Origin of the sequence: Prevotella multiformis DSM 16608 (assembly GCF_000191065.1) — a bacterium.
GTDB lineage: Bacteria > Bacteroidota > Bacteroidia > Bacteroidales > Bacteroidaceae > Prevotella > Prevotella multiformis.
In genome coordinates this window covers 365,167-422,837 of sequence record NZ_GL872282.1, presented here as the reverse complement: position 1 = coordinate 422,837, position 57,671 = coordinate 365,167, and the positions used below count along the sequence as shown (strand labels likewise).

41 protein-coding genes and 3 tRNA genes (1 of these 44 running past the window's edge) are annotated in these 57,671 nt (G+C 52.9%); 30 read left to right on the top strand and 14 right to left on the bottom strand.

Annotated elements, in window-relative coordinates; translation table 11 throughout:
* Both HMPREF9141_RS01800 and HMPREF9141_RS01795 read right to left on the bottom strand, forming a co-directional pair.
* A protein-coding gene (locus HMPREF9141_RS01800; protein ID WP_007366702.1) for an iron chelate uptake ABC transporter family permease subunit crosses the window boundary here: on the bottom strand, nt 1–521 show its 5' portion. The gene continues 490 nt to the left of window position 1, outside the view; only the first 521 of its 1,011 coding nucleotides appear in the window; it begins with the start codon at nt 519–521; its stop codon lies off the left edge, out of view.
* A 35-nt stretch (nt 522–556) separates the two neighbouring features.
* Nucleotides 557–1,678, bottom strand: coding sequence for an ABC transporter substrate-binding protein (locus HMPREF9141_RS01795; protein ID WP_007366701.1), 1,122 nt, complete (start codon nt 1,676–1,678; stop codon nt 557–559).
* 123 nt (nt 1,679–1,801) lie between these two features.
* Between HMPREF9141_RS01795 and HMPREF9141_RS01790 the strand changes: the two genes are divergently transcribed.
* The 4 genes from HMPREF9141_RS01790 to HMPREF9141_RS01775 all read left to right on the top strand — a co-directional run bounded on the left by HMPREF9141_RS01790 (nt 1,802) and on the right by HMPREF9141_RS01775 (nt 5,543).
* Nucleotides 1,802–3,268 (top strand): SLC13 family permease, encoded by a 1,467-nt coding sequence (locus tag HMPREF9141_RS01790; protein WP_007366700.1) that lies wholly within the window; start codon nt 1,802–1,804, stop codon nt 3,266–3,268.
* 263 nt (nt 3,269–3,531) lie between these two features.
* Nucleotides 3,532–4,224 carry a carboxypeptidase-like regulatory domain-containing protein gene (locus HMPREF9141_RS01785; protein ID WP_007366698.1) on the top strand — a complete coding sequence of 231 codons (693 nt, stop codon included), beginning with the start codon at nt 3,532–3,534 and terminating at the stop codon, nt 4,222–4,224.
* A 21-nt stretch (nt 4,225–4,245) separates the two neighbouring features.
* A complete protein-coding gene (locus HMPREF9141_RS01780) occupies nt 4,246–4,941 on the top strand; it encodes a hypothetical protein (RefSeq protein ID WP_007366697.1) in 696 nt (231 codons plus the stop codon).
* Entirely contained in the window at nt 4,926–5,543 is a 618-nt protein-coding gene (locus tag HMPREF9141_RS01775; RefSeq protein ID WP_007366696.1) for a radical SAM protein, read from the top strand. The genes HMPREF9141_RS01780 and HMPREF9141_RS01775 overlap by 16 nt, the downstream gene beginning before the upstream one ends.
* Nucleotides 5,544–5,701: 158 nt before the next feature.
* Here the strand turns inward: HMPREF9141_RS01775 and HMPREF9141_RS13215 are convergent, their stop codons facing one another.
* The gene (locus HMPREF9141_RS13215) at nt 5,702–5,938 is read right to left on the bottom strand and encodes a hypothetical protein (RefSeq protein WP_156792401.1); all 237 of its coding nucleotides are present in this window, start codon (nt 5,936–5,938) and stop codon (nt 5,702–5,704) included.
* A 654-nt stretch (nt 5,939–6,592) separates the two neighbouring features.
* Between HMPREF9141_RS13215 and HMPREF9141_RS01770 the strand changes: the two genes are divergently transcribed.
* The 4 genes from HMPREF9141_RS01770 (at nt 6,593) to HMPREF9141_RS01750 (ending at nt 16,486) form a co-directional block, all read left to right on the top strand.
* Complete coding sequence (locus HMPREF9141_RS01770) at nt 6,593–8,149, top strand: McrB family protein (protein WP_007366693.1); 1,557 nt, start codon at nt 6,593–6,595, stop codon at nt 8,147–8,149.
* A gap of 12 nt (nt 8,150–8,161) precedes the next feature.
* On the top strand, nt 8,162–9,559 hold the full coding sequence (locus HMPREF9141_RS01765) for a 5-methylcytosine restriction system specificity protein McrC (protein ID WP_007366692.1): 1,398 nt from the start codon (nt 8,162–8,164) through the stop codon (nt 9,557–9,559).
* 223 nt (nt 9,560–9,782) lie between these two features.
* Complete coding sequence (locus tag HMPREF9141_RS01755; RefSeq protein WP_007366690.1) at nt 9,783–15,329, top strand: alpha-2-macroglobulin family protein; 5,547 nt, start codon at nt 9,783–9,785, stop codon at nt 15,327–15,329.
* A gap of 146 nt (nt 15,330–15,475) precedes the next feature.
* Nucleotides 15,476–16,486 (top strand): 4-hydroxy-3-methylbut-2-enyl diphosphate reductase, encoded by a 1,011-nt coding sequence (locus HMPREF9141_RS01750; RefSeq protein WP_007366688.1) that lies wholly within the window; start codon nt 15,476–15,478, stop codon nt 16,484–16,486.
* 208 nt (nt 16,487–16,694) lie between these two features.
* Here the strand turns inward: HMPREF9141_RS01750 and HMPREF9141_RS01745 are convergent, their stop codons facing one another.
* The 3 genes from HMPREF9141_RS01745 to HMPREF9141_RS01735 form a co-directional block, all read right to left on the bottom strand.
* Nucleotides 16,695–17,696, bottom strand: coding sequence for a CapA family protein (locus HMPREF9141_RS01745; RefSeq protein ID WP_007366687.1), 1,002 nt, complete (start codon nt 17,694–17,696; stop codon nt 16,695–16,697).
* A complete protein-coding gene (locus HMPREF9141_RS01740; protein WP_007366686.1) occupies nt 17,662–20,127 on the bottom strand; it encodes a DUF3160 domain-containing protein in 2,466 nt (821 codons plus the stop codon). The genes HMPREF9141_RS01745 and HMPREF9141_RS01740 overlap by 35 nt, the downstream gene beginning before the upstream one ends.
* Before the next feature lie 69 nt (nt 20,128–20,196).
* Nucleotides 20,197–20,781 carry an FG-GAP repeat protein gene (locus tag HMPREF9141_RS01735; RefSeq protein ID WP_174256060.1) on the bottom strand — a complete coding sequence of 195 codons (585 nt, stop codon included), beginning with the start codon at nt 20,779–20,781 and terminating at the stop codon, nt 20,197–20,199.
* 1,678 nt (nt 20,782–22,459) lie between these two features.
* Here HMPREF9141_RS01735 and bamG point away from each other — a divergent pair.
* From bamG to HMPREF9141_RS01710, 4 genes are all read left to right on the top strand, one after another.
* On the top strand, nt 22,460–23,767 hold the full coding sequence (bamG, locus tag HMPREF9141_RS01725; RefSeq protein WP_007366678.1) for a BamG family beta-barrel-assembly machinery protein: 1,308 nt from the start codon (nt 22,460–22,462) through the stop codon (nt 23,765–23,767).
* Nucleotide 23,768: 1 nt separating this feature from the next.
* Nucleotides 23,769–24,419: an LPS export ABC transporter periplasmic protein LptC gene (locus HMPREF9141_RS01720; RefSeq protein ID WP_007366677.1), complete on the top strand. Its 651-nt coding sequence runs from the start codon at nt 23,769–23,771 to the stop codon at nt 24,417–24,419.
* A 4-nt stretch (nt 24,420–24,423) separates the two neighbouring features.
* A complete protein-coding gene (locus HMPREF9141_RS01715; protein WP_040554134.1) occupies nt 24,424–25,689 on the top strand; it encodes a hemolysin family protein in 1,266 nt (421 codons plus the stop codon).
* A gap of 101 nt (nt 25,690–25,790) precedes the next feature.
* Nucleotides 25,791–27,938, top strand: a complete 2,148-nt coding sequence (locus tag HMPREF9141_RS01710) for a peptidylprolyl isomerase (protein ID WP_007366675.1) — start codon at nt 25,791–25,793, stop codon at nt 27,936–27,938.
* Between the two features lie 490 nt (nt 27,939–28,428).
* On the opposite strand, the gene HMPREF9141_RS01700 is transcribed toward HMPREF9141_RS01710, so the two are convergent.
* The 6 genes from HMPREF9141_RS01700 to HMPREF9141_RS01675 form a co-directional block, all read right to left on the bottom strand.
* On the bottom strand, nt 28,429–30,195 hold the full coding sequence (locus HMPREF9141_RS01700) for a M6 family metalloprotease domain-containing protein (protein ID WP_007366673.1): 1,767 nt from the start codon (nt 30,193–30,195) through the stop codon (nt 28,429–28,431).
* Nucleotides 30,196–30,393: 198 nt separating this feature from the next.
* A tRNA-Glu gene (locus HMPREF9141_RS01695) sits at nt 30,394–30,465 on the bottom strand.
* 31 nt (nt 30,466–30,496) lie between these two features.
* Nucleotides 30,497–30,568: transfer RNA gene (locus HMPREF9141_RS01690), tRNA-Glu, on the bottom strand.
* A 29-nt stretch (nt 30,569–30,597) separates the two neighbouring features.
* Nucleotides 30,598–30,685 (bottom strand) — tRNA-Ser (locus HMPREF9141_RS01685).
* Nucleotides 30,686–31,047: 362 nt separating this feature from the next.
* Nucleotides 31,048–31,650 carry an OmpH/Skp family outer membrane protein gene (locus HMPREF9141_RS01680; RefSeq protein ID WP_007366672.1) on the bottom strand — a complete coding sequence of 201 codons (603 nt, stop codon included), beginning with the start codon at nt 31,648–31,650 and terminating at the stop codon, nt 31,048–31,050.
* Nucleotides 31,651–31,686: 36 nt separating this feature from the next.
* Nucleotides 31,687–31,881: a hypothetical protein gene (locus HMPREF9141_RS01675; RefSeq protein ID WP_007366671.1), complete on the bottom strand. Its 195-nt coding sequence runs from the start codon at nt 31,879–31,881 to the stop codon at nt 31,687–31,689.
* A 78-nt stretch (nt 31,882–31,959) separates the two neighbouring features.
* On the opposite strand from HMPREF9141_RS01675, the gene HMPREF9141_RS01670 reads away from it, so the two are divergent.
* Complete coding sequence (locus tag HMPREF9141_RS01670; protein WP_007366670.1) at nt 31,960–33,411, top strand: aminoacyl-histidine dipeptidase; 1,452 nt, start codon at nt 31,960–31,962, stop codon at nt 33,409–33,411.
* A 337-nt stretch (nt 33,412–33,748) separates the two neighbouring features.
* A complete protein-coding gene (locus HMPREF9141_RS01665; RefSeq protein WP_007366669.1) occupies nt 33,749–34,363 on the top strand; it encodes a DNA alkylation repair protein in 615 nt (204 codons plus the stop codon).
* 893 nt (nt 34,364–35,256) lie between these two features.
* On the opposite strand, the gene HMPREF9141_RS01655 is transcribed toward HMPREF9141_RS01665, so the two are convergent.
* Nucleotides 35,257–36,075 carry a hypothetical protein gene (locus HMPREF9141_RS01655; RefSeq protein ID WP_007366668.1) on the bottom strand — a complete coding sequence of 273 codons (819 nt, stop codon included), beginning with the start codon at nt 36,073–36,075 and terminating at the stop codon, nt 35,257–35,259.
* 954 nt (nt 36,076–37,029) lie between these two features.
* Here HMPREF9141_RS01655 and htpG point away from each other — a divergent pair.
* Entirely contained in the window at nt 37,030–39,084 is a 2,055-nt protein-coding gene (htpG, locus tag HMPREF9141_RS01650; protein ID WP_040554132.1) for a molecular chaperone HtpG, read from the top strand.
* Nucleotides 39,085–39,511: 427 nt separating this feature from the next.
* On the opposite strand, the gene HMPREF9141_RS01645 is transcribed toward htpG, so the two are convergent.
* Nucleotides 39,512–40,021, bottom strand: a complete 510-nt coding sequence (locus tag HMPREF9141_RS01645) for a hypothetical protein (protein ID WP_040554338.1) — start codon at nt 40,019–40,021, stop codon at nt 39,512–39,514.
* Nucleotides 40,022–40,242: 221 nt separating this feature from the next.
* Here HMPREF9141_RS01645 and HMPREF9141_RS01640 point away from each other — a divergent pair, with 221 nt between their 5' ends.
* From HMPREF9141_RS01640 to HMPREF9141_RS01570, 15 genes are all read left to right on the top strand, one after another.
* A complete protein-coding gene (locus HMPREF9141_RS01640) occupies nt 40,243–40,695 on the top strand; it encodes a hypothetical protein (protein ID WP_007366664.1) in 453 nt (150 codons plus the stop codon).
* Between the two features lie 13 nt (nt 40,696–40,708).
* Nucleotides 40,709–41,305, top strand: coding sequence for a DUF3256 family protein (locus HMPREF9141_RS01635; RefSeq protein ID WP_007366663.1), 597 nt, complete (start codon nt 40,709–40,711; stop codon nt 41,303–41,305).
* A gap of 74 nt (nt 41,306–41,379) precedes the next feature.
* Nucleotides 41,380–42,642, top strand: a complete 1,263-nt coding sequence (locus HMPREF9141_RS01630; protein ID WP_007366662.1) for an MFS transporter — start codon at nt 41,380–41,382, stop codon at nt 42,640–42,642.
* 49 nt (nt 42,643–42,691) lie between these two features.
* Nucleotides 42,692–43,240, top strand: a complete 549-nt coding sequence (locus HMPREF9141_RS01625) for a bifunctional nuclease family protein (protein ID WP_007366661.1) — start codon at nt 42,692–42,694, stop codon at nt 43,238–43,240.
* Nucleotides 43,241–43,286: 46 nt separating this feature from the next.
* Nucleotides 43,287–44,066 (top strand): RsmE family RNA methyltransferase, encoded by a 780-nt coding sequence (locus HMPREF9141_RS01620; protein WP_007366660.1) that lies wholly within the window; start codon nt 43,287–43,289, stop codon nt 44,064–44,066.
* A gap of 258 nt (nt 44,067–44,324) precedes the next feature.
* Complete coding sequence (locus HMPREF9141_RS01615; protein ID WP_007366659.1) at nt 44,325–47,585, top strand: TonB-dependent receptor; 3,261 nt, start codon at nt 44,325–44,327, stop codon at nt 47,583–47,585.
* A gap of 353 nt (nt 47,586–47,938) precedes the next feature.
* Entirely contained in the window at nt 47,939–48,271 is a 333-nt protein-coding gene (locus HMPREF9141_RS01610) for a cupin domain-containing protein (RefSeq protein ID WP_007366657.1), read from the top strand.
* A 369-nt stretch (nt 48,272–48,640) separates the two neighbouring features.
* Nucleotides 48,641–49,237, top strand: coding sequence for a bifunctional phosphoribosylaminoimidazolecarboxamide formyltransferase/IMP cyclohydrolase PurH (locus tag HMPREF9141_RS01605; protein WP_007366655.1), 597 nt, complete (start codon nt 48,641–48,643; stop codon nt 49,235–49,237).
* Nucleotides 49,238–49,284: 47 nt separating this feature from the next.
* A complete protein-coding gene (locus tag HMPREF9141_RS01600; protein WP_007366654.1) occupies nt 49,285–50,307 on the top strand; it encodes a rod shape-determining protein in 1,023 nt (340 codons plus the stop codon).
* A 13-nt stretch (nt 50,308–50,320) separates the two neighbouring features.
* Nucleotides 50,321–51,205: a rod shape-determining protein MreC gene (mreC, locus tag HMPREF9141_RS01595; protein ID WP_007366653.1), complete on the top strand. Its 885-nt coding sequence runs from the start codon at nt 50,321–50,323 to the stop codon at nt 51,203–51,205.
* A gap of 314 nt (nt 51,206–51,519) precedes the next feature.
* Nucleotides 51,520–52,020: a rod shape-determining protein MreD gene (gene mreD / locus HMPREF9141_RS01585; RefSeq protein WP_007366651.1), complete on the top strand. Its 501-nt coding sequence runs from the start codon at nt 51,520–51,522 to the stop codon at nt 52,018–52,020.
* A 3-nt stretch (nt 52,021–52,023) separates the two neighbouring features.
* Nucleotides 52,024–54,258 carry a penicillin-binding transpeptidase domain-containing protein gene (locus tag HMPREF9141_RS01580; protein ID WP_007366650.1) on the top strand — a complete coding sequence of 745 codons (2,235 nt, stop codon included), beginning with the start codon at nt 52,024–52,026 and terminating at the stop codon, nt 54,256–54,258.
* On the top strand, nt 54,248–55,723 hold the full coding sequence (gene rodA, locus HMPREF9141_RS01575) for a rod shape-determining protein RodA (RefSeq protein WP_007366649.1): 1,476 nt from the start codon (nt 54,248–54,250) through the stop codon (nt 55,721–55,723). Before HMPREF9141_RS01580 ends, rodA begins: the two co-directional genes overlap by 11 nt.
* A gap of 369 nt (nt 55,724–56,092) precedes the next feature.
* Entirely contained in the window at nt 56,093–56,347 is a 255-nt protein-coding gene (locus HMPREF9141_RS12560) for a hypothetical protein (protein WP_007366648.1), read from the top strand.
* 78 nt (nt 56,348–56,425) lie between these two features.
* Complete coding sequence (locus tag HMPREF9141_RS01570) at nt 56,426–57,013, top strand: SMI1/KNR4 family protein (protein ID WP_007366647.1); 588 nt, start codon at nt 56,426–56,428, stop codon at nt 57,011–57,013.
* Nucleotides 57,014–57,671 lie beyond the last annotated feature (658 nt).

Below are 57,671 nucleotides of genomic sequence, written 5' to 3'. Positions count from 1 at the left end.
AAATTCAGCAGGGAGACGGCGGAGGAGGAGACGTAGCCCACCATCAGTCCTACGATCAGCAGCAGAATGCTGCTGCGTATCAGGGTAGACAGGAACAGGATAAGCGCCGTCACGCCGGTCGCCCCGATGAAGGCGGCCGTGAGGATGGCAAGGAATCCGGAGACGGAGAACAGCGCGGTCGACAGCGTACCGCCCAGCAGCAGCATGACCAGTGCCACCCCCAGTCCGGCTCCGGCGCTGATGCCGAACACATCCGGTCCTGCCAGCGGGTTGCGGAACGCGGTCTGCAGCAGCAGGCCGCAGGTTGCCAGTGAACTGCCGCACAGCATGGCCGTCAGTGCCTGTGGAAGCCGGCTCTCCCAAATGATATACCGCCAGCTGTCTTTTCCCGTATATTGTCCGGACAGTATCTCCAGCACATCGGGAAACGGTATCCGGACGGATCCGACCGTCAGGTTCAGCCCGAACAGCAGGACGGTGCCCGCCGTCAGGATGATAAAGATGCAGATGCTACGTCTCATTGTCTAAAACCGTCAGAGTGTGTTCACGTTCCGTCTCAGTCTTTCAGTTTCCTGTAATAGCGCATGGGGGCGATGTGCAGGTCGGGATGGAAAAGCTGTATCAGGTCGGCCAGCAGCCAGTCGGGTCGCCAGCTTACTTCCTCGAAGTAAGGCACGCTGTCCACTTTGCAGCCGTAGATTTCTTCCGTCCGGTAAGGCTTCAATGCGGCATAGCCCTGGTACTCTGCCAGCAGCTTCCTGCGGCTGAAGTCCCCGTTGTAGCACAATACCCAGAAGTCGCTCTGTCCGAACTTGTCAAGGATAGTCTCGAAAGGCATTGAGATGCTGCCGCTGTGCGTGTCGTCCGAATAGGCATAGCCGCCCTGCGCATCCTTGTACAATAGCCCTACGCTGCTCTTCCCGCCTGGAAGATACCACACGGCTCCCACTTTCCTGTCGGGGAGGATGCTGCGTTTTGTCCTGCTTGTTTTCGCCTTTCTGCTCAGAGCCTTGTAGTTCCGTTCTACGAGGCTGAACAACGAGTCTGCCTCCTTCTCTTTTCCGTAGAGCAGGCCGTAGAACTTCATCCATTCGGCACGTCCCAGAGCGGAAGCCTCCATATAGTCGGCACACTCGATGACGGGTACGCCAGTCTCTTCCAGACGGTCATGGCCTCCGCTGTTCTCGAAGGGTGAAAGCAGGAGGGCATCGGCATGCAGGTCGATGATCCGTTCAATGTCGGGCTGCATGGCGTTCCCACAGTCCCGGATGTCCTCCCCCTTCCGTGTACGGTTCTGTATGTCGGGAATAAGCATGTATTTCAGGTCGGCCACGCCGGCGATGGCTTTCTGTGCATGCAGCATTTCCAGCAGACTGGCATGGGCGGTCGTGAAGACCACGCTTCTCCGGAGCGGGACGGTTATCTTTGTGCCGTCGTCGGGAACTGCCGCCCTCGAGTTGCGGTTCACCAGATAATAGGTATGCAGAAGGGTGTTCTTTTTCCAAGGGTTCAACAGCCGGACCGCAATGTACCCGCCTGTCCGTTCGATGGAAATGTTCTGGGCATAGCGGAGTTCCGTCTTCGCTCCTTTCTCTTTCTTCCGGGCTGTTCTGTCATGTGGACTTCCGCAGGATGCGAACAGCAGCAAAGCAAGGATAAATGCTGATAAGTGATGCATGAATGATGGATTTAGGTGCAAAATTACAAAAAAAGAGTGATTTGCTTGCGTGTTAGAAATATTTTTTATACTTTAGCCGCCATATCTACTAACGATCTGATTTTAATCTAAACAACTAACACCATGGCAGAAGAAAAGTCTAACGCCCTTAGCAGCCACATCGAGATGAAGAAAGTCTGGGAACTTCTGGCAATCCTCGTGGTGACGGCCATCGTATGGAATCTGCCCACAGACATTTTCGGTATTGATGGGCTGACCGTAGTACAACAACGCATTATCGCAATCTTTGTGTTCGCCACCTTGTCGTGGCTGACGGAGTGTATCCCCGCCTGGGCGACTTCTCTGAGTATCATGACCATCATGTGTGTTACGGTGTCAAAGAACGCCTTTGGCATCTTCAAGCATGACGGTATCGGCGACCTCCTTGACTCAAAGGAGATCATGGCATCTTTTGCCGATCCGATCATTATGCTCTTCCTTGCCGGATTTGTTCTGGCGATAGCAGCCTCCAAGTCGGGGCTCGACACGCTTCTGGCACGCAACCTCATCAGGCCTTTCGGGCAGAAGAGTGAGAATGTGCTTCTGGGATTCCTGCTCATCACAGGACTCTTCTCGATGTTCATCTCTAACACGGCGACGGCAGCGCTCATGCTTACTTTCCTGGCACCGGTCTTCGCCGCACTCCCTGCCAACGGAAAAGGACGCATCGCCCTGACAATGTCCATACCTGTTGCGGCCAACCTCGGCGGTATGGGGACGCCTATCGGCACGCCGCCGAATCTTATCGCGCTGAAGTACCTTAACGACCCGGAAGGACTGAACATGAACATCGACTTCATGCACTGGATGGCCTTCATGTTCCCGCTCGTCATTCTGCTGCTGCTGCTGTCATGGAGGATCATCCTGCATTTCTTCCCGTTCACGCAGAAGACCATCCATCTGAAGATCGACGGTGAGGTGCATCGTGGATGGCGTATGTGGGTGGTGATCATCACGTTCATCATTACCATCCTGTTGTGGGTGATTCCGAAGAGCGTGACAGGCATTGATACCAACACCGTCTCGATGATTCCGATGGGGCTCTTTGCCATCACAGGTGTCATTACGGCAAAGGATCTGCAGGAAATCAACTGGAGTGTCATCTGGATGGTAGCCGGCGGTTTTGCCATCGGACTGGGCATGAACGGTTCGGGACTGGCGGATGCGGCCATTGAGAGCATTCCGTTCGGAGAATGGAGTCCTATCGTTATCCTCGCTATCTCCGGTCTGATCTGTTACTTCCTGTCCAACTTCATCTCCAACACGGCGACGGCGGCGCTCCTTGTGCCGATTCTTGCCGTGGTATGCCGCGGTATGGGTAATAAACTGGGCGGCATCGGCGGTACAAGTACCGTCCTCATCGGCATTGCCATTGCGGCTTCTACGGCGATGTGTCTTCCGATCTCGACCCCGCCGAATGCCATCGCTTACTCTACGGGGCTGGTCAAGCAGAACGATATGCTCAATACCGGACTTACCTGCGGTATTATCTCACTTATTCTGGGTTATATCCTGCTGTATTTCATCGCACAGCTGCATTTCCTCGGATAGGAGTCCCGTCAGGAGGACAGCTTTCTCCTTGTGAGCTGCTGGTCTCTCTGCGGTGACGTTATTGCGCCTTGTCCGGAGCGTGTCTTTCCGGAGTCAACAGAAACAGCCATATCAAAGCACGGTCTGCTGGGGTATGGCTGTTTCCGTATAGATCCTTCGGACATGGTGAACAGGATGAAAAGGCAGCTGTCCTGTGTCCGTCTCGTTTTAATTCAGTAATTTTGCAGACAGCTGTTACAGAGTAGACTTATAAAGAGCTGATTATGGGAAAAGGGAAAGAAATCTGTAAGATACTTAAAGGTATCCGGAAGAAGATAGCGGAGGCAAACGGCATCAGTTATCAGCCTGCCGAGTGTCATCATGAAAGCGGCTGCACAGGTACCTGCCCTGTCTGTGAAGAGGAACTGCGCTACATTGAGGGGCAGTTGAAAGCGAATAAGGACAGCGGGATCAGCACGAAAATAGCCGGTGTCGCTGCTGGCATCTGTGCGGCGGTCATGCCTATGATGGCCGCTGCGCAGAATACAGATCCTCAGGGGATGCCCGACGGGCGGGTCATCACAGCGGAGAAAGATGCTGTAAGCGCAGGAGTGCGGTCAGATGACCGTACAGATTCGGTACTGATATGTGGAAAGGTCATAGACAAAGCGAACAAGGAACCTTTGCCGGGTGCTTCCGTCTTGATAGAGGGTACAGGTCGGGGGACGGTAACCGACATGGAAGGCCTGTTCTCCTTGAGGATGTCGCCCGATGCCTCCTTGACGGTTTCCTTTGTCGGCTATAAGAAGAAAACGATTCTCGCCGGAAAGCTCCTGCATTCCCCCGGCAACATCATCGCTCTTGAGGAAGATGAAAGCCTGCTGGGCATAGTCGTCGTTGGAGAACCGGTTTTTGATGATGTTTATAACCGGCAGGGTCAAAGGCCGAAGTCACATGAAGAGAAGAACAGACCGTAAATCCCGTTGTCTTAAGGATGTATGATGAAGAAAGGAAAGATTACCTGTAAGATTCTGAAGAGTATCCGGCGGAAGATCGCAGATGCAAACGGCATCAGCTATCAGCCGGCCGAGTGCCATTTCGAAGGCGACTGCACAGGCACCTGTCCTGCCTGTGAACAGGAAATCCGTTACTTGGAGGCGCAGCTGAAAGTGCGGATGAGCAAAGGCTGGAACATAAAGGTAGCCGGTCTGGCGGCAGGGGCCTGTGTCGCAATCGCCCCTTTTGCCGCATGCAGCAGGCTGCCGAAGTCCGACAGCGTACAGAATGGAATGGACGTGCCGCTCCAAGGAGAGAGAGTTGAGGTGGTGGAAGCACTTACGGAAGATATGCAGCATTCGGTCGTGATCAATGGCCAGGTGAGGGACAAGTATGCGGATAAGCCCGTCTGCCATGCCGTTGTCCGTAGGTTGGGAGATGCAGAAGGCGTCGTGTTGGGGGAGGATGGACGCTTTTCTTTGCGCGTCGGCTGCAATGACACGCTTGTCTTTTCCGGACCAGCTTCTTATCTGGACAGTGAACTGCCCGTCAGCACCCTGAAGGAATCCCATGGAGTAATGGTCTATCTGTTACCTAAATGGTATGAGTTAGGGAAGGCTGTGCCAGATTCGCTTCTTTCGGAAGAAACTGAAAAAAAGACCCCCAGGTCGCACAAAGAGAAATGCAGTCGGAAATAACCGCACCGTTTATAGCCGTCAACCGGCACAGGATCGGCACAGACGGAGTGGGAGTGACGACCCTGGTCGCTTTCCATGGTTGTCCGCTCCGTTGCCGGTACTGCCTGAACCCTCAATGTCTGCAGGCCGGGGGCGTGTGGCGCAGGCTGACACCGGGTGAGCTGTACAGCGAGGTGGAGATCGATGACCTTTACTTCGTGGCGACAGGTGGCGGTCTCTGTTTTGGAGGCGGCGAACCGCTTTTATATCCGGAGTTCATCAGGACTTTCTCCGGAATCATGAACCCGGAATGGCGGCTGACGGTAGAGACGTCGCTCAATGTCCCGCTTGAAAATATTGAATCGGTTGCGGCATTGATCCAGACTTGGTATATAGACATTAAAGACCTCACCCCTGCCATCTATAACGCTTATACCGGCAAGGACAATGCACAGGTGCTCCGTAATCTCGAGTGGCTGTCGGCGAATGGATATGCAGACAAGGTCATTGTCCGCCTGCCTTTGATACCGGGTTATAATACTGAGGCGACCCGTCTGTCGGGTCGGCGGCGGTTGGAAGCCATGGGCTTTGCACGTTTTGACCAGTTCACATATCTGGTATGATATTGCCGTCCGTCCGACATTTCCCGTACAGGACCTCCTTCGGGTGTCTTGTCCGATTGTATAGCGACAGGGGTGATCCGGCCTTTTCGGCAAATGTGTTGATGCCCGTCACACATCGTGCTGGCGGTGAACATCGGTTGTGCTGAGGACATATACGCTTACAGTCTTTTGCTTGTATGAAGCCGGTTTTTGCCGTGAAAGAAGAGGCTTGTGCCGCCGGCGACTGGATGAAAGAAGGCCGGTTCCTGCCGCCTGTGGACTTTTGGCACGGCCCCCGGAAACAATGGATGGTTCTTCCGTTCAATGCGTGGATGCTTTTCGTATAGCTTTATCGGAAGAACCGCGGTGATCCATGAAACAAAAACATGGCCAAGGCTGTCAACTGCCTGTTCCATGATCATCCTCCGATACAAAGACCTTTTCATTTTAATACATTGAGATACAGATAGGATTTTGAAAAACCATTACATAAATTCAGACGAATCATCTGCAAATATAAAAAACGCATGCAAAAAACAGGTTTGTAACCAGCAGTCAATCAATTGGTTGTCAAGCCGTTCGTAAAAGGTGCTTGATTGGACTTCAAAAGGGCGTTAGTTAGACTTCAAAAGGGCATCCATTGCAAGTCAATCAGGCATCTTTTAGAAGCCAGAAGAGCATGTGTCAGCTTGGCTTTCATGAAAACAATTTACAAACACCGATGATATGGGAATAAATTGTTTGTAGAAGGCGGAAAGACATGCTGATGGACAGGCATCGTATCAATTTGCCTTTTCTGCATTTTATCCTGTTAGTCTATCCTCCTTTTAAGGCCACCTGTTTTTGGACAGTCATACCCTGCAAGTGCGTAAGGCTTTTGCTTGCTTTTTATGTTCGTAGCACTAAGACAAGTGAAAATTCTGACATTTCCAAGTGTTTTGAGAATTATGTTTATCAGGCACTTGGGTTACTTAAAGGATTTCATGCTGCGGAATTAATGTAAAAGGAAAAAGTTTTTGTATTTTTGCAATCAACTTAAAAAGTTTTTGAAATATATTTTATAAAGACCTATGGATACAGAATCAATCTTAAAGTTTAAAAAGATTTTAGAGTACTTTGTTGCACATTTAAATTATATGGAGTCTGGTAAATCTCAGGATATTCCGGGATATGCTCAATATATTAAGCCTTATGAGGATAAGGGAAACTTTGCACAGACAGGACAAGGTTATAATGGTGGGACTATCCAAAACCAAATTAAAGACTGGGAAATGATAGATGATGAAAAGCTATGCGTTAATATTCAGCCTAATTTTGGTTCTTATCGGTCAAGAAAATGCTACTTGAACTGGATACGAACTGGTATTAATATTTTTGCCCAATGGGGTGACAATCAGATTAACGGGGTTAGTATAGGTTTCTCATACTGGTGGAAGAAACCTATAGATTATAAGATTGTTAAGCCTGAATCGCTTGATAAGCTTGGGTTGTATGACAATAGTGACCAGCCAAACAGCGAACTCATTAAATTCTTCGATTATTTTATGAATGAAATAAAGGAGTTTCACCGAAAGACAAGCAAATACTATAAAGCCGTTTCTGAGTTTTACCGTGATACAGAAAGTAAAAAAAAACTTCATGAGAATAACGATATTATTAACACAATCCTTGCGAATAGAAATGTTATCTTTACTGGTGCCCCCGGTACTGGCAAGACCTATTGGACAAAAGAATTAGCTGCTCAGATTATACTTAATGATGTTTATGATGAAAGAGATCCAGCACAAAAGAGTATGATAGATGAGCAGTATGATTTTGTACAGTTCCATCCTTCTTATGACTATACGGACTTCGTGGAAGGCTTACGCCCTGTAGATGACGGAAATGGAAACATCTCCTTCAGGCGTGAGGACGGCATTTTTATGGCTTTTTGCAGAAAGGCTTTAAAGGCATATAACGAGGTGGAGGATAAACAAGATGCGCCAAAGTATGTCTTTGTCATTGACGAGATTAATAGAGGTGAGCTTTCAAAGATTTTCGGAGAGCTTTTCTTTAGCATCGACCCCGGCTACAGAGGAGTAAAAGGAAAGGTCAAGACACAATACCATAACCTGTGGAAAAATTCAGTGGACGAAACTCAAAAGAGGTTCGGCGATACGGACTTCTTCTATATTCCAGAGAATGTCTATATCATTGGTACGATGAATGATATTGACCGCAGTGTAGAATGTATGGATTTCGCTATGCGTCGTCGCTTTGCTTTCAAGGAGGTGTTAGCTTCTGACCGTCTTAATATGATTAGCAATGATAAAACTCTTGGCAAGGCATCTGATGAAATCATAAAGCGATTGGAAAATCTGAATCTATGTATCCTCTCTATCCAAGGGCTTTCAAGTGCTTATCAGATTGGTGCAGCTTACTTCTTAAAACTGAAGAACTATTTAAAAGACGATAATTCAATTGCTCCTGAATCTTGGGAGAGCCTGTGGAAAAACCATATTTATGGTTTGTTGTTCGAGTATCTTCGTGGCTTTCCTGATGCACAAGAAAGTCTGGATCAGCTTTATGAGGCTTTTCAACTGAAGAGTACATACAGTCAAGTTAATGGTAAGGTAATAAAGTCATAAAAGTGGATAACGATGGGTAGGATTATTCATCTTACAGATAATAACACAGAGGGTTCCTATATTGATGATGGGGTGCTTGATATTCTGAAGATTGCCAATATCGGCAACCTACGGGACAATCCTGACCTTTTGGTTTTTCCTTATTCGCTTGCAGAATCGAACGATAGTATCGGTGATTTACCGATATTGAACACGTCTCATCATAACTATGACAAGGATGGGAAATGCCTTTCACTAAAGGTACATACAGGAAACCTTATGGGTTTTATCGGGATGAATGAAACTTCTGTCAGCATTCATTCCAGATTTACCCATAAGAAAAAACAAGGCGTTGCTGACGATGAAGGAAAAGACTTCTTCCTTTATTACATGCTTCAGAAGGTGTTATCAATCAATTTGTTAGACCTTAAACACACGACAAATAAGGAAGATAAAGCACTTGACTTCCTGCTCTTTCTGTTTCCTGTTCTGCTGAAAAAGGCTTTGTCACAAGGACTATATAAGGAGTATCAACACAGATATTATGATGATGCAAGAGTGAAAGGAACCGTTGACATTTCGCACTTTATCAGAAATGACATCCCTTTTAAGGGGCGTGTTAGCTATAAGCTACGTGAATATAGTTATGACAACACTGTTACGCAGCTTATCAGACATACAATAGAGTATATAAAGCAAAATCCTATCGGTGCTGAAATTTTAAGAAACGACCAAGAAACGATAGACAATGTTGCCCAAATCGTTATGGTAACACCAAGCTATGACAGGCATAACAGAGAGCGTGTCTTAAATGAAAACAGGAAACCAAAGGTTCATCCGTATTTCCTAAATTATCAGATGCTTCAGCAGTTGTGTGTAAGAATTCTAAAGCATGGGTCGCTCAAGTATGGCAGAAGTGAGGACAAGGTGTACGGAATACTGTTTGATGCTGCTTGGCTATGGGAAGAATATCTGAATACCATACTTTCTAAAATCGGGTTCACACATCCGAGAAACAAGGAAGGAAAGGGAGGTATAAGGATGTTTGCCAATCCAACAGATGAGAACAGCTTTGATAGCAATGGCAGGCGTATCTATCCTGACTTTTATCGTGAAGACTATATTCTGGATGCCAAGTATAAGCATCTAAATGGGAGTGTAGGGCGTGAGGATCTTTATCAGGTTGTCTCGTATATGTACTGTATGGACAAGCCTTACGGTGGTTATGTCTATCCTGACGACTCCAATCAGAAAGCAACAAGATTCAAACTTGCGGGTAAGGGACTTGAATATAAGGGAGATACGGGTGGTGTTCTGTCAGTCATTCCATTTAAAATACCTCAAAAGGCTGACAACTGGAAGGATTTTCTCCAAGGTATAAATCAGTCAGAGAGCAGGTTGAAAGAATCATTAACCACCAGATGCCATTAGAGCGCAAGCATTTTTTGACTTGTCTCCAGTTCATTTTGTTTTTTATGTTCGCAGCACTAAGATTAGGTGGAATTTCTGACATATTCAAGTGTTTTGAGAACTTTGTTTATCAGGCACTTGGATTTCTTGCAGGAATTTATGCTGTGGAAGCAATATATAGAGTTTCCCTTTCGTTATTCTATTTGAAAAGCATTATCTTTGCAATTACTAAAAGACAGAATGTATGAAGAAAGCGTTTGTCGTTTTATCGTTGATCATATTGTTGTTTCCTATGACGATGTCAGCACAGAGTTTCGATGTTTTATGGAAGCAGGTGGAACAGGCACGCCGGAAAGACCTGCCTAAGACGCAGATCGGCCTGCTGGGTAAGATTGAGCGGAAGGCACGCCGGGAGAAGGTCTACGGCCAGTTGCTGGCGGCCACGCTGCAGTCGGCGGAATTGCGGACGCAGATTTCACCGGACTCGTTGGAGGTGGAGTTCGACAGGCTGAAGATGCTGGCAAAGGAAGCCGAGGGCAAGGATGAAGTGCTGGCGGCGGTCTGCAACTGCATCCTGGGGGCGGTCTCAAAAGAGACTGACAAGCCTGATGCCGAACAGTATTTCCAGAAGGCTCTTGCCGATCCGTCGCTGCTGGCAGGCCGGAAAGCGGAGGATTTTAAGCCGCTGGTCGTAAGCGGAAAGGATGACGGCATCTTCAACAACGACCTGCTGCACGTCATGGGCATGCAGGCGGGAGACTATGGCCGGCTGAGCCGGTATTATGCGGCACACGGCAATAGAGAGGCTGCCTGCTATACGGCAATGCTGGCTGCTGAAGAAGATGAAGAGCGGAGTTCCGCCCGGCTTGATTCGGTCATGCAGGTCTATGGTGACCTGCCGATCTGCGGAGAAGTGGCCGTGGCACGGTACGAAGCCATGGACGAGGACACGCCCGCCGAAGATCGCATCGCCTTTATAGACAAGGCACTCGCCCGTTGGGGTACTTGGAAAGGGATCGATGCATTGCGCAATGCACGCAGGGAGCTGACGGCATCGAAGTTTGATGTCAGAGTCCAGAGGCACTGTGTGACACCGTCTGAACACGCCAACGAGGTCTCACTTGAAATCCGTAACCTGACCGGTATAACGCTGACGGTGACACGTACGACGCTGAATGGGAATCACGGTCTTTCCGTTGCCGACGCCTCTGACTTGCAAAAGATAAAGGCTGCGCTGCTGCCTTCTACGAAACGGACCATCCGGCGGACATACGAGCCGCACAAAGACTACGAGAACTTTAAAGACTCTTTCCAGATGCCCGCATTGCCGCTGGGTGTCTATCTGGTACAGGTGGAGAGCACGGACAGACGGTTGCAGTCGGAGTATGTACTCTATTATGTTACCAACCTCTTTGTAATGACCGAACGGCAGCCGAGAAACAGGTCACGTTATGTTGTCGTCGATGCCGGGGAGGGGCAGCCGGTGGCCGGTGCGACCCTCCGGCTGACTTTCGACAGGAGATATGGCCGGCAGCCGGTGACGAAGACTTTGACGACCGACAAGAACGGAGAGGCCTTTCTGACAACGGAATATTCCGAACCGGATGTATATGTCTGCACGGCCGGAGACAAGGCCTATCCTTCATCGAGTATGTATAGCCGATACCGTTTCTACAAGTCTTCGCAAGGCGGACTCGTGGCGGAGGTCTATACGGACAGAGGCATCTATCGCCCCGGTCAGACGCTGCATGCCTCTGCAATTGTCTATCAGATGATCAAGTCCGGTTTCAGGACGAAGGCCGAGGAGGGCAGGTCCTTTGACCTTGTCGTGCGTGATGCCAATGGAAAGGAAGTCGGCCGCAAGACGGTGACAACCGACCGATTCGGCACTGCTGCGGCAGACTTTGAACTCCCGTCAGGCGGTCTGACAGGCTCTTACTATATTGTCGCCGACTGTGGTTCGCAGGCATCAAAGCGGTTCCGTGTCGAGGAGTACAAGCGGCCGTCTTTTGCAGTAAGCATCGACGACTATAAGGACAAGTACGCCTTCGGCGATACCATCAGGCTGAAAGGCCATGCCAGGAGCTTCGCCGGTGTGCCTGTGCCGGGGGCTAAGGTACATTATACGGTTACGCGCCGCCTGCCCCTCTGGTGGTGGAACGACGGTGATGCCACCGGGGAGGTCAAGACGGAGGATGTCGTGACAGACGAGCAGGGCGACTTTTTCCTGACGGTTCCCCTCACATTGCCCAAGGGAGCGGCGAAGGAGCAGAAGAAGGGACATACGGGCCGTTCCCGCTTCTATGTCTTCGAAGTGGAAGCATCGGTAACAGATGCGGCAGGCGAGACCCGGGACGGTTCAGCCTCACTGCCTTTGGGGACAAAGGAAACCGCGCTGATGTGTGCCCTTCCTGAAAAGAACCTGCGTGACAGCCTGAAGACTATCAGATTCGATTATGTCAATGCAGCCGGACAGGCTGTGGAAGGTACCGTAAGATACGCAATCGTACCGCAGCAGAAGGATGAAAGCCGGTACACCTATGCCCATTATGCAACCGCCAGGGCCAACGAGGCGGTGCCGATAGGGCGGATGGCATCGGGAGCTTACAGGCTGCATGCCGTCTGCGGGACGGACACGGTGGATACCGATTTCTGCATCTTCTCGATGGAGGACAGGCGTCCTGTCATTGAGACGCATGACTGGTTCTATCTGAGCAGCCACAACTTCCCGCGCAATGGCGGGCCGGTCTACTTGCAGGTGGGGTCGAGCGATGAGAAGCAGCACGTGGTTTATTCCATCTATTCAGGCGACAGGATAATCGAGTCGGGAGCTTTCGATCAGGACAATCATATACAGACACGTAAACTGGTCTATAAGGAAGAATATGGCGATGGCATAATCCTCAATTACGCTTGGGTGAAGAACGGCGTGCTGTACAGTCATGAGGAGAGCATCTTCCGGCCGCTCCCTGACAAGCGGCTGATCGTGAAGTGGCGGTCGTTCCGTAACCGACTTGTCCCGGGACAGCAGGAAGAATGGACGGTGACGGTCAGCCGGCCTGACGGGAAGGCGGCGGACGCACAGCTGATGGCGACGCTCTATGACAAGAGCCTGGACGAGATCGTCTCCCATGCCTTGAGCCTGTCTCTGACATTCGGCCGCGACTATCTGAGCACCTTCTGGGCATCAGACTATGGCAGGTCTTTATACCTCTCTGCCGCTGCTTCTGCAAAGACCAAGACCGTTCCGGAACTTTCCTTCTCGGAGTTTGACGGCAGTTTCTTTTCCTGTTTTGAGCTTGACGAGGTGGTAGCCATGGGCTTCTCTCCCCGGAAAAACATGGTTCTGTCACGGGCGGCAGTGTCAAAGAGCATGGCTGATAGCGTCGCTTGTGAAAGCAAGGTGTTCTGTTGTGCCGAGCAGGTGCCTGCCAAAAATGAAAGCAGGGCGACAGTCAAGTACACGGCTCCGGTCATCAAAAAAGATGAAGAAACAAAGATGGGGAAGGTCTCCCTGCGTGAGAATCTGAACGAGACGGCTTTCTTCTATCCGCAGCTGCATACGGACGGTAAAGGCAATGTCAGCTTTAAGTTCACGCTCCCGGAGAGCCTTACCACATGGCGTTTCCTCGGACTGGCGCATGATGTGGACATGAACAGCGGTCTGCTCACGGATGAGGCCGTGGCACAGAAGACGCTGATGGTCCAGCCCAACATGCCCCGTTTTGTCCGTGTCGGTGACGAAGCGATGATCTCGGCACGCCTGTTCAACCAGTCTGAGAAGCCGGTCAGTGCGGATGCGAAGATTGAAATCATTGATCCGGAGACGGATAAGGTGCTCCTGACAGACAGCAGGCCGGTCGTGCTGAAGGCGCAGGGCAGTGCCTCAGCGACGTATAGCCTGGCTCCGCTGCTGGCGAAGGATGCGGGGAGGCTGAGGGCTGACCAGGCTCTGCTCGTCGCCCGCTTCACGGTCGAGGGCGATGGCTTCTCCGACGGAGAACAGCATTATCTGCCCGTGCTCCAGAACCTGGAATACGTTACGAACACCTGTCCGTTCACACAGCATGAGGCCGGGGTGAAGACGATAGATGTAGGCAGGCTCTTCCCGAAGAACAGCTCGGATCAGAAGCTGACGGTCGAATACACCAATAATCCGAACTGGCTGATGATCCAGGCCTTACCGTACGTTGCAAAGACGGACAGCAAGGATGCCGTCAGTCTGGTGTCCGCCTACTATGCCAACCGGCTGGGAAAGCAGATCGTCGAGACCTCGCCCAATATCAGACGGACGATAGAGCAATGGAAGAAAGAGACGGGGAAGGAGACCTCTATGATGTCGGCGCTGGAGAAGAATCAGGAGCTGAAGTCATTGGCCCTGAACGAAACACCATGGATAATGGATGCTTCCAGCGAACGTGAACAGAAGCAGATGCTTGTCCGCTTCTTTGACGAGAATCAGCTGCAGCATGGTCTTTCGACGATATTGGATAATCTGAAGAAACTGCAGAATCCTGACGGCTCTTTCTCATGGTGGCCGGGCATGGACGGCAGTCTTTATATGACAGTGGCGGTTACGAAGACCCTTGCACGTTTACAGCATCTTACGGACAAGTCGGCTGAAGTGTCCGCAATCATCAATGCCTCCTTCCGCTATATGGACAGGGAGGTGGCAAAGCGTGTGGCAGAGATGAAACGTGAAGAGAAGAAGCATGATACGACCCTGTTCCCGACAGACGAGCTGTGTGATTATCTTTACACACACGCATTGGTCTCACGGGATAAGACGACTGCCGACATAAATTACCTTCTCGACCGGCTGACGAAGAAACCGGCAGACCTGACGATCTACGGCAAGGCGAATACAGCGGTGATTCTTCAGCAATACAATAAGGTGGAAAAAGCACGTGAATATCTGCAGAGCATCAAGGAATACACGGTCTATACGGAGGAAATGGGGCGTTACTTTGATACGAAACACGCTTATTACAGCTGGCGAGACTACAGGATTCCGACGGAGGTGGCCGCGATTGAAGCCGTAAAGACGATTACGCCTGCTGACGGGAAGACGCTTACAGAGATGCAGCGCTGGCTCTTGCAGGAGAAACGTACACAGGCCTGGGATACGCCGTTGAACTCAGTGAATGCCATCTGGGCATTCATGGACAATGGTGACTGGCTGATGCAGAATGGAGAAAAGGCACGGCTGATGCTGGATGGGAAACCGCTGCAGATGCCGCAGCCGACAGCCGGACTCGGGTATGTCAGGACGACGGAACCTGTCGCTTACGATGCGTCTGCCCGTCATGAACTTACGGTCGACAAGAGTAGCACCGGGACAAGCTGGGGAGCCGTCTATGCACAGTTCTTCCAGCCTTCGGCGGAGATTGCCGATGCTTCAGCCGGGCTGAAAGTGAAACGTGAGGTGCTGGGAGACAGTGCCCGGACCGAAAACGGAGAAGTCCTGAAAGTAGGCGACAGGGTGCGTATCCGGCTGACGATAACGGCCGACCGTGATTACGACTTCGTACAGGTCATCGATAAGCGGGCCGCCTGCCTTGAGCCGGTCAGTCAGTTGAGTGGTTATCATTGGGGCTATTACATCGCACCGAAGGATTACACCACGAATTATTACTTTGACTGTATGAGAAAAGGTAAACACGTTGTGGAGACGGAATACTATATCGACCGTGCCGGGGTCTATCAGACAGGGACGTGTACGGTGCAGTGTGCTTATGCCCCTGAGTACGGCGGCCGTACCGGTGCCTTGCAGTTGACGGTCGGGAAGTGACAGATGCCGGATTATGGCAGATAGGACGGAAGAGTCGGCATGATGCTTCTGCTCCTTTCTCACCATGTGCCTTCGACGACACATCCGGCTTTGACGCTCTTAGCTCTTTTTACTCCTTTAACTTCTTTAACTCCTGAAATCAACCTATGCTTCAAATAGAGATAGATGATGGCAGTGGCTTCTGCTTCGGTGTGACCACTGCCATCAAAAAAGCCGAGGAAGAACTGGCAAAAGGTACGAAACTTTATTGTCTGGGCGACATCGTGCATAACAGCATGGAGGTGGAACGCCTGACGAAGAAGGGGCTGATCACGATCAATCATGACCAGCTCCGCGACCTCCATGACGTAAAGGTCTTGCTGCGTGCGCATGGAGAACCGCCGGAGACCTACGAACTTGCCAGACGTAACAACATTGAGATTATCGATGCCACCTGTCCTGTCGTCCTTGCGCTCCAGCGACGCATCAAAACCCAGTATGAGAAACGGCAGCCGTTTTCAGGCGGTTCATGGGTAAGCGGAACGGCAGACGGTTCGTCGGACAGCCGGACGGATGAGGCCCCGTCTCCAGAAGTCCGGCGGATGGACGGCGGACAGGACAAATCTTCTTCACCTTGTTCCATCCAGAGCGAGGCGGGGGACGAGGCTTCCATCGTCATCTTCGGGAAGAACGGCCATGCAGAAGTCCTCGGTCTCGTAGGCCAGACGCACAGCCATGCCATTGTGATAGAGAAGTTTGAAGATGTGAAGACATTGGATTTCAATCATGACATCTATCTTTATTCGCAGACGACGAAGAGCCTGGATGAGTTCCACAGAATCATTGACTACATCCAGCAGCACATTTCTCCGAATGCGAAATTCCAGAGTTTCGATACCATCTGCCGGCAGGTGGCGAACCGCATGCCGAATATATCCAGCTTTGCGGCCCGTCACGATCTGATACTCTTCGTGGCAGGAAGGAAGAGTTCGAACGGCAAGGTGCTTTTCCATGAATGCCTGAGCGTCAATCCGAATGCACACCAGGTGGAAAGTGCGGATGAAATAGACATGAGCTGGTTTGAGGGAGTGCAGACGGTAGGCATCTGTGGTGCTACGAGTACTCCCAAGTGGCTGATGGAGGAATGTCGCGACGAGATTCTCCGGCACAGAGGGTAGCCTTTCGCAGGTACTCTCTGTTTTGGAAACATACGCTGTCGATATTGCTGGTATTATGGTTGCATGGGCGATGATCCGTCCGATGCAGTATTGTGTCAATATCCGGTTCTCTTAAGGTCGGTCGATGGAGTATGCTGTTACGTATCTGCCTGGCCGTGCTTTCAAATCGGAGGAGGATGTCAGGGAGAACACTGTCTGGACGATGGTTTTACGGAGCAGATGCGGAGTCCCGGATGAGGAAAGGCACACAGTTCCTGATTTCGATAGGCAATGGTGTCGCCTTGCATCTGTCTGCCGTGATGGTCAGCCTGACGAGGCAGGCCCGTGTGTTGAGGGGTCTGTGCTGGTCGAAGATGAAGTTGCCGATGCCGTAATAGACCGGTTTCCCCCGGTAGGTCTCGGCCGTCTGGAGCGTGTGGCTGTGGTGTCCTACGATGGCATCCGCCCCGGCATCGATCAGTCTGTGCGCTTCTTCACGTTGTCCTGGGAGTGCCCGTAGGTGGTGTTCCCAGCCCCAGTGCAGCAGGACGAGGATAACGCAATGACGGTCTGCCCTACGTAGCCGGGCCACACGCATCACAAGGCTGTCTGCACTCTCCTGACTGACTGACGGCTTTTGCGGAAGATAAGGGAAGTTTTCCAGCGGCAGCCGCAGCGACGTCACCACCCATACGGGTCTCGGGCGCGCGGAAATGAGTACGGGGCGTGCCGCCTCCTCCATGTTCCTGCCGGCTCCGAGAGGCACCATCCCCGCCTTCCTTATCTGTTCCTGCGTGTCCAGCAGTCCGTTCCGTCCTTGGTCAATGCTGTGGTTATTGGCGAGGTTCAGGTGGGTGATACCGTGTCGGTACAGTGCCGGCAGCCACTCCGGTTCGCCCCGGAAGATGAAGCGTTTGTACACCCGCTCTCTGATTGCAGTGACCGGGCACTCCAGGTTGGCGATGACGTAGTCGGAGGAAAGGAACAGCGTGTCGACGGAGGGGGAGAAGAGACCGTCTATCCCCACCTGTCCGATTCTCTGTCTGACCCCTCTGTCCAGCAGCAGGTCGCCTGCAACGACGATGCGTAGTGTCTCGACAGGGAAGCCCTGCTGTGTCTTCCCTGTCCCGGCAGTCTCCGTCCCTGTTCCGTTGGAGGAGAACAGGGGTATGGAAAGCGCAAGGAACAGGCAGAGTCTAACAGCCTGAACTGTAGAAAGTCTCTTCGTCATCAGCAGACATCCCTTTTGCCGGTGCAGTCACCTCTTTCATCCATACAGGCGTGCCGCCTGCCGGTGTCTTCATCAGTTCTTTTTGCCATTCCTCGTCGGTCATGCGTGGGTCGGACACCAGACGGGTGAACTCACGGTAGGAGAAAACTGCACCCCGGGTAAGGTAGAGGGAACCGTCTATCTCTACGACCACGTAGATTTCGTAAGCCGGACCGACACCCTCGTAGAGCACGCACCTGTCTTTTATGGCAACGTTGTCGCCGTTTGCGGTGAACACATCTGCGACGACGGCCACTTTCTTGTCCGTACTGACGACATCCGACCACCCCTGCAGCATCTGATTGTCCTCGCTGACAAGTTCCAGGGAGATGTTCTCGACGGTCGCACCGACGATCTCTATCTGTTCGTATTCTTCGTCTGTAAGCTGCTTGCCGGCCAGCTCCTTCCTGCTGATGTCGCGGCAGAACTCGGCCAGTTCCCTGATGCGTTCCGTGACGGCCTTTGCCTTTTCGGTCTGCAATCCGTAGGTGGTGAGCGTCCTGTCCATCTGCATGACCAAATCGACGGCCTTCTCCCAGAACCGCACATTAGGCTCGATGTAGCCCTTTACGACCGGTGCTTCCGGGCCGCCGTCGCCGCATTCCGCCAGCATGGGCTGCTTGGCATAGAGAATGGCATCGTGTTTGAGTTCAGCCCAGGAGGCGAGGGCTGTGTTCAGAATCTTCTTCTGCCATTGCGGGGTCTGCATGAAGTAAGGCCGCACCTGTGCTGTGTCGCCCAGCGTCTGGAGCGACTGCATCCATCGGTTGGCCATGCAGGCATCCCATTGTGTGTCGGCAGTCTTCCTGCGTGCCTCGTCCAGAGCTCCGGCAAATCCCGGCCACTTCTGCGCTTCCTTCAGCTCCTCCGTGAGGATCCGTTCCGCTCCCGGAAGCCCCATTACGGCCATCCAGTCAAGTCCCTTCGGGCATGGGCGCAGTGAAACCTTGCTCTTGTGGTCTACGGTTTCTATCAGTGCGGCTGCATCGGGCTGGTAACGCTGCGGCATGATGTCTACGAGGTATCTGCTGGCACGTGCCGACGGCATCACGATCCGCATCTGTCCCTGTGCCAGCTTCTCTATCTCCTGTGCCAGTTTCTTCATGGCTTTCCCCGACTGCAGCAGTTTTCCTATCGGGAGTCCTGTCTGTCTGATGAGCCCTGAGACCTGTTCCAGCGTGATGTTGTCGGGTGTCCCCATGAGGTAGGTGATCGGATCGCTCACTTTGCCATATAATTCCTGCAGCTCCGGCCGCTGGTTGAAGATGTCGGCGATGAGTGCTACCTGCTTCATCTTCTCGGGCTTGTCCGTCCCGAAGTGGGCTGTCTGCAGCCACATCATCCCCCGGAAATAGCGGCGGCAGAGCTGCGAACGAGTGTAATGGCCGCGCGGCCGGAAGAGCGCATAGGCGAACGGCTCCCTCGGAGGGAAATACTCCAGCATCTCCGAGTAGGTGTTCTTTCCGGCGAACACCTTGCGTATTTCGTCCGCCACCATCTGCCGGTAATTCTCCGGGATATCCGGAACGGCATCCTGCCCCGGTGCCTCGTCGTGGCTGAAGAGCCATGATGCCACAGCGAACCACGCCTGTCCGAATTCCGCCGCCGTCCGCACTTCGGCTTCCCGGCTGCTGCCGGCAAGCATTTTCAGTTCTGTTCCCATGCGGGAGGAGAAGACGGTCATGAGCGAGTCCAGATGTTTCTCCTCCACGTCACGGAGCACGCAGTCGAAGTAGAGATGGAAGAGCTGAAGGTACAGGTCGGTGGTGACGAAGCTCGGGAAGTCGGCATAGTCGTTTTTCTCGTACACGTGGAAGAGCTGGTTGTGCTCGGCCGGCACGATGGCGAAGCCTGTCCGCCCCAGCATTTCATGCAGCTTAGGGTCAAATTCTTTCAGCTGGAACGGATTGACCAGGTTGTCCATGTTGACCCGTCCCCTGCCGTCTTCCGGCTGGAAGTTCCGTCTTCTCAGTTCTGCTTCCCTGGCCCGGATGCGTGTGGCGAAGTCGAGCTGGGCTTTTGTGTAACGTGGTGGAATACTGCGCCCTTGGATCTCCTCCCGGTCCCAGTGCCCCAGGAGCGTGTCGGCATACCATGTTGTCGTGCTGTACAGCGCGCGCAGTGTGGCATCCTTGAAGGCGTAGCCTTGTCTGGCGGCGAAGGCATTGCGCAGTGCCCGCAGTTCGCAGAGGTTAAGCTTCGAGATGTCCATCTGCATGTCAATCTTCCCGTTCAGTTTCTCCACGTTGATTTTTCCTGCCCCGGGAAGGACAAGCGGAGTTTTCTTTTCCTGTGTCCGGCCGATGTAGGCGTCGTCTGCATAACCGCCGGTATTATGGTTCTGTGCATGGGCGGCCGGCAGAGCGCACAGCATCAGTGATCCGGCCATCATGCTGAATGTTTTTCTCCGCAGCAGTCGGCAGAGGGAGGAAGGGTGTCTCATATCGTCATGTATTAAAAGTCAAAAGCCTTTTTCCGGGCTGCCGGAAGTGAATTTTTCCATGGCTTCCTTTCGGCTCACGGCTCCGGTCAGGAATCGTGCGAAGGCCAGGCCGAAGTCGTCCCATGTGTAGTCGGCGACGACATACTTTCCGTCTGTCGTCGATTGGAGTGTCCGGACGTAGGGGCTGGCGAAGCGGAAGTCGCAGAGGATTCCGCCCAGACGTGAGCCCATCCACATGGGACGGATCTTGCCGTTCACCTGTTTGAAGATGAAAAGTCTCCGTTCCGGCTGCGGATAGAAGCGGGTCGGTCTGATGACACCTACGAGCGCCTCGTCCTTCCCGTCGCCGTCCAGGTCGCCTGTCGCCAGCCTGTAGACAGGATAATCCAGCCGCCATCTTGCCACAGTCTTCGGATCGGCCGGTCTTCCGCTGTTCCCGGCCGGTCCGCACCATTCCCTTTCTGCCGTCCGCAGACACAGCCACGAAAGCGAGTCATGGAGAGTCTCCAAGCTGAATGTCAGAGATGGCTGTGCCATGCTGTTTCCCCACAGGAAGGCGGAGAGGAGCAGGCAGAACATCCGTCTGTGTCGTTCTGTACCCATATATTTCGGTACAAATATAAGCAATAAAACAGAGAAAGCAAAGTGTTCCGAATAAAAAAGGTTCTTCCGTCAAATACATAGATTGGAAATAGAGGCTCATGCGCTTGCATGGTATGACTGTCCTGAATCAGACGGTCTTTGCAAAGGAGGATAAACTGAAAGATAAAATGCAGGAAAGGAAAATTGAAACGATGCTGTCCATCGGCGTGTCTTTCCGCCTTCTACAAACAACTTATTCCCATGTCATCGGTGTCTGTAAATATTTTTGTGCAGCTCAAAGCTGACACATGCCCTTCCGGCTTCTGAAAGATGCCTGATTGGCCTGCAGCAGGTGCTCTTTCAGCGTGTTACCAACGCCCTTTTGAAGTCCAATCAGGCACCTTTTACGAACGACTTGACAACCAATTGATTTACTGCTGGTTACAAATCTGTTTTTTGCACGTGTTTTTATATTTGCAGCTGATTTATCCGAAATTATGTAATGACTTTTCAGAACCTTATCTGCATTTCCTACGCATTAAGATGAAAAGGCCTTTGTATCGGAGGATGATGACAGAATAGACAGCTGACGGTCTTGGTCATGTTTTTGTTGAATGAACCATTTCGGTTCTTCCGTTAAAGCCATACGGAGAGCATCCGCGCATTTTACGGAAGAACCATAAAAATCCCAGTTCCAATCATTATGGAACCGGGATTTGCTGTCAGCCCCCCGGATGTCCATATCCTTGCGGACGGTGGACATGGGGAGCCGGTCTGTTATCCTTTATCTCACCTTAAAAAACTAACCTTTAAATCCTTTCATCCTTGAAGGCTGCGGCCGGCATCGACCGTCTCGGACAATGTATGGCAGCAGCCGGTCTATATTTATTTGGAAGTTCTAGTATCTCCTGTCGTTTCTTTTTTATGTTTAAAAGCCCCACGACCTGCACTTGTCTTGGGTGGTTTTTTGTAATCGATGTATTTGTAAGTTCTGTCTTGTATTTTGTGTATCTCGTCTGTGTTATGTTGTTGTTATCTCACCTTCTTTGATTTTGCAAAGATAATTATCAATATGCAAACAGACAAGTTTTTTGTTCAAAACACTTTTATTTTAACATTTAATAAGCTTGTGTCGGGCAGAAGTTGTACGCTGCGTTTTTTATAATGTACCGTTGTCTTGAGAAAGGTCAAACAGGTCCGTCCGCAAGGGAACGTTTCCGGCGCATGGATCCGCTGCCATCTGTCGTCCGTGCCGATTGCGGCTGTCGGACCTGCAGTCTGGGTGGCGTATGGAAGAATGAAGGAGGATGCCGGGCGGATTGCCGGCAGGTTCTGAATGTTCTACGGTCTGACTTGTACTGATAGGTGGACTCTGTTTGAAGCGTGTTCTGAAAAGCTCATGTCGGACAGCTGCTGACAAGGATAACAGTCAATTCTTTGTATCAATCTGCCTCCCAGGCAGGCATCCTGCAGATGTGTTGTCGGGTTTCCTGCCGGGCAGAACGATGGGGAGAGGCAGCCGTGGGAGAATGTCCGTGCAGGCCTTTGCCGATTACAGACACCTGACTTAATAAATGGCACAAAGAAGTCTTATAAATAGCAAAATCCCTTGTTGTTCTGCTGCTATATTGATTTTTTTTAATAACTTTGCGCCATTATATTGTTCAGATATACAGTCAGAATCAGAAACAGACAACGAATGAAAAAGATAATTGCAGCCGCACTTCTTGCAGGGCTTGCCGCACAGGCCTCCGCACAGAGCGGGACAAATTCTCCTTATAGCCAGTACGGACTGGGTCTGCTGTCCTCCCAGGCAACGGGATTCAACCGTGGCATGAACGGGGTGGCATACGGTTTCCATGAGCATAACCAGGTGAACTATATGAATCCGGCTTCTTATGCCGCTGTCGATTCTCTTTCATTCCTTTTCGATGCGGGAATCAGTCTGCAATTGACTAACTTTGAAGAAAACGGTCGCAAGGTGAATGCGCACAATGCCGATATAGAGTATGTCGTCGCATCGTTCCGCGCTTTCAAGCACGTGGGTGTCAGCTTCGGCATCCTGCCTTATTCGAATGTCGGTTACAACTTCAGCAACACGAAGAATGTCAATGCCTTCCCGAGTACGTCATCCCCCAATGCCACCTACTCTAATATATACAGTGGCAGCGGCGGTCTGCATCAGGTTTATTTGGGAGCCGGATGGGAGCCGTTCAAGGGTTTTGCCTTCGGAGCGAACATCTCGTATCTGTGGGGGACGTTGAACCGTAGTTTTAAGAACACATACAGCGACAGCTATGTCAACACCTTGTCGAAGAACTATACGACACAGGTGAAAAGCTATAAACTGGACCTGGGTCTGCAATATACGTATGTCCTGGACAGGAAGAACGAGCTGACCTTGGGACTTGCTTACTCACTCGGGCACAAGCTCGATGCAGAGCCGGAGTGTAACGTCATTTCCACAAACTCACAGACGAGCGTCTCTGATACGACCCGCTATGTCGTTTCAAAGGCACTTGAGCTTCCCCACACCTTCGGGGTCGGTCTGATGTGGAATTACAAGAACAACCTGAAGGTTGGAGTTGATTATCAGCTGCAGAAGTGGTCGAAGGTCGCTTATCCGCAGCTGAATACCGTCGGCGGTACCACCAGTTACAGTCTTGTCAACGGGCTGTTCAACGACCGCCGGAAGCTCACGCTCGGCGGCGACTATTGCAAGGGAGAGCGGTACCGGGGCTTTTTCAGCCGGATGCATTATCGGGCAGGCGTAGGCTATGCCAGTCCGTATCTGAAGGTCAACGGAAAGGACGGACCGCGCGAGCTGTCGGCCAGCTTCGGCGTCGGTATTCCCATTGTCAATGGCTATAACAACCGCAGCTTGCTGAACATCAGTGCTGAGTGGGTCAACCAGAGTGTCACCGGTCTCGTCAAAGAGAATATGTTCCGCATCAATGTCGGACTGACCTTCAACGAGCGTTGGTTTGCAAAGTTCAAGGTCGAATAAGATGCGTCCAGGCCTGTACACAGTCTTCATCTGGGTTGCATTGTCGGTGACGGGCCATGCGATGCAGTCCTGTTCGGAAGAGCATGAGCATACCGCCCCGGCCATCCACGACCGCGACTCCGTCCCGGTCATGACGACGTACGGGGTCAATACCCTCATATCCGATTCGGGCGTGATAAAATACAGGATTGTCACTGAAGAGTGGGAAGTCAACACGAACAGGAGGCCTTCGCGCTGGACGTTCGACAAAGGGATTCTGCTCACACAGTTTGATCTGAAGAAACACGTGGTGGGGTATGTCCAGTGCGATACGGCCGTATATTACGACCAGGACCGCCGGTGGGAACTGCGCGGACGGGTGAGGATACTTACGGCACAGGGGCTGTCTTTCTACAGTAACGAGCTGTATTGGGATGAACGCAATCATCAGATGTGGTCGCATTCCTATTCTCATCTGCGGACCCCCGACAAGGAGCTGGAGGGAAACTGGTTCCGGAGCGATGAGGAGATGACCGACTATGAGATAAGACAGACGAAGGGGTGGGGTATCTTCTCCGACAAGGAACTGATGGCTGGTGCCGGCGGGAGGCTTGCTCCTATAGATACAACGCATACGGACAATCTGAAAGGTCCTGTAGTAACGCAACGATAGAACATTGGATATTAATTTAGTCATAGGAATCCTGATTACGATGGTGCTTTCCGCATTCTTCTCGGGAATGGAAATCGCCTTTGTGTCCAGCAACCGCCTTCTGGCAGAGATGGACAAGGAGAAGGACGGACTTGCACAGAAATGTCTGAGCGTCTTTTACAACAATCCCAACGGATTTGTCTCGACGATGCTCGTGGGAAACAACATCGTGCTGGTCGTCTATGGAATCTTGTTCGCACAGATTTTTGATGCGACGCTCTTCAGCGGTTTTGATTCCGCCCTGCGTGTGCTGTTGGATACGTTCTCCTCCACACTGGTCATCCTCTTTACCGGTGAGTTCCTGCCGAAGACGCTGTTCAAGAGCAATCCCAACCGGCTGCTGACCTTCTTCGCTCCTCTGGCTTATTTCTTTTTCATCATTCTATGGCCGATCAGTCGCTTTGCCACATTCCTTGCACGTATTCTCCTGCGCATGATGGGGGTGAAGATGGATGAGAAAGAGGATGACGGCACGTTCACGAAGGTCGACCTGGACTATCTTGTGCAGAGTTCTATCGAGAATGCGGAGAATGAAGATGATATTGAAGACGAGGTGAAGATCTTTCAGAATGCGCTGGATTTCCAGGACACGAAGGTGCGCGACTGTATGGTGCCGCGTACGGAGATCAATGCAGTCGAAGAGAACTGTCCGTTGGAAGAGCTGCAGCAGATGTTCATTGAGAGCGGGAACTCCAAGATCATCGTCTATGAAGAGGATATTGACCATATCAAAGGGTATATCCATTCTTCCGAGATGTTCCGGTCGCCCGAACACTGGAAGGACCACATCCGCAAGATGCCGTTCGTTCCTGAGACGATGCCGGCACAGAAACTCATGCAGGTGTTCTTGCAGCAGAAGAAAAGCCTCGGCGTCGTCGTGGATGAGTTTGGCGGTACCAGCGGTATCGTTTCTCTGGAGGATATTGTCGAGGAGATCTTCGGAGATATCGAGGATGAGCACGACAACACGAAATACGTTGCCAAGCAGATTGCCGACAACGAATATGTCCTTTCTGCCCGGCTGGAGATAGACAAGGTCAACGAGATGTTCAATCTTGATCTGCCGGAGAGCGACGACTACATGACGGTCGGGGGGCTGCTGCTGCACGTCTACCAGAGTTTCCCCAAGGTCAACGAAATCATCACCGTAGGGAAATATGAATTCAAAATCGTCAAGAATACCATGACCAAAATTGAACTCGTGCGGGTGAAAGTCAATGGAACAGACTAATTTCTGCATGAAAAATTATGCCACTTGCCTTTTTCTTTGTATTTTTGTAGGCAATTTGTCATACTGAAGGAATAAATCAAAATCAAATAATAAATCTAAAAATGGCAGCATTAGGAAAAATCAGAAGCAAGGGAGGTCTGCTGGTTACAGCTATCGGTCTGGCCTTGTTTGCGTTCTTGGCTGAAGAAGGCTTCCGTTCTTGTAATGGTATCAAGGGGGAGGCCCGTCAGCAGATCGGTGAGATCCTGGGCGAGAAGATCAGTGTCCAGGATTATCAGAAGTTGATTGATGAATACCAGTCAGCGATCAAGTTTACCATGCAACGTGACAACCTTAGCGAGGAAGAACTCAACCAGGTGAAGGACCAGGTATGGCAGCAGCTTGTCAGCAACCGTGTCCTGCAGGCCGATGCGGAGAAGGTAGGATTGACGGTGACCGAGCAGGAAATACAGAATGTACTGAACGATGGTACCAATCCGATGCTGGCGCAGACACCGTTTGTCAACCAGCAGACGGGACGTTTCGATGTGAATGCGCTCAAGCAGTTCCTGGACGGCTACAGCAAGGCGAAGTCCGAGAAGTCTCCCCAGCTCGACCAGATGCAGACGGTTTACGACTACTGGCTGTTCATCGAGAAGAATCTCCGCACGCAGCTCCTTGGCCAGAAGTATCAGGCGCTGCTTGCCAGCTGCGTGCTTTCCAACAAGGCAGAGGCCAAGATGGCATTCAAGGACAACAATGAAGAAAGTCAGGTCCAGCTTGCCTCTCTGAGTTACAGTTCGGTAAAAGACGCGGACATCAAGATTACAGATGCGGATCTCAAGGCCAAGTATGACGAGCTGAAACCGGCTTTCCGGCAGAATGTAGAGACACGTGACATCAAGTTCGTCGACTATCAGATCAAGGCAAGCACCGCCGACCGCAATGCTGTCGTCAAGGAGATGAACGGCCTTCAGAAACAGCTCGCCGCAGCAGCCGACCCGGCCATGGTCATCAGCAAGAGCGGTTCTGAAATCCCTTATCTCGGTGTCCCTGTAAGCAGCAAGGCTTACAGGCAGTACCCTGACATAGCTTCAAGAATTGACTCGCTTGCTGTAGGGACTACCGGTGTGACAGAGAACAAGCAGGACAACACGCTGAACATCATCCGTGTACTCTCAAAGGCGCAGCTGCCGGACTCTGTACAGTTCCGTCAGATTCAGGTTGCCGCCAACACACCGGACGAAGCACGTGCGAAGGCCGATTCTATCCAGAAGGCATTGGCAGGCGGTGCCGACTTCGAGGCGCTTGCCAAGCGTTATGGGCAGACCGGAGAGAAAGTGTGGTTTACCGGACAGCAGTATGAATCTGCTCCGACCATGAGTCAGGACAACCGGACTTATATCAACGCTCTGCTGAACGGTGATGTAAATGCAACTCAGAACATAGCTCTTGCACAGGGTAACGTCATCCTTCAGGTATTGGACAAGAAGGCAATGACCGCCAAGACCACCGCTGCCGTCATCAAGAAGGTCATCGACTTCTCCAAGGCTACTCGCAGCGTCGCTTACAACAAGTTCTCCGAGTTTGTAGCCAAGAACACGACGGCCGACGATATTGAGAAGAATGCTTCCAAGTCCGGTTATCGTGTGCAGTCACTCAACGACATCTCTACCGCCGAGCATTATGTGGCAGGCATCCATGGTACACGGGATGCGCTCAAGTGGCTCTTCGATGCCAAGCAGGGGGATGTGTCTCCACTGTATGAATGTGGCGACAACGACCATCTCTTGGTAATCGTCCTCAATGCCATCCATCCGCAGGGCTTCCGTGCATGGGATGATGCCCAGGTGAAGGAAATCCTGAAGCGCGAGGTGATGAAAGACAAGAAGGCGGAACTGCTCATGGCGAAACTCAAGGGTGTCAGCAGCATTGCCGCTGCCCGGGCCAAGGGTGCCAAGGTGAGCACGGTCAATCAGATTACCTTTGCTTCTCCAGCCTTCGTACAGGCAACAGGTGCTGTGGAGCCTGCACTCTCCGGTGCCGTGGCAGCAACAGCAGCCGGCAAGTTCTCCAAAGCTCCTGTAAAGGGCAATGCCGGCGTGTATGTGTTCCAGGTTGTCAAGAAGGCGATGCGTGCCGGTTCCAAGTGCAACGAGCTGATGGTAATGCAGCAGACGGCCCAGCAGAATATGCAGATGGTCGGCAACTTCATGCAGGACCTCATTCTCAAGGCGAATGTCGTAGACAACCGGTATCTCTTCTTCTAACGGGAATGATACCTTATACATAAAGCGGATGTGCTCAGGCATATCCGCTTTTTTAATTGCTGTCTCTTTTTATACTTTACACGACTTTCATGTTATAGGCTGTTTACGATCTGTCATCGTATGGCGGCAGTGACGGCGACTTACGGACTTACGTACGGACTTCCACTTGAGATGACCGGAAAGGCGGCGGGGAAAGTCATGTTTGGAAATCAATCTGTCTACCGGTTGCATTGATTTTCTTTTTTTCCTGGTTTATAAAGTAAGTTCTGGAAATCCACAAGACTGACCGGGCAAGCCTGTCATACATTTCCCGGTATACATCCAGACAATATACCGGCACTAATCTGTATGCGCTTGCAATCGCCTGCTTGATCAATTTCTTGCCGTTTCTTTGCAGCAAGTAGAAAGGGATAGACTGATGAAAGCCGCCTTCTGACAATTCCCTTTGTCAGGAGGCGGCTGCTTTGTGATGGACAGGAAATTCTGCCTGTTATTTCACAAACTTCTTCCGGTTCTGAATGTAAATGCCGGGAGGAAGTACGGTCCGGTCCGTACCGACAAATCTGCCGTCGAGCGTATAGATGAGGTTGTCTGTTCCCTGCTGCTCTGTCGTGATGTCGTTGATACCGGCGGCTGTCAGATCCTTGAGATACTCGAAGGTGATTGTGCCGTCCGTGTTTTCTGTGATGTGAAAGAGCGGTTTGTTCACTGTGCTGTGGTTCAGTCTGATGCTGCCGATCTGGCCCACATGGCTTGTCCCGGGGAACGGGTCTCCCGCATGGCTGGCATAGTATTTTTTCTGTTCCTCTTTGGAATGCACGCTGTAACTTGAAATCAGCTTCCCGTCAGCCGGGACGATTGTCATACCCGGTTTTCCCGGTGTATCATTGACGTGGTCATCCATATTGACAGTCTCCGGCTCGTAGTTGACACGGTACACCAGCATTCCGTGTCCGAGAAGTTTGGAAGCCCACCCTTCTTTCTGAATGTTGTGAAGAATCAGATATTCTTTCTGATAGGTGGTCGGCACTTTCAGCGCATCGTCCTTGTGCAGGGTGATTTTCCGGGGAGTCTCCTGAATGGTTGTGAGCGGTTTCCATCCCATGACATCTTTCTCCCAGGGAGTGTAGGGGGTCGGCGTGTAACCGTTGTCGGTGTACTCTCCACCGTCCATCAGATCCCAGAGCTCCATGGTCTGGTCATCTATTTGTGCAGCATCATTGTAGGGATAGAAGTCGGGCAGTCCCATTGTATGCGAAAATTCATGGCAGAACAGTCCGATACCGTTTATGCGTTTGAAAGGGGCAGAGGGAAACTGATATTGGGGATTGTAGTTCAGCTCATTGCTTACCCCATAGCGGCAGACTGTTTTCCCACCCATCTTGAAAGGTGTTGTCGTACCCGATTTAGGCCATATAAAATCTGGGTTCTTGGGGGAAGCGTTCTGTCCGTACCCGGCATGAAGGACATAGACAAGGTCTACGTATCCGTCGTTGTTCCCGTCATAGTCGCTGAAATTGACGCTGCCTGCTACGGCTTGGCAGGCATCGTGTATCAGCTCTCCGATATTTGTGTCTTTGTTGGTACCGTCCTTACCATAGTAGCTGCTTTCCTTGGGAAGGGTGACAGGCCCGACAACGACAAACTGAGGCGTGAACTGTCCGCCGCTCATGTCCTTGAAGTACTGTCTCACACTGCCATAGTTGCGTTTCTCGTTATTGCCGTAATCCGGCAGAGGTCCTGCGCTGGCATCGTGGTTGAAATAATCATTGAAGCTCTTCACCGGGTCGGGAAGAGAGAACTTCACGTCGCTGAACTGCGCCAGAATAACCAGTACTTTCGGACTTCCGCTGTGCGGGAAGTAGGGTGGGGTGTGCTTGCCGACAGCTCGAGTCTTCGCCTCTTTGTCCAGTCGTCTTGATATGCTGTCGAAGAAGGCATTGCGCATCGCTCCCTGTTTCCTGACAAGTTCTTTCTCTGCAGCCGAACGCCGGCTGTCGTTGTGCGCCAGCTGTCCGCTTGCTTTCAGCGTACCGTCTTTGCCGATCTCTGCGATATAAAAGTCCTTGCCGACCTGTGTCAGCAGTGTCCCGTCAGCGGTGGAAATCCAGCTGAAGTGCTCGTCGCCGTACTGGTAGACGGTGAGCTGTGTCCCGTCCGACTGTGTCACCGTGACAGGTATCGGGTTGGCTTTGGCCGCCCATGCCGCCAGTGTACACAGTGCCAGGCAGCACGACAATAAAATTTTCTTCATCATCAGTTTTCGCTTCTTCGTTCTTTTATGATTGTAGTCTTACTTTCAATACGATGTGGATGGATATAGTGATTGCAAATTTACAAAAACTTTCTGTGAATTTCCGCATTTATCATGAAGAATCGGGGGAAGTCTCCATCTTGTACCCCGTGGGGAGTCGCAAAAGAGGAAATCCAGCTGTAAAGCCGGACTTCCTGTCTGTAGTCGATAGGGGAATCGAACCCCTATGCCAAGATTGAGAATCTTGTATCCTAACCGTTAGATGAATCGACCCTGGTTAAAATATTTCTTATGAAGATGGGAGTAGTCGATAGGGGAATCGAACCCCTATGCCAAGATTGAGAATCTTGTATCCTAACCGTTAGATGAATCGACCATACACATTTGAGTTCTGACGAGATAAAGCGGAAGGAGGGGGATTCGAACCCCCGGTACGCGAAATGCGCACGGCAGTTTAGCAAACTGCTGGTTTCAGCCACTCACCCATCCTTCCAAAGAGGGTTTCAACCGAATTACCACGCATCATCTCAAATGCGAGTGCAAAGGTAGTATTTTATTTTTATTCCTCAAAATTTTCTACTGCCTTTTTCTCGGCCCTCCCGAAAAAAGGTTTCTTCCTTTGGAGGTGCGGCAATGCTGCGCCGGCTGTGTATGAAGGTATGTTTCCTTGCAGAAATGCCGCGACGTACTGAGGATGTGCAGACGGCTGTGCTGACGGAGACGACGGCAGGGGGAGGAGATGACAGGAGACCGTATCAGAATCCGGTCTCTTCCATGCCCTTTCCGATACGGTCTCCCCCGCAGTATGCCGGTCTCCTGCTGCACGGCAGAAAACCCTTCATTCTGTCTGTCGCGCTATTTCTTCATCCCCTTGTAGGCCTGGTTCATACCTTTGACGACTTCTCCGGTGATGTCGTATGCAGGGTCGGCATAGAGGATGTTGTCGCCGCTCTTGGCAAGGATGATGGCATATTTCTTGTCCTTGTTATACGCTTTCAGGTAGTTGTGCACGCTGTCAGACAGAGCCTTGTTGTATTTTGCCACCTCGTTCTGGTATTCCGCGCCCAACCGCTGCTGCAGTGCGTCAGCGTCCTGTGCCTGTTTCTGTATGCTTGCCTGGATCTGCTGTGCCTGTGCCTGTGTGTATTTGTTGGCCTGTACGTTCTGCTGGAAGTTGGCGGCGGCGGCCTGGATTGTCTTCTGCTTGCCGGCGAGAGTGCGCTGTATGTTGGCTTCCTTGGCCTTGATGATCTTCGTGACATCCTTCCAGTAGGTGTACTGGCTCATGATGGAGTCAATCTCGACATAAGCGATCTTCTGCCCGCCTGCTGCCGGGGCGCTTGTCGCCGTCTCGTTCTTTCCGGCTGTCGTATCGTTCTTCTGCGGTTGGTTGTTGCATGCAATAAAGGCGAATGCCGCCAGGGCGAGCACGGCCATATTGCTCCATGATTTCTTCATTTCTGTATGTTTTTTGATTAATTGTTTCCGGTCTGTTCAATACGCTCTGTTTTCCCTGCGTGCCTCCTTGTCCTGGTCGATGACACAGTGGATGCCCTTCGATTTCAGATAGGCGCTGTCCGAGATGTGCTGCGACTGGAACTCTCCGTCTTTCCTGAACAGCACACGCACGCCAAGGAGCAGCATGGCAATAGCAATTATTAACAGTGTGTACAATAAAGTTACAAACATTTTTCTCTATCTTTGCATTGATATTGACCGCAAAGGTAATATAAAACAGCAAGATTACAAAATAAAATATTATTAAAAATGGCAAACGTAGAATTAAAACCCGCCCGTGTCTTCGAGCAGTTCGCGAAAATCAATCAGATACCCCGTCCCTCCAAGCATGAAGAGCAGATGATCGCTTATTTACAGAAGTTTGCGGAGGAACGCGGACTGGCCGTGAAGGTCGACAAGACCGGCAACGTGCTTATCTCGAAACCGGCGACGAAGGGCATGGAGAAGGTGCCGACGGTCGTGCTCCAGAGCCACATGGACATGGTCTGTGACAAGCTGGTCGATGTCGACTTCGACTTCCACAAGGATGCCATCCAGACCTATGTCGACGGCGAATGGCTTCATGCCAAGGGTACTACGCTCGGTGCTGACGACGGTATCGGCGTGGCCTATGAGCTGGCACTCCTCGACTCGGACGACATTGAGCACGGCCCCATCGAGTGTCTTTTCACACGTGACGAGGAGACGGGGCTGACCGGTGCGTTCGGTCTGGAGGCAGGCTTCATGACCGGGAAGTACCTGATCAATCTCGACTCGGAAGACGAGGGGCAGATTTTCGTCAGCTGTGCCGGCGGCAACAGCACGACGGCGACATTCCGGTTCGACCGCGAACAGGCTCCGGAAGGCTGTTTCTTCATGGAGGCAAGCCTGAAGGGCCTTGTAGGCGGACACTCCGGCGACGACATCAACAAGAAGCGCGCCAATGCCATCAAGCTCCTGGCCCGTTTCCTCTATGCCGAGCAGGCGAAGATGGACCTGCGGCTGAGCCGTTGGAACTCGGGCAAGATGCACAATGCGATTCCCCGTGACGGGAAGGTGCTCTTCGCCGTACCGTCCGACAGAAAGGAGGAAGTCAAGGCCGACTGGAACATCTTCAGTGCAGCCGTTGAGGATGAGTTCCACGTGACCGACACGGCGATGGTCTGGCATCTTGAGAGTGCCGCTGCCGCACCTGTCCTGCCGAAGCAGGTCTCTCACAACGTCATCCTTGCCCTGCAGGCTGTCGACAACGGGCCGCTGGTGAACTGCCAGGACGAGGCCTTGGCTTACATGGTGGAGACCTCGAGCAATGTCGCCAGCGTACAGACGGAAGAGCACACGCTGACGGTCGTCTCTTCCCAGCGTTCGAACGTGATGAGCAACCTGACGAACATGACCCATACCGTCCGTGCCTGCTTCGAGCTGGCCGGAGCGGAGGTCGTCGTCGACGACAGTTATCCGGCGTGGAAGATGAACCCGAAGTCGGAACTGGTCAATGTCGCCGTCGAGCAGTACCGGAAGCTCTTCGGGAAAGAGCCGCAGGTGCTGGGCATTCATGCCGGGCTCGAGTGCGGTCTCTTCTCTGAGAAGTACCCCGACCTGGACATGATCAGCTTCGGTCCGACTCTCCGGTATGTCCACACTCCCGACGAGTGTCTCCTCATTCCGACCGTGCAGATGGTATGGGATCATCTGCTCGCCGTTCTGAAGAATATTGATTGAGGGAGAGGCGTCTGCCCTCCTGTTGCAGCAGAAGTCTGACCCGGTCAGATCCTCCGCCATGTCCCGCATCATCCGTCAAGGAGCGGGGATGGCGGATTTTCCGTGCATCACGGATGCCTCTTACGGGACGGCTTTCCGGCTCTATGCGTAAACGGGGAAGGCGACCGGACGGCCTCCTGACGGTACGGAGACTTCAAACGGTGTGGCGGAAGTTTCTTGAACTCGTTTTTTTAGAGTACTTTTGTAGTGCCGGTGGCTGTCCGCAGCCGGATGAGGGGCGGAGGTTTCTTACGGCGTGCGGCAGCCTGCGGTTGTACACCTTATTATATAAAAAAAGATGGATGAACAGATACACGAGAAACTGAAGGAGATAAAGCAGTCTTTCCGCCTGCTGATGAATGGCGTCGCTTCGCAATCCATGCGGCAGAAGGGCGTTTCATACAAGATCAACTGGGGTGTCCCCCTTCCGGAACTGCAGAAGATGGCGGCTGAATACGGAAAGGACTACGGACTTGCGGTGGAACTGTGGAAAGAGGACATACGCGAATGTCAGGTGCTTGCGACGCTGATCATGCCGGCGGAGAAGATGGATGCCGAACTTGTGGATGTATGGATGGAGCGGCTCCGGACACAGGAGATGGCCGAGCTGCTGGCATTCAATCTGCTGCAGTATCTTGACTTCGCCCCTTCGCTGGCCTACCGGTGGATCGCCTCGGCAAGTGCGATCCGCCAGCTCTGCGGCTACCAGCTGCTCGCCCGCCTGTTCGCCCGCAAGCTGGAACCGAACGAACGGGGCGTCAACGAGTTCCTCGACCAGGTCCGTACGACGCTGGAAGGCAGGGATCTTCCCTTGAAGCATGCGGCATATAATTGCGTGCTGAGCTTCTGCGGTCTGGGAGCCGACTATGAAGCCGTCGCCCGGAAGGCGCTCGCCGGGATGGACCTCTTGTAGGCCGTCCCTTTCCGCCGCCGGCACATCGGGGGACAGGCTTCCGGACAGGAGGCTCTTGCAAAGGGAAAGCCGGTGCATCTCTGCGATGTACCGGCTTTTCTCCTATCTGTCGGCTGCCGTCTGTTCCCGGCAGCGTGTCGTTGGTGGTTCTGGTCTTCTGTCTTGCAGTTACTCTCCGAGATTGATCTTCTTTGAGACGATCAGTGCTTCAGCGAATACGGCTGCGACGATTGTGATGATACCGAATGTCAGCATAATGTTATCCTTTCTTCTTCTGTGCAGAACCCCTTTGGCCTGCGGTTATTACTTGAACTGTTTGAAAAACTCGCTGCAAAGGTACTGCTGTCTGGCGGAACTGCCAAGGCGGAGAGCCCCTTTCTGCCGTGATACGGCTGTATATTTGATGTAGGTCAAACCTGTTGACGATAATCAAAAAGTTGTCCTCCTATGGGAAAAAGGTGAGGCCGGAGCCGGTCTTTCCGATGAGAAGCAAGTATCTTTGCAGCCGGTTTTGAATTAAAGACAACAACATCATTATGGAAAGACTGATTGCAATGAACCAGGTGTTCGACAGCAGCGTTGATGCTCGCTTCCTCGAGATTCAGAATGCACGCCGTGAGGCTCTGGCCCGCAAGGCCAAGAAGCACTGAGAGAACACCGATTCCACAGGGCGGCCTGCCACCCTCGGGAAATCGTATCAGAAACAGAAAACAACAAGATTGTCATTATCCGAAAGAAGACCCAGCCGGACAGATCCGGCTGGGTCTTCTTTTGGGTGACCGTTCTGCGGTACCGGTGCGGCGACGGAAGGAGGCGGCAGCAGTGTCCGCCGCCTTGTCTCTGTCCGCCGTGCCGTCCCTCCCGCTTCGGTCCGCTTGCAACAGGCGCGCCGGTCAGAAGTCGTCGTCATCCCCTACCTCGGCAGCCTGCATCTCCAGGTCTTCCGGGTTGGTGTCGAAGGTCGTCCGGTAGCTTTCTTCCGTGAGTTTATCCTCGTCGAATCCGTCCTCGTCGTCCTCTTCATTGTCTTTGGGGTCGTCTTCCGGCAGCTCTTCCTCGTCGTCCTCCGGGGCGTCAGCCCTTTCCTCTTCCTTCGTCGCCTCTTCGAGGGCGGAGAACCTGGCGTGTGCGTGCTCTTCCACAGGCTTCTCTTTGGCGAAGATAGCCTCTGTCCATGATCCTTTTGAAATCTCAAGCACCTCGAATCCGTCGGCCAGCTTCTTGTCGTAGAGGCCTCCCGGCTTCTTCAGCCGTGCGGTCGGGAGGGTGGTCGTACTGATGTCGAATCCGCTCTGGATAATGTCCTGTATGCTCTGGGGGAGGCTTTCCCATCCTCCGCCGAAGTTGCGTTCGAGCACCTCGATCAGCTTCCGTGCTGAAACATGGTGTATGTTCTCCCAGGTCAGATCCGTGACACGCTGGATAGGCTTCTTCTTCAAAGCCCATTTGACGGTCGTGTTTTCATCAAGCCTGACCTGTCCCACCTGACATCCCCGGGCCTCGTATTTCCGGATGACCTCCGGCTGGTCGATCTTTACTTCCTCTATGGTGAAGGCACTCTTGATGACATCGATGTAGTGTCGCTCGTTATCCCTCAGATCTGCGTCTCGCTCAGCCTGTGCCCAGAGGCGGAAGACATCGTTCTCCTGAATGTCCCAGACGTTACTTTTCGTAAGATTCTTTAACGTTAATGCTTGTCCTTGTCGCTTCATATATCTGTTACTCGTTCAAATTGCTTTTGGGTATGGCTGTGTGCAAGGCTGTACACTCAGACTTGCTGCAAAAGTATATACTAAAACGTAAATCTCCAAACTTTTCGGTCTAAAAGTTTAACGCACATTACAAAACTTTGCCGGAATCGTGTCTGCCGTGTCGAATGTGGCCGTGAACCGGCAGGAGTCTGCCGGCTGCGTGCCGGAGACAACCGCCTGTCGGGGAGGGGCAGGCGGACGGTACTGTGCGTTGTCTGTCCTGAATTTTTACTCACCCCCAAAGAGGAGGCATCCCGGTGGATGTCTTTCTTTTCTTTCCGGGAATGACGGTTCAGGAAAGACAGGACGGTCTTCTCTCCGGTTCTGTAAGTCTTTGTCAGTCAGCTGTATATAAACGCATTTCTAAAAGGTGCCTGATAGCGTTGCAAACGGGCGTTAACGGACGTGGAAGTAAGCACTGGTTGGGACGTAATCGGGCGTTGGTTGGAATGTTGTCGGTGGCAGTCTGCAATGCAGGCGGACATACCGCCGTCTTTCCGTAAGGGCAGGGGCAGGGAAGAAAGGGCGTTTCCGGACAGAGAATGTAAAGTATCTTCCGAAAATCCCTGTGGGTAGATCGGGACTATACAGGCTGCCGGCTCCGGACAGCATTCCGGCCTCCTTCTTTCGGCTGATGCGGCCTAGCCGGGTCCTTGCCGGAGAAACGGGGAGTCTGCCTGAAGGCGTGTGCTCCTGCCAGCCTGTTTTAGGCCGGCAGGCAGAAAAGCCCTTTCCGTCTCGGTGCATGGGAAAGGGAAGCGGATGTGTTTCCTTTGGGCACAGAACCTTCGGAGGACACGGCCGGCCTTATGCCCTGTCCGCCCTGTCCTGCCGGTGGCAGACTTTCTCCTGATGGATCGTGGCACGAAGTTTGTTATAAGTAACGAGAAAATAGAAACTATAAAATACATTGCTATGCAGAAAGGAAATATCGGGGTTACGACAGAGAACATCTTCCCCGTCATCAAAAAGTTTTTGTATTCAGACCATGACATCTTCCTGCGCGAGATGGTTTCAAATGCCGTCGATGCTACGCAGAAGCTGAAGACCCTCGCTGCAACCGGCGACTTCAAAGGTGATCCGGGCGACCTGAGCGTCCGTATCCGGCTGGACGAGAAGGCCGGTACGCTGACCATCAGCGACCGCGGCATCGGCATGACCGAGGAAGAGATCGAGAAGTACATCAACCAGATAGCCTTCTCCGGAGTCAATGACTTCCTGGAGAAGTACCAGGACAAGGCGGAGGCGATCATCGGTCATTTCGGCCTCGGATTCTATTCTTCCTTCATGGTTTCAAAGAAAGTCGAAATCATCACGAAGAGCTATAAGGAGGGCAGCAAGGCCGTGAAATGGAGCTGTGACGGCAGTCCGGAATATTCCATAGAAGACGTTGAAAAGGCCGACCGGGGCAGCGACATCGTGCTTTACATTGATGATGACTGCAAGGAGTTCCTGCAGAAGTCCAAGATCGAAGCGCTGCTGAACAAGTACTGCAAGTTCATGGCTGTGCCCGTTGTCTTCGGAAAGAAGACAGAATGGAAGGACGGCAAGAACGTCGAGACAGAGGAGGACAACGTCATCAACAGCGTGGAGCCGCTGTGGGTGAAGGCCCCGTCCTCCCTGAAGGATGAAGACTACAAGAACTTCTATCACACGCTCTTCCCGATGAACGACGAGCCGCTGTTCTGGATCCATCTGAACGTGGATTATCCCTTCAACCTCACGGGTATCCTCTACTTCCCGCGCGTGAAGAACAACATCGAGCTCCAGCGCAACAAGATACAGCTGTATTGCAATCAGGTGTTCGTGACCGATCAGGTGGAGGGGATCGTGCCCGAGTTCCTGACCCTGCTGCATGGCGTCATCGATTCTCCCGACATCCCGCTGAACGTGAGCCGCAGTTACCTGCAGAGTGATGCCAATGTGAAGAAGATCGCCACCTACATCACGAAGAAGGTTGCCGATCGGCTGCAGAGCATTTTCAAGGAAAACCGTAAGGAGTATGAGGCGAAGTGGGACGATCTGAAGCTTTTCATCCATTACGGGATGCTGTCGCAGCCCGATCTCTATGACCGTGCCAAGGATTTCGCACTCGTCAAGGATACGGAAGGGAAGTATTTCACCTACGAGGAGTACAGGACGCTCGTCAAGGACAACCAGACCGACAAGGAGGGAGTCCTGGTGAATCTGTATACGACCGACAAGGAGGAGCAGTACAGTTATATCGAGGCTGCCAGACAGAAGGGTTACAGTGTCATTGATGCAGGCGGACAGCTGGATGTGCCGACACTGTCGATGCTCGAGCAGAAGCAGGACAAGACACGTTATGTGCGCGTGGACGCTGATGTCCTTGACCGTATCATACAGAAAGAGGATGCGCCGAAGACCCATCTGTCAGCCGGTGAGACTGCCAATCTGTCAGAGGCTTTCCGCTCGCAGATCCCATCCATTGCCAAGGCGGAGTTCATGGTGGATGTCCAGTCGCTCGGAGAAGACTTCCAGCCGGTTCTCATCACACAGAACGAGTATATGCGCCGCATGAAGGAAATGAGCCACTTTCAGCAGGGCATGGGGTTCTATGCCCAGATGCCCGACTCCTATAACCTCGTATTGAATGCCGACCATCCTCTGGTCAAGAAGGTGCTCGGCGAGATAACGGCGAATACGGCGGAGGAGCTGAAGCCTGTCGCAAGCGAACTGAAAGGACAGGAGGCACGTCTGGCCGCCCTGCACCAGTCGCAGGACAAGAAGAAGTCCGAAGAGCTGACGCAGGAGGAGAAAGACGATATGCAGAAAACACAGAAGGCTGTCTCCGACCTCAAAGACAAGGAGAAGGCCATTGTGGCTGCATACGCCAAGGACAACGAGGTGGTACACCAGCTCATCGACCTGGCATTGCTGCAGAACGGGATGCTGCAGGGGGCAGCACTGGACAAGTTCCTCAAGCGTTCGGTAAGTCTGATCAAGTAAACGGTTCTTCCGGCCTGCAGGGCGATTCTGCAAGTCAGGATAAAAAGGAGGGAGCCGCAGCGACAGCCAGCATCTGGCAGTCCTGCGGCTCTCTTTGTTTCCGCACCGGCCTGTACCCGTCTGGAAGGGATCCGGCAGTCCGGTGAACCTGTCCGTCTGGTTTCATGGAATGAGACTTCTGCAAGCCCCATCCGCCCGGAGGAACCGGTGGCGGCCGGCAAGCAGGCCGCCACAGCCTGAAGTCTCCCTGCAGGGTGCTTTGGAAGGGCATGCGCTGGTTGTGTCTTCCGGCTGGTGTCCCAATATAATAAGGTGAAGATGCTGCCGGCCCGGCTGTATGGGCGGCTTTCCTGCACGCGATGAGAAAAGAACCGTATCCGGTATGGCGGCTTCCGTGCCGTGTCCGGTGCAGAACGCCGTCTCTCGCCTATTCTGTCTCGATCGTTTCCACCCGTGGCTTGGAGGCAGCGGGGGCGACGGTCTGCTGCTCGCTGGAAGAGGCAGACGGCGTCTCAGGTGACCCGGCCGGTTCGTCGGAAGCGGCGGCGGGCGTGTCGTGCGGCCGGCTCCTGTGCCGTCCGTGACTGCGGCCGCGGATGCTGTTGAACACTTTTTCCGCCTGTTCCTGCTCCTGGCTGTCTGCCGAGTCTTTCGCTGTCGTGTCCCTGGCTATCGTGTCGAACTTCGCCTTGTTGTTCTCGGCCAGGTTCGAGTCAGGTTCTATGGCGGTCTGGGTGTATTCCGGGTCGTTCTTATGCTGGGCGTAATAGTAGAAGCCGAAGGCGACCAGGAAGATCGTGCCGATGATGATGAAGACCACCAGCCCGCGGCTCAGCGTGGGGTCGTCGTCCTTGTCGTCGTGATGCAGTGGTGCGCCGCAGCGGGGGCAGTTCTTCTCCTGCTCGTTTACCTCATGGTTGCATTCCGGGCATTTCATATCTTCTTTCTTTTTTTCTTTGTTTTCTATCGGCAAAGGTAAAAGAAAAGGTAGAGATGGCAAAACGATTTCGCTTTTTCTTCGTTTCTTCTTTCTTTTTTGTACCTTTGCAGGAACGAATCTGCATGCGGCACGACGGGGACAGACCTTGCTTTGTCTCTGCCGGTTCTGCTTTTGCAGAGGCCTCCGGCCGAGGAGGCAGACATAATCCATAAACAGAAATGAAGCATTTTTTACTGGCTCTCGTCTTTTTCCCGTTTGCATTGACGGCGTATGCACAGCAGCCGATAGACGGCATTCAGTTCCGGACCGACCGTCGGGGAGCGATGGAAGAGTTCACCCGCCGCTTCGGGCAGCCTGTCTCGGAGACGGTCGGGAAGGTCGTGTTCAGCAACGTGGTCTTCAACGGCGAGCAGTTCACCGAGGCCAATGTGTTCTTTGACGACAGCGGACGGCTGCAGCTTGTCCGGCTGAAGAATGTCTGTGCGACCCATACGCAGGCGGTAGAGCGGATGGGAGTCCTGTGGAAGAAGTACGGAGAGACTTACCTGACGACGGAGGGCATGAATCCGGAAGACGGACGGTTTGTCGTCGGCTACGACAAGGACGGTGTACGCCTCTTCACCATCGCCACCTTCCGGAATCGCTGTGATCTGTCGTTCGGACCGTTCTAATTACTGTATAGTCATGAGAAAATCTTTGATACTGCTCCTTTTCCTTGCCGGCTGGCTGGGGGGCTCTGCCCAGAGCCTGCGGGATGTGTGGATAGAGATGCCCGACAGCCTTGTCCCTTATCTGAACAGGAACCAGCGTACGGAGCTGGCCGATTACGTGGGTATGAAGGCGGAGCCGGCCGTCAGGGACGCCCTGGGCGACACGGTGCGGATAGAGCGCATGACGGACAGCTATCTCTCGGTGAGACTCAGCGGGAGCAGCCGGATGGAGATCAGACTGCTGGACCCGTCGACGCTGGCGCTCGTGCAGACGTGGGAGGGACCGGCGGCGGAAAGCCGGATCGGTCTGTTCAGTCGGCTCTGGCAGCGGAAGCCGGCTGTCGTTGTCTGCAAGGACGTGGCGGAACGGCCGGAGACGATGAGCGAGGAAGAGTTTGCAGAACTGGAACCGCTGATGACACCCCGCCTGAGAGCCTACCGCCTGTCGGCTGACAGCAACTCGCTCTCGGTAAGCTGGAGCTATCCCTTGCTCTCGGCGAAGGAGGCGGAGCGTGTGTCCGTCCTGCTGAAGCCCCGGGTGCTTACCTGGAACGGTACGGAGTTCCGATAGGAAAAACAGACCGCACATTTGGTCAGTTCTGATAAAATCACTACTTTTGCGGTCATAAATCAATTACTGAAAACATGAATTTGAAGGTACGTTTGGCACTGATGAACTTCCTGGAGTTCGCGGTGTGGGGAGCTTATCTGACCTCTATGGGTCGTTATCTTGGGAATATCGGCATTGGCCCGGAAATCGGCTGGTTTTATTCCATGCAGGGAATAGTGTCTATTTTCATGCCGGCGCTGATGGGCATCGTGGCCGACCGCTGGGTGCCTGCCCAGCGGCTGTTGGGCTTCTGCCATCTGCTTGCAGGACTGTTCATGTTTGCCACAGCCGGCTACGGCCTGGGTGCGGGCGGTCATGCGGAGTTCTCCATTATCTTCACGCTTTATTCGCTGTCGGTAGCATTCTACATGCCGACACTGGCACTAACCAACTCCGTGGCATACAGCGCACTGACTCGGGCGGGCATGGACACGGTGAAGGACTTTCCGCCGATCCGTGTGTTCGGGACGATCGGATTCATCCTTACCATGTGGCTGGTCGACCTCCTGGGCTTCCAGAGCAACCAGAACCAGTTTGTCACTTCCGGGGCGGTGAGCATCATTCTGTTCCTTTATACCTTTACGCTGCCGAAGTGCGAAGTCAGTAAGGGGACGGACAAGAAGAGCTTCGTCGATGCCTTCGGCCTGCGTGCCTTCACACTGTTCAGGCAGAAGAAGATGGCCATCTTCTTTATCTTCTCCATGCTGCTGGGCGTGAGCCTTCAGATTACCAACAGCTTTGCCAATCCGTTCCTGTTCAGCTTCGGCGCACAGCAGGAGTTCGCACAGGCCTTCGGCGTGCAGCATGCCAATATTCTGATCAGTCTTTCACAGATCAGCGAGACCTGCTGTATTCTGCTGATACCTTTCTTCATGCGGCATTACGGCATCAAGAATGTCATGCTGATAGCCATGTTCGCATGGGTGCTGCGCTTCGGACTGTTCGGGGTGGGCAATCCGGGCTTCCCCGGGGTACTGCTCTTCGTGCTGTCGATGATAGTCTACGGCGTTGCCTTCGACTTCTTCAACATATCGGGCTCGCTGTTCGTAGACAACAGTACGGAACCGGCGCTCCGCTCATCGGCGCAGGGGCTGTTCATGCTGATGACGAATGGAGTAGGGGCGACGATAGGAACACTGGCGGCGCAGGCCGTCATCAATGTCTATACCCATCCGCAGCAGGTGGGAACGGACACGCTGACGGTCGGCGACTGGCAGTCCTGCTGGTTCATCTTCGCAGGTTATGCCTTTGTCGTGGGTGTCAGCTTCGCTTTGATCTTCCGTCCCAGGAAAGCGTAGGGGGCGGCTGAGGATGTGTATTGTATAAGGTGTAAGAGAACAATTCATAATGAGCAAAGTCCAGTTGGTATATACGGGAATATCCCAGATCGTGGGAGGACCGGAGCTGGGGCTTCTTATCCTGTCAGATCTTTCGCATACAAGGCAGGTCGCCATTGTATGCGACGGGCGCATGGAGTATGAACTTGGACTTCGGACGGGGGATGCAGCCGTCACGGAACGGCTGCTGCCGGAAGTGCTGTGCAGTGTGAATCCCCGGATGACCGGTGTCCATTATGAGATTCTCTTCAATTCGATCATCGACGGCCAGTACAAGGCGCTCCTGGTCGACAAGGACGATCTGAGTCTTACACCGGTCCGTGCCTCTGATGCCGTACTGCTGGCACAGGTGGCGAAGCTGGACATCTTCATGGAGGAGCATCTCTTCAACCGGCAGAGCGTGGGCAACCATGCCGACAGGAACAAGATAGCCCTGCCGGTCAATGCGCTGAGCGTAGAGATGCTGCGTCAGGCGCTGGACAAGGCGATAGAAGACGAGAACTACGAACTGGCTTCCATGCTCCGGGATGAGTTGAAGCACAGGAAAAAGGAGGGATAATGTGTGCGGGATGCCCTCTTGAGGCCGCTCCCGTCAGAGACCAACAATGAAAGAAGCGAGATATTTTTATGTGCCTGATGCGGCTGCGGTGAACGAGCTGCCGGCCGAGGAAGCCGTCCATGCGCTGCGTGTCCTGCGGCTGAAGGAAGGGGACGAGCTGTTCCTGATGGACGGTGAAGGATGCTTCTATCGGGCTGAGGTGGCACTGGCGACGACAAAGAAATGTATCTATGCTATCCGGCAGACCTTGCGGCAGACACGCGCCTGGAGAGGACGGATCCATCTTGCCATAGCCCCTACGAAAGACATGGGGCGCATGGAGTGGATGGCAGAGAAGGCCACGGAAGTGGGGTTTGACGTGCTCAGCTTCCTGGACTGCAAGTTCTCCGAACGCAAGACCTTGCGGACAGACCGTATCGAGAAAATCGTCATTTCGGCTGTAAAGCAGAGTCGGAAAGGGTGGAAGCCGGCGGTCAACCCGATGATGTCCTTCCGGTCGTTCATCGAGCACTGTCCTGATAACGGACGGAAATATATCTGTCATTGTTATCCGGAGATTTCTCGTGCAGACTTCTTCTCCGCCGTCAGCTGCGTCTCCCCGGCGGTACGGTCTTCACAGGACCGGAGGCAGACAGATGCGGATACCCCTTCTTCGGCAGAGGATCTTACCGTACTGATAGGGCCTGAGGGAGACTTCTCTATCGACGAGGTCCGCCTTGCCATGGCGCATGGCTTTGAGAGTGTCACGCTGGGGAACAGCCGTCTGCGCACGGAGACGGCAGGGCTGAGTGCCGTGATGATGTCGCAGCTTGCACGAAGGGTGTAGGCTGCTTTTTTGATGGCAGGTGGTGATAGGCGGTGATGAGCGGTGATAGGCAATGATGAGTAGGACAGGCGGTGATAGGCAGTAATAGGTGATAGTAGGCGATGATAGGCTGTGATGAGGAGGGCAGGATAAGGATAGGGTAAGCAGAGGTCGTTACAACTTTTTTACGGTTTACCGTGTAAGTATCGGAAAAATTGCTTATATTTGCAACATACATTTAAATAACGTTATTATTTCATTTAATCTCTTAGCAGAACTATGCAGAAAAGATTACTTTTCTTGGTTACGTTGTTGCTTGCCATGACAACAACCGTCATGGCACAGATTACAACATCAGGAATCAGCGGCAAGGTAACGTCTCAGGGCGAGGATGTCATCGGGGCTACCGTTACGGCGACCCATGTGCCATCGGGAACAGTCTACCGGGCTGTAACGAACATTGACGGCCGCTACACCATCCAGGGCATGCGTGTGGGCGGTCCGTACAAGGTGTCGGTCGCTTACGTCGGCCAGAAGACGAAGACGTTTGAGAACGTGACGCTCCGCCTCGGCGAGACGGAAGAACTCTCCTGCTCGCTTCAGGACGACTCCAAGGAACTTCAGGAAGTCGTCGTGACAGGAAGTGCCGGTGTCAACGCTACGAAGACAGGAGCGGCAACGAGCCTTAGTTCCAAGCAGATTGCCGATATGCCGAGCATCACTCACGGTATTGCCGATGTGGCACGCCTCAATCCGCAGCTGACGACCTCCAACAACGGTGCCATGTCGTTCGCCGGAACGAGCAACCGTTACAATTCCTTCATGATTGACGGTGCGGCCAACAACGATGTCTTCGGTCTTGCTGCCGACGGTGCCAACGGCGGTCAGGCCGGTGCCCAGCCTGTTTCCATGGAGACGATTGAGCAGATTCAGGTGAACGTCGCACCTTTTGACGTCCGTCAGGGTGGTTTCACGGGAGGTGCCATCAACGCCATTACCAAGAGCGGAACGAATGTATTCCACGGCAGTGTCTATGGTTTCGGCAACAACCAGAACCTCATCGGATCCAAGTATCCTCTCGCCGACGGCGGCTATGCGCCCAAGTACAACAAGCAGCAGGAGTACAATGCCGGCATTACCTTCGGCGGCCCGATCATCAAGGACAAGCTCTTCTTCTTTGCCAACTATGAGAAGACCAACAAGACCTATCCGAACCTTTACACGCTCGGAGCGGAGTCATCTGCTGTCGATGCCGCCAAGGCCAGCGATGTACTTGCGAAGATTGCCGACCTTGCACAGCGTCAGGGAGTGAATTATCCCACGGCTCTCTCTACCGAGGATATTTACACAAGGAGCGACAAGGGCGGACTGAAACTGGACTGGAACATCAACGAGACCAACAAGGCCACCTTGCGCTGGAGCATCGTCAGTGCGTCCCAGCTGAACAACGCCGGTTCGCGCAAAGCCCTCAACGGCAGCAGCTATGCTTATCCGTTCAAGAGCGTGACCAACTCGTTCATCGCCGAGCTGCAGAGCCGTCTCTCTCCGTCGGTGGCCAACGAGGCGCGTGCCAGCTATGTACGCGTGAGGGACAAACGTGACATCAACGGCGAATATCCGAGCATTTCCGTCAACAATGTCGGCGGCGGTTCCGTCAACCTGGGCATCGAGCGTTCCTCCATGGCCAACCGTCTGGACCAGGACATCTACACCCTGGAGGACAACCTTACCTGGTACAAGGGCAACCACACCTACACCTTCGGTACGCACAACGAACTGTATAAGTTCACGAACCTCTTTCTCCAGGATCTTTTCGGCAGCTATACCTTCAAGAACTACGATGCTTTCAAGAGCTACTACGATGATTATGTCGCAGGGACGATAGACCCCGCGAAGTCCTACCTCAACCAGTACCGTTACGGTCATGCCAATACGGATGTGACAGGCGACCCGAGGTGGGAGGCTTCCTTCGGTGCGGCACAGCTGAGTTTCTATGCGCAGGACAAATGGGACGTTTCCAACAATTTCCAGCTGACTTACGGACTCCGTATGGACATGCCGGTCATCTTTGACACGCCGACGGCCAATGAGCCGTTCAACCAGTATGCCGAGACGAGAGGATGGAACGTCAAGACCAATCAGAAACTGTCAAGCACGCCGCTCTGGAGTCCGCGTGTAGGCTTCCGCTGGGACATCAACCACGACCACAGGTTCATTCTCCGCGGTGGTGCCGGCGTGTTCACCGGCCGCATACCGTTCGTATGGATCAGCAACAATTACTCCAACACGGGCATCCAGCTCTCCACCTACAATTCCTATAAGACCAACGGACTGGATCTGCTGCTCGACCCGAACGCACAGGAGGCCAATGCCTCGAAGCTGAAGGCGACCGGCAGCCAGACCATCAACGTCTACGACCGTCACTTCAAGTTCGCACAGAACCTCCGCTTCAATCTCGGCTTCGACTTCAACGTGCTGGGCATCAACTGGACAGCAGAGGCCATCTACTCGAAGACACTGAACGACATTCTCTACCAGAACCTTGCCTACGAGCAGACCGGCAAGACCTACGGCCAGGTCTACGGCAGTGCAGGCGCACCGGTCGAGGACAACCGGCCGCTCTTTGCCAAGACGACGAACGGTACGCCTTTTGCCAACATCTACAAGCTGAGCAATACGTCGAAAGGTTACACCGTGAACCTGAGTCTGAAGGCGGAGAAGCATTTCAACTTCGGTCTTGACCTCATGGCAAGCTACACCTGGGCACGGTCCATGAGTGTGAACAACGGCGGCTCTTCCGTTGCAGAGAGCAACTGGAGATTCAACTACACTTACCGGAATTCCAACGACCCGGAACTCGGCCGCTCCGCCTATAATGTGCCTCACCGGCTTCAGGCTTCCGTTTACTATCACGCAAACTACGGATCCAAGAAAGAGTGGCAGACCACGGTCGGACTGATCTATCAGGGACGCAGCGGCTCGCCTTATACCCTCTATTACTACGGTGACGTCAACGAGGACGGCGCCAACGGCAACGACCTGTTCTTCATCCCGACTGATGCGCAGATTGACAAAATGCGTTTCGACGAGACCGACTTCTCTGCCAATGCGCTTACGAAGGCCGTGTTCGGCGAAGGCTTCACGGCTCCCAAGCTGACGGAGGACATGCAGCGGCAACTGATGAAGTACTGGATCGGCAACGACTCGTACATGAAGAAGCACCGCGGAGAGTTCTACAAGCGTTATGCGGACAATCTCGCCTTCGAGCATCACTTCGACGTACACCTCGCACAGAAGTACAGCTTCAAGGTAGGCGGACAGATGAACTCGCTCGAACTGAGCTTTGACATCATCAACGTCGGCAACCTGCTGAACAAGGACTGGGGACATACCCATGGCGACGGCTTCGGCGTTTACTACAGTCCTGTAAACTACCAGAAGAACGGTCATTACCAGTTCACCGGCGGCTATGCGACACGTGATTACAGCGACTATTACAGCCGCTGGCGCGGTCAGGTCGGCTTGCGTTATACTTTCTGATCTTCAGAAGAGACAAAATGAAAAAGCAGAAACTCCGGCCGGAGTTTCTGCTTTTTTTCTGCCTCTCCGCCGAAGGAAGAAGCATTCTTTCTCTGTCCGGCGTGTTATTCAATATTTTTATGTAATTTTGCCGGAGAGAAATTCAGGCAGGTTCTGGAAATCACCTTTGACGGTTTTTTGCCTTTCAGGCGGGCTGGTTCTGCTTTCCTCTTGCAGGTGCAGGGCGGGCTGTGCGGCTGGGAAAGAAAGCTGAAGACGCCTTATGAAGGCAAAGAACTTAAAGGGCAGGAAAAGCCCCTGTCAGCGATAGACCAACGTGGCGTTTTTAGGATATGCCTTAAAAAGGAAGCATTATGATCATTGATTTTGACAGGATTGCCGAAGCGCATATCGAAGGATTCAAAGGCGGAAAAGGCCGGCTCGACGTGCGGGCCTATGTGGACGAAAAGGCACGCATCATGTATTCCACCTTGCGGCCGGGTGCCAGCAGCGGCCGCCATCAGCATACGGGTACGTTCGAGGCGATGTATGTCCTCAGCGGAGAGCTGACCGTCCATTATGACGATACGACGGAGACGGCGAGGGTAGGGCAGGTGCATTATTGTCCGGAAGGACATTTCCACTGGTTCGAGAACCGTACCGACCACGATGTCGTCTATCTTGCCATTGTCCCGGCACTGCGGTGACATCATCCGTCAGCCGAGTTTGAAAGCAAGACGAAAAGTAGTCGTCCCCCCGACGTTAGGCAGCACTGTCCGTTGCTCCCGGTCGTCGGGACGGGTGTTCCCGGCCGCTGGGAACAGCGGTACCGGCCGTCGGGAACCGGATTCCCGACCGGTCGGGAATCCCTGTCCCATGCGTCCGCGCGGGGAGAGACACCGACCGGCGCATCCGTCTCCGCCTTTCCCGGCTCCTGTCTGCCATGCGGGTCGGACTGGCGAAGCGATTGACTTTCAGCAAATAGTTGGCTGTCTTTTGGTTTTTTTTGAATTAAAATGTTGCATAGTCGCTTATAATTAGTAACTTTGCAATTCAAATCCATAAAACGTTTTATAATGGCTGGTACAAAACAGATTAAGACCGCTCTGATCTCGGTTTTCCACAAGGACGGACTTGAGGACCTGCTCAAGAAGCTGGACGAGGAAGGCGTGAAATTCCTCAGTACGGGCGGGACGCAGGAGTTCATCGAGTCGTTGGGTTACGAATGCCGGAAGGTGGAGGATGTGACGACCTATCCCTCCATCCTCGGCGGACGCGTGAAGACCCTCCACCCGAAAGTCTTCGGAGGAATCCTCGCGCGTCGTGACAACGAGGGCGACCAGGCGCAGATGCGGGAGTATGACATCCCGGCAATCGACCTTGTCATCGTGGACCTTTATCCTTTCGAGCAGACTGTGGCGAGCGGTGCCAGTGCCGAAGACATCATCGAGAAGATCGACATCGGCGGTATCTCGCTGATACGTGCCGGCGGCAAGAATTTCAAGGATGTCGTCATCATCCCGAGCAAGGCCGAGTACCCCGTGCTGCTTCAGCTTCTCAATACGAAGGGGGCGAAGACCGACCTGGAAGACCGCCGGATGTTTGCCGAGCGTGCCTTTGGGGTCAGCAGCCATTACGACACCGCTATCCATGAGTGGTTCGCCACGGAATAGCCCTGTTTGAAGAACGGAATATACACTTACAAAATATACATTGATTAATGGGATTATTTTCATTTATCCAGGAGATTGCTATGGACCTGGGAACGGCGAACACGATTATTATCAGTGATGACAAGATCGTCGTTGACGAGCCGTCTGTGGTGGCATTGGACCGTCGTACGGACAAGATGATTGCCGTGGGCGGCGATGCCAAGATGATGTACGAGAAGGAACATCCCAACATCCGTACCATCCGTCCGCTGCACGACGGTGTCATCGCCGACTTTACCGCCTGCGAACAGATGATGCGCGGACTGATCAAGATGGTGCACAGCGGCAACCGCTTCTTCTCTCCGTCGCTGCGTATGGTGATCGGCGTTCCGTCAGGCTCTACCGAAGTAGAGCTGCGTGCTGTCCGCGATTCAGCCGAACATGCGGACGGCCGTGATGTCTACCTGATCTTCGAGCCTATGGCAGCGGCCCTCGGCATGGGGCTTGACGTCGAGGCGCCGGAAGGCAACATGATCGTCGACATCGGCGGAGGCAGCACCGAGATTGCCGTGATTTCCCTGGGAGGTATCGTATGCAACAACTCCCTCCGTGTGGCCGGCGACGACCTCACGGCGGACATTCAGGAATACATGAGCCGCCAGCACAACGTGAAGGTCAGCGAACGCATGGCCGAGCGCATCAAGCTCCACGTGGGGTCTGCGCTGACCGACCTGGGCGAGGAAGCCCCGGAAGACTATATCGTCCACGGCCCTAACCGCATCACGGCCCTGCCGATGGAGGTTCCTGTCTGCTATCAGGAGATTGCCCACTGCCTTGACAAGACAGTCGCCAAGATCGAGAACGCCGTGCTCTCGGCACTCGAGAACACGCCGCCCGAGCTGTATGCAGACATCGTGAAGAACGGCATCTACCTCAGCGGCGGCGGTGCGCTGCTCCGTGGCATCGACAAGCGGCTGACCGACAAGATCAACATTCCGTTCCATATCGCTGAGGATCCGCTGCACAGTGTGGCCAAGGGCGCAGGCATTGCATTGAAGAACGTAGACCGTTTCTCGTTCTTGATGAGATAACAGACCGACGTTCATGCACAATCTGACAGAATTCCTTGCTAAGTACAAGCATTGGTTCTTGTTCGTTGCCCTGGAAGTCTTGAGTATGGTTCTCCTGTTCCGATTCAATGACTATCAGGGCAGTGTGTGGTTCACATCAGCGAACTATTTCGCCGGGCTGGCCTACGAGGCGAGCTCGAAGGTGACGTCCTACCTGACGATGGGCGAGGCGAACGAGCAGCTGACCCGGCGCAATCTCGAGCTGGAGCAGCAGGTGAAGGAACTGTCTTCGCAGCTTTACGACCGTACGAAGGATTCCACCTTCCTGCACCGCGGGCAGTATCGTTTCCTGTCGAAGTTCCGTCTGATCCAGGCGAAGGTGGTTGCCAATTCACTCGACCGCCCCGACAACTTCATTACCATCAACAAGGGAACGTGGGACGGGGTGCGCAAGGACATGGGCGTGGCATGCGGCAACGGTGTCGTAGGCATCGTCTATATGGCGGGCATCCACTATGCTGTCATCATTCCGGTGCTGAACTCGAAGTCGAACATCAGCTGTTCCGTTCAGGGGCGCGACTACTTCGGCTACCTCCACTGGAACGGAGGGGCCAGCGACGTGGCCTATCTGGACGATGTGCCCCGACATGCCAAGTTCAAGCTGGGCGACCGCGTCGTGACGAGCGGCTATTCCTCTGTGTTCCCGGCGGGGGTGCTGGTCGGCAGGATCAGGCACGTCTATAATTCGGAAGACGGTCTTTCCTACCGGCTTCAGATACAGCTCTCCACTGATTTCGGCAACCTCCGTGATGTCTGCGTCATCGATGATGCCTCCGTCAGGGAGCAGCGGCAGGTCATCAGGGCGGCGCAGGATTCCATCCGGCCGCTCGAGGAGCAGAATGCCAGTCAGGGACAGTAGGCGGTGGCCGGGCGGCGGTATGCCGGGCGAAGGATAACCTTGGGGCCGGCTCTCTTCCTGTGGGCTGAAGATCTTACGGCGGGTTCTATGAAGTTCCTTCGATGGATTCCCGCCTCTTGGCAGACGGATGCTGCCGCTCTGCCTGAAAGCCGTACGGCGGACGCCGCGGCTGAAAGGGAAGTGGAAGCAGCCGAACCGGATGCAGTGCAAGGCACGGGAAGCGGCCGGTATTCATATCAGCAGCAGCCGGATGCGGAGTTTTTAGAACATGCCGGACATGAGGCATTGATTCCCTTTGAATTAGAATAGACAGAATGAATGTAGATTTCCTTAAACGTTTGTTAGGGTTTGCCGTCCTGACGGTGGCACAGGTGTTTGTTCTCAACCACATCCATCTGTTTGCTGTCGCCACGCCGTTGCTTTATGTCTATTTCATCCTTCTTTTCCCGCGCGACTATCCCCAGTGGGCGATCCTGCTGTGGGGCTTTCTGATGGGCGTCATCATTGACGCTTTCTCTAACACGCCGGGAGTCGCCGCCGGGTCGCTGACACTGACGGCGGCTCTGCAGCCCTTTGTGCTGCGTCCTTTTATCCCTCGTGACAGCAGCGAAGATTTCCAGCCCGGCATGGACACGCTCGGCATCCCACAGTACACGTGGTATGCCGCCATTCTCATCCTGATATACAATGTGGCCTTCTTCTCGTTGGAGATGTTCAGCTTCTTCAACGTGCTGGAATGGCTGCAGTGCATCGGCGGCAGTTCGCTGCTCACACTGATTCTTATTCTTGTAGTCGAGAACGTAAGGAGGCGGTAGGATATGAAAGATTACAATCTTGAGAATCGCCGCCTTGTGCTCAGTGCGGTCGCCATCGGCATCGTGGCGATCTATATCGTACGTCTTTTTGCGCTTCAGATAGCCAGCGACGACTATCGGAAGAGCGCCGACTCGAATGCTTTTCTGAAGAAGATCGAGTTCCCCTCGCGCGGTTCGATCACGGACAGGAAGGGCAGGCTGCTGGTCTACAACCAGCCGGCCTACGACATCATGGTCGTCACCAATGAGATGGCCGGCCACCTCGATACGCTTGAGTTCTGCAAGGCTTTGAATATCAACAAGGCCGACTTCATCAACCGGATGCTCAGCATCAAGGACCGGAACAAGAACCCCGGCTATTCCCGCTTTACCCAGCAGCTCTTCCTGAGCCAGCTGAGCGACAAGGAATTCAGTGCCTTTCAGGAGAAGCTCTATCGCTTCCCCGGCTTCTACATACAGAAACGCAGCGTCCGCCAGTATCAGCGTCCTGTCGCCGCACACGTGCTCGGCGACGTGGCGGAGGTGAGCCAGAGCGACATAGAGGAAGACGACTACTACCAGCCGGGCGACTATATCGGAAAGATGGGCGTCGAGCGTGAATACGAAAAGGACCTGCGCGGACGCAAGGGTGTGCAGATCCTGCTCCGCGACGCCCACGGCCAGATACAGGGACGTTACCAGAACGGCAAGTACGACCAGCGGCCGCACCCCGGACGTGACCTGCAGCTCGGCCTTGATGCCGATCTCCAGGCACTCGGCGAACGGCTGATGGAGGGCAAGCTCGGCGCCGTCGTGGCGATCGAGCCGAAGACAGGACAGGTTCTGGCGATGGTGTCTTCGCCGACCTTCGATCCCCGGGCGATGATCGGCAAGCTGCGCGGAAAGTACCAGCACGACCTTACGCTTGACCCGGCGAAACCTCTGCTCAACCGTGCCATCATGGGACAGTATCCCCCGGGGTCGACATTCAAGACCGGTCAGGCCGTCACGTATTATACGGAGGGAATCATCTCCGATTCTACCCGGTATCCCTGTCACCACGGTTTCTATTTCAAGGGACTGCACGTAGGCTGCCACAGTCATCCGTCCCCGCTCTCGCTGGTCCCCGCCATCAGCACTTCCTGCAACAGCTTCTTCTGCTGGGGACTTTACCACATGCTCTCCAACCGCCGCAAGTACAGGACACTCGACGATGCCATGGATGTCTGGCGCGACTACATGGTGTCCATGGGATTCGGATACAAGCTGGGCATCGACCTTCCCGGTGAGAAGCGCGGGATGATTCCGAATGCGAAGTTCTACGACCATGCTTTCAAGACGTGGAACCCGCTGTCGGTCATCTCCATCTCCATCGGACAGGGCGAGGTGAACCTTACGCCTCTGCAGATCGCCAATCTCGGTGCAACGATCGCCAACCGGGGCTATTACGTCACGCCGCACGTCGTGCGCCGTATCCAGGGGAAGCCGCTCGACCGCAAATACATGGAACGCCATCGGACGAAAGGAAGCGTCCGGGCCTATCAGGAGGTGATAGCCGGCATGATGTCTTCCGTACGCGGCGGAACCTGTGCCCATGCCGTTCATCCCGGTTACTCGCTGGCGGGAAAGACGGGTACGGCGCAGAACCGCGGCAAGGACCACTCCGTATTCATGGGTTTCGCACCGGTCGATACGCCGAAGATTGCCATTGCCGTCTATGTGGAGAACGGTGGCTTCGGTGCCGAGTTCGGTGTGCCGATCGGGTCGCTGATGATCGAACAGTACATCAACGGGAAGCTGACCGAAGGCGATGCCGCCAGGGCGGCCGCCATCCAGAAACGCCATATCTCCTATCCGTTCAAGCGGCCGCTGTCGCATGCCGACTCCCTCCGTCTGGACTCCATAAAGCGTGTGAACATCATCCGTGATTCGCTGAAGATGGTCAGGGAGAAGCAGGACCGGGAAGAAGCCGACAGGGCAAAGGAGGCGCAGGCGAAGAAAGAGGCGGAGGAGAAGGAGAAGAACAAGCAGCCGCAGAACGACCCTGCCATCCGTGTCGAACCGGAAGAACTGGTCAGGCCGGAGAAGAAAGACAAGGACAGAGACAGGGAAGGCGACAGGAAGGAAAAGGAGAAAGAGAAGGACAGCAGGGACTCCCGCAAGGAGCGCAAAGATAAAAGTAAGGACAGGTCGAAGGACAAGGGGAAACCGTCCAAAGACAAGTCGAAAAGCAAGGAGAACGTAAACCGTGCCAAGTAATTATACAGCAGACAGACAGCCCGGGGTGCTCCGTTCGCTGGACTGGTGGACGATAGGTATCTACATCGCACTGCTCGTCTTCGGATGGGTGAGTGTCTGCGGTGCCAGTTATACGTATGGCGACACCGAGATCTTCTCGCTGGCCAGCCGTTCGGGCATGCAGGTCGTGTGGATCGGCACGTCCGTCTGCCTGGGCTTCGTACTTCTGATGATGGACGACCGCTTCTACGATACCTTCGCTTACATTATCTACGGCCTTCTCGTGCTGTTACTCTTCGCCACCATCTTCAATCCCCACAGCATCAAGGGGTCGCGGTCGTGGATAGTCATGGGACCGCTCCGCCTGCAGCCTGCCGAGTTCGCCAAGTTCGCCACCGCCCTGGCGATCGCCAAGTTCATGTCGGCCTATGGTTTCACCATGAAGAACTGGAAACACTTTGCCGGGGCCTGCGGCATCATCTTCCTGCCGATGCTCTGTATTGTAGGACAGCGGGAGACGGGCTCCGCCCTTGTCTATCTGTCGTTCTTTCTCATGTTCTACCGGGAAGGAATGCCGGGGTCGTTCCTCTTCATGGGGCTGGCGATGGTCGTTTACTTCGTGGTCGGCATCAAGTACGAGGAGGTTCTGCTGTGGGATACGCCCACCTCTGTGGGCAAGTTCGTTGTCCTGCTGCTTGTCCAGATTTTCTCGTCGGTCATGGTGTGGGTGTATGTGGGCGACAGGGGTAAGACGCGCCTGCTGCTCGCTTATGTCTTTGGTTTCACCGCACTGGCGCTGCTCTTCTCCGAGTTCGTCATTCCTTTTGATATCGTCTGGGTACAGCTGGTGTTGTCGGCCGGTGTCATCGGTTATCTGGTCTACAACGCCCTGAACACACGCTTTGCCAATTATTTCTATATAGCATTGTTCGCTTTGGGGTCGATAGCTTTCTTCTATTCGGCCGACTATGTGCTGAATGATGTCATGCAGCCTCACCAGCGTGTGCGCATCAACGTCCTTTTGGGTCTTGACGAGGATCTGGCGGGAGCAGGCTACAATGTCCACCAGAGCGAGATTGCCATCGGGTCGGGCGGCCTGCAGGGCAAGGGATTCCTGAACGGTACGCAGACGAAACTCAAGTTCGTGCCGGAGCAGGATACCGACTTTATATTCTGTACCGTCGGCGAGGAGGAGGGATTCCTCGGGTCGGCTGCCGTGCTCATCCTGTTCCTCTGCCTTATCCTGCGGCTGATGTATCTTGCCGAGCGGCAGCCTTTCAAGTTCGGGCGGGTCTATGGCTATTGTGTCGCGGGGATTTTCCTGTTCCATCTTTTCATCAATGTCGGAATGGTGCTCGGCCTGACGCCTGTCATCGGCATTCCGCTGCCTTTCTTCAGTTACGGCGGTTCCTCTCTGTGGGGCTTTACCCTGCTTCTCTTTATCTTCCTCCGTATCGATGCCGGGCGCAACCTGATCCGGCAATAGAAGCCATGGGCCGGGGACGGAGACCAAGGCTATGGCCGCGGCAGCAAGATACTTCAATGGCCAGACATGACAACGGCATGATTGCCCCTACGACAGGGAAGTCAGACGGCTAAAGTTCGGGATGCCTACGCTGCATCCGTGTCTGCCCAATACAGATTCAGTAAGTTTCTCAAAACCCGACTTTGAAAAAACATCCATGATGTGATAGATTCCTCAGAAAGGAGTGATATTCTCGTTTTTAATTGCTACCTTTGTCATGTCAGTTTTTTGCTTGCTTGTTATGTTTGCAGCACCAAGATCGGTGAAAATTCTGACGCATCCAAGTGTTTTGAAGACTTTGTTTCTCTGCCACTTGGATTCCTTACATGATTGTACACTGCGGAATTAGGGGAAAGGACAGGGTGCGGTTCCAGAAGATGGACAAAGAAAGAATTAAAGGAATTAAAAGAAACAGGAAAAGTAAAGGGTTACGAAGGACATCACATTAATAGTGTAAAAGGACATCCAGAAGATGCTGGTGATCCGTCAAATATTGAATTTGTGAAGAAAGGTGGAGAACATCTTAGTAGGCATAAAGGTAATTACAGGAATCCATCAAGTGGGAAGAAAATCAATAGAGATTAAATCAACTATTGTCAAATTCTTCATTTTTAATGATGAGCCTTTATCATAAATAGTATAGCGTATATAGAAAAACAGAATATGAATAAAACATATAGGGATTTAATTTATAGATTTCAGAACCAGGGTATTGAAGAATCCCAATCCACCGGTGCAATCCTTATAGGAAAAGCGCCCCATATAGCCCCCGAGGCTTGGCTAAACACCCTGTATCCTCCGCTAAGTAAGAACGATGTCCAAGCATTGGAGAAAGAATTGGGCATGGAAATTCCCATCGATTATAAAAAATTCTTGTTAGATGTAAGCAATGGGTTAGACATATTGGCTGGAACCTTTTGTTTAGACGGGTTAAGAAGAAACAATAAAAGAAGCACTGATGAAAGCCGCCAACCGTTTTCGATTATTACGGCAAACATTCGGGAAAGACCTCGAAATGCCGCAGACGACCATTTCTTTATAGGCGGTTATGACTGGGACGGTTCTTATCTTTATATAGATAAAAGAACAAGCACCGTGCACTATTGTGATAGAGACGATGCAACCTCCCTATTCCAATGGGAAACGTTCGAGCAAATGCTTATATCAGAGTTAAAGAGGATATACTCACTGTTTGATGAGAGGGGAAGAAAAATAGATGAAGACCTTTATACCACCCCAATTAAAAGGTAATATAAAGCCTCGTGATATTAGTCATATAAGGGTATCAGTGAACACCCATACAAGGGTATTGACGAACACCCATATAAGGGTATTAACAACGGGTATACAATAAATCCGAATCGGAAACGTTATTAGAGTATATAACATAAAACGTAAGCATCCAATATTCGCCGTCTTTTTCCGATATGTTTTGTTTCCTACCTTTGTGCAAAAAAAAAATATGTTTGCACTCAACGAAACAAATGTTTATCGTGTTTGTTGTACTCCTGTTGATATGCGTCAGGGAATCCTCCGCTTATGTCAATTCGTACGTGGTAATGACTTCAACCCTTCTGACGGCTGTGTCTATGTGTTTTAAGTAGATGTTGAAAAACACTTTATATCATATTTTTTGCGTACCTTTGTGCGAACATATAAAAGAAGTACAACTATCGGAAAGATCAAGATTATAGAACTGACAGACAAAGAGCGTCTTCAGTTGGAGGAGGGCTTCCGTCGTGGTAAGAGTCATTCCTTCCGTATGCGTTGCCGTGCCATACTGTTGAAATCCAATGGCCTAACATCAAAAGACGTCGGTATTCAAACAGAAATGACAGACATATCAGTGAACTCATGGGTGAAACGGTTCGAGTGTGAAGGTGTCACGGGTCTGGATACACGTCCCGGG

Excerpts from the sequence above, each read along its gene's own strand:
- HMPREF9141_RS01720 (WP_007366677.1), top strand. The coding sequence starts at position 23,769 with ATGCGTCCAGGCCTGTACACAGTCTTCATCTGGGTTGCATTGTCGGTG.
- HMPREF9141_RS01700 (WP_007366673.1), bottom strand. The coding sequence starts at position 30,195 with ATGATGAAGAAAATTTTATTGTCGTGCTGCCTGGCACTGTGTACACTG.
- HMPREF9141_RS01750 (WP_007366688.1), top strand. The coding sequence starts at position 15,476 with ATGCTTCAAATAGAGATAGATGATGGCAGTGGCTTCTGCTTCGGTGTG.
- HMPREF9141_RS01665 (WP_007366669.1), top strand. The coding sequence starts at position 33,749 with ATGGATGAACAGATACACGAGAAACTGAAGGAGATAAAGCAGTCTTTC.
- HMPREF9141_RS01580 (WP_007366650.1), top strand. The coding sequence starts at position 52,024 with ATGAAAGATTACAATCTTGAGAATCGCCGCCTTGTGCTCAGTGCGGTC.
- HMPREF9141_RS01680 (WP_007366672.1), bottom strand. The coding sequence starts at position 31,650 with ATGAAGAAATCATGGAGCAATATGGCCGTGCTCGCCCTGGCGGCATTC.
- bamG (WP_007366678.1), top strand. The coding sequence starts at position 22,460 with ATGAAAAAGATAATTGCAGCCGCACTTCTTGCAGGGCTTGCCGCACAG.
- HMPREF9141_RS01675 (WP_007366671.1), bottom strand. The coding sequence starts at position 31,881 with ATGTTTGTAACTTTATTGTACACACTGTTAATAATTGCTATTGCCATG.
- HMPREF9141_RS01785 (WP_007366698.1), top strand. The coding sequence starts at position 3,532 with ATGGGAAAAGGGAAAGAAATCTGTAAGATACTTAAAGGTATCCGGAAG.
- HMPREF9141_RS01735 (WP_174256060.1), bottom strand. The coding sequence starts at position 20,781 with ATGGGTACAGAACGACACAGACGGATGTTCTGCCTGCTCCTCTCCGCC.
- HMPREF9141_RS01620 (WP_007366660.1), top strand. The coding sequence starts at position 43,287 with ATGAAAGAAGCGAGATATTTTTATGTGCCTGATGCGGCTGCGGTGAAC.
- mreC (WP_007366653.1), top strand. The coding sequence starts at position 50,321 with ATGCACAATCTGACAGAATTCCTTGCTAAGTACAAGCATTGGTTCTTG.
- HMPREF9141_RS01655 (WP_007366668.1), bottom strand. The coding sequence starts at position 36,075 with ATGAAGCGACAAGGACAAGCATTAACGTTAAAGAATCTTACGAAAAGT.
- HMPREF9141_RS01615 (WP_007366659.1), top strand. The coding sequence starts at position 44,325 with ATGCAGAAAAGATTACTTTTCTTGGTTACGTTGTTGCTTGCCATGACA.
- HMPREF9141_RS01605 (WP_007366655.1), top strand. The coding sequence starts at position 48,641 with ATGGCTGGTACAAAACAGATTAAGACCGCTCTGATCTCGGTTTTCCAC.
- HMPREF9141_RS01670 (WP_007366670.1), top strand. The coding sequence starts at position 31,960 with ATGGCAAACGTAGAATTAAAACCCGCCCGTGTCTTCGAGCAGTTCGCG.
- HMPREF9141_RS01765 (WP_007366692.1), top strand. The coding sequence starts at position 8,162 with ATGGGTAGGATTATTCATCTTACAGATAATAACACAGAGGGTTCCTAT.
- HMPREF9141_RS01770 (WP_007366693.1), top strand. The coding sequence starts at position 6,593 with ATGGATACAGAATCAATCTTAAAGTTTAAAAAGATTTTAGAGTACTTT.
- HMPREF9141_RS13215 (WP_156792401.1), bottom strand. The coding sequence starts at position 5,938 with ATGGAACAGGCAGTTGACAGCCTTGGCCATGTTTTTGTTTCATGGATC.
- HMPREF9141_RS01775 (WP_007366696.1), top strand. The coding sequence starts at position 4,926 with ATGCAGTCGGAAATAACCGCACCGTTTATAGCCGTCAACCGGCACAGG.
- htpG (WP_040554132.1), top strand. The coding sequence starts at position 37,030 with ATGCAGAAAGGAAATATCGGGGTTACGACAGAGAACATCTTCCCCGTC.
- HMPREF9141_RS01740 (WP_007366686.1), bottom strand. The coding sequence starts at position 20,127 with ATGATGGCCGGATCACTGATGCTGTGCGCTCTGCCGGCCGCCCATGCA.
- HMPREF9141_RS01710 (WP_007366675.1), top strand. The coding sequence starts at position 25,791 with ATGGCAGCATTAGGAAAAATCAGAAGCAAGGGAGGTCTGCTGGTTACA.
- HMPREF9141_RS01610 (WP_007366657.1), top strand. The coding sequence starts at position 47,939 with ATGATCATTGATTTTGACAGGATTGCCGAAGCGCATATCGAAGGATTC.
- HMPREF9141_RS01790 (WP_007366700.1), top strand. The coding sequence starts at position 1,802 with ATGGCAGAAGAAAAGTCTAACGCCCTTAGCAGCCACATCGAGATGAAG.
- HMPREF9141_RS01625 (WP_007366661.1), top strand. The coding sequence starts at position 42,692 with ATGAGCAAAGTCCAGTTGGTATATACGGGAATATCCCAGATCGTGGGA.
- HMPREF9141_RS01635 (WP_007366663.1), top strand. The coding sequence starts at position 40,709 with ATGAGAAAATCTTTGATACTGCTCCTTTTCCTTGCCGGCTGGCTGGGG.
- HMPREF9141_RS01795 (WP_007366701.1), bottom strand. The coding sequence starts at position 1,678 with ATGCATCACTTATCAGCATTTATCCTTGCTTTGCTGCTGTTCGCATCC.
- HMPREF9141_RS01630 (WP_007366662.1), top strand. The coding sequence starts at position 41,380 with ATGAATTTGAAGGTACGTTTGGCACTGATGAACTTCCTGGAGTTCGCG.
- HMPREF9141_RS01600 (WP_007366654.1), top strand. The coding sequence starts at position 49,285 with ATGGGATTATTTTCATTTATCCAGGAGATTGCTATGGACCTGGGAACG.
- HMPREF9141_RS01640 (WP_007366664.1), top strand. The coding sequence starts at position 40,243 with ATGAAGCATTTTTTACTGGCTCTCGTCTTTTTCCCGTTTGCATTGACG.
- HMPREF9141_RS01645 (WP_040554338.1), bottom strand. The coding sequence starts at position 40,021 with ATGAAATGCCCGGAATGCAACCATGAGGTAAACGAGCAGGAGAAGAAC.
- HMPREF9141_RS01780 (WP_007366697.1), top strand. The coding sequence starts at position 4,246 with ATGATGAAGAAAGGAAAGATTACCTGTAAGATTCTGAAGAGTATCCGG.
- HMPREF9141_RS01570 (WP_007366647.1), top strand. The coding sequence starts at position 56,426 with ATGAATAAAACATATAGGGATTTAATTTATAGATTTCAGAACCAGGGT.
- HMPREF9141_RS01745 (WP_007366687.1), bottom strand. The coding sequence starts at position 17,696 with ATGACGAAGAGACTTTCTACAGTTCAGGCTGTTAGACTCTGCCTGTTC.
- mreD (WP_007366651.1), top strand. The coding sequence starts at position 51,520 with ATGAATGTAGATTTCCTTAAACGTTTGTTAGGGTTTGCCGTCCTGACG.
- HMPREF9141_RS01755 (WP_007366690.1), top strand. The coding sequence starts at position 9,783 with ATGAAGAAAGCGTTTGTCGTTTTATCGTTGATCATATTGTTGTTTCCT.